This window comes from Arthrobacter sp. Z1-9 (genome assembly GCF_054792695.1).
The window spans coordinates 3,757,183-3,814,853 of the sequence record NZ_CP096456.1; the positions used below are offsets into that span (position 1 = coordinate 3,757,183).

Annotated in this window: 42 protein-coding genes and 1 pseudogene (2 of these 43 only partly in view); 15 read left to right on the forward strand and 28 right to left on the reverse strand. The window is 61.3% G+C overall.

Features of this window, described 5'->3' with window-relative positions; translation table 11 throughout:
* From uxaC to M1D93_RS17455, 4 genes are all read right to left on the reverse strand, one after another.
* A protein-coding gene (gene uxaC / locus M1D93_RS17440) for a glucuronate isomerase (protein ID WP_461172712.1) crosses the window boundary here: on the reverse strand, nucleotides 1–277 show its beginning. It extends 1,136 nt beyond the left edge of the window; 277 of the gene's 1,413 nt are visible here — the first part of the coding sequence; the start codon lies at nucleotides 275–277; its stop codon lies off the left edge, out of view.
* Nucleotides 278–281: 4 nt separating this feature from the next.
* Nucleotides 282–2,726 carry a beta-glucosidase family protein gene (locus M1D93_RS17445; RefSeq protein WP_461172713.1) on the reverse strand — a complete coding sequence of 815 codons (2,445 nt, stop codon included), beginning with the start codon at nucleotides 2,724–2,726 and terminating at the stop codon, nucleotides 282–284.
* Between the two features lie 625 nt (nucleotides 2,727–3,351).
* Nucleotides 3,352–4,998, reverse strand: coding sequence for an FAD-binding protein (locus M1D93_RS17450; RefSeq protein ID WP_461172714.1), 1,647 nt, complete (start codon nucleotides 4,996–4,998; stop codon nucleotides 3,352–3,354).
* Nucleotides 4,999–5,100: 102 nt separating this feature from the next.
* A complete protein-coding gene (locus M1D93_RS17455; protein WP_461172715.1) occupies nucleotides 5,101–5,880 on the reverse strand; it encodes an SDR family NAD(P)-dependent oxidoreductase in 780 nt (259 codons plus the stop codon).
* A gap of 93 nt (nucleotides 5,881–5,973) precedes the next feature.
* Here M1D93_RS17455 and M1D93_RS17460 point away from each other — a divergent pair, with 93 nt between their 5' ends.
* From M1D93_RS17460 to M1D93_RS17485, 6 genes are all read left to right on the forward strand, one after another.
* The gene (locus tag M1D93_RS17460; protein WP_461172716.1) at nucleotides 5,974–6,576 is read left to right on the forward strand and encodes a TetR/AcrR family transcriptional regulator; all 603 of its coding nucleotides are present in this window, start codon (nucleotides 5,974–5,976) and stop codon (nucleotides 6,574–6,576) included.
* A gap of 415 nt (nucleotides 6,577–6,991) precedes the next feature.
* Nucleotides 6,992–8,485 carry an ABC transporter substrate-binding protein gene (locus M1D93_RS17465; RefSeq protein WP_461172717.1) on the forward strand — a complete coding sequence of 498 codons (1,494 nt, stop codon included), beginning with the start codon at nucleotides 6,992–6,994 and terminating at the stop codon, nucleotides 8,483–8,485.
* A 68-nt stretch (nucleotides 8,486–8,553) separates the two neighbouring features.
* Nucleotides 8,554–9,495: an ABC transporter permease gene (locus tag M1D93_RS17470; RefSeq protein ID WP_461172718.1), complete on the forward strand. Its 942-nt coding sequence runs from the start codon at nucleotides 8,554–8,556 to the stop codon at nucleotides 9,493–9,495.
* On the forward strand, nucleotides 9,492–11,273 hold the full coding sequence (locus tag M1D93_RS17475) for a dipeptide/oligopeptide/nickel ABC transporter permease/ATP-binding protein (protein WP_461172719.1): 1,782 nt from the start codon (nucleotides 9,492–9,494) through the stop codon (nucleotides 11,271–11,273). Before M1D93_RS17470 ends, M1D93_RS17475 begins: the two co-directional genes overlap by 4 nt.
* 5 nt (nucleotides 11,274–11,278) lie before the next feature.
* Complete coding sequence (locus M1D93_RS17480; protein WP_461172720.1) at nucleotides 11,279–12,142, forward strand: ATP-binding cassette domain-containing protein; 864 nt, start codon at nucleotides 11,279–11,281, stop codon at nucleotides 12,140–12,142.
* Nucleotides 12,139–13,650: a glycoside hydrolase family 43 protein gene (locus M1D93_RS17485; RefSeq protein WP_461172721.1), complete on the forward strand. Its 1,512-nt coding sequence runs from the start codon at nucleotides 12,139–12,141 to the stop codon at nucleotides 13,648–13,650. Before M1D93_RS17480 ends, M1D93_RS17485 begins: the two co-directional genes overlap by 4 nt.
* On the opposite strand, the gene M1D93_RS17490 is transcribed toward M1D93_RS17485, so the two are convergent.
* Nucleotides 13,647–14,273, reverse strand: a complete 627-nt coding sequence (locus tag M1D93_RS17490) for a TetR/AcrR family transcriptional regulator (protein ID WP_461172722.1) — start codon at nucleotides 14,271–14,273, stop codon at nucleotides 13,647–13,649. The genes M1D93_RS17485 and M1D93_RS17490 overlap by 4 nt on opposite strands.
* Nucleotides 14,274–14,405: 132 nt before the next feature.
* Here M1D93_RS17490 and M1D93_RS17495 point away from each other — a divergent pair, with 132 nt between their 5' ends.
* Nucleotides 14,406–14,672 carry a hypothetical protein gene (locus M1D93_RS17495; protein ID WP_461172723.1) on the forward strand — a complete coding sequence of 89 codons (267 nt, stop codon included), beginning with the start codon at nucleotides 14,406–14,408 and terminating at the stop codon, nucleotides 14,670–14,672.
* On the forward strand, nucleotides 14,669–15,712 hold the full coding sequence (locus tag M1D93_RS17500) for a LacI family DNA-binding transcriptional regulator (RefSeq protein WP_461172724.1): 1,044 nt from the start codon (nucleotides 14,669–14,671) through the stop codon (nucleotides 15,710–15,712). The genes M1D93_RS17495 and M1D93_RS17500 overlap by 4 nt, the downstream gene beginning before the upstream one ends.
* Before the next feature lie 90 nt (nucleotides 15,713–15,802).
* Here M1D93_RS17500 and M1D93_RS17505 read toward each other — a convergent pair whose 3' ends face one another.
* The 5 genes from M1D93_RS17505 to M1D93_RS17525 all read right to left on the reverse strand — a co-directional run bounded on the left by M1D93_RS17505 (nucleotide 15,803) and on the right by M1D93_RS17525 (nucleotide 24,401).
* Nucleotides 15,803–17,020: an MFS transporter gene (locus M1D93_RS17505; protein ID WP_461172725.1), complete on the reverse strand. Its 1,218-nt coding sequence runs from the start codon at nucleotides 17,018–17,020 to the stop codon at nucleotides 15,803–15,805.
* 247 nt (nucleotides 17,021–17,267) lie between these two features.
* The gene (uidA, locus tag M1D93_RS17510; RefSeq protein WP_461172726.1) at nucleotides 17,268–19,061 is read right to left on the reverse strand and encodes a beta-glucuronidase; all 1,794 of its coding nucleotides are present in this window, start codon (nucleotides 19,059–19,061) and stop codon (nucleotides 17,268–17,270) included.
* A gap of 5 nt (nucleotides 19,062–19,066) precedes the next feature.
* Complete coding sequence (locus M1D93_RS17515; RefSeq protein ID WP_461172727.1) at nucleotides 19,067–22,132, reverse strand: glycoside hydrolase family 2 TIM barrel-domain containing protein; 3,066 nt, start codon at nucleotides 22,130–22,132, stop codon at nucleotides 19,067–19,069.
* The gene (locus tag M1D93_RS17520; protein ID WP_461172728.1) at nucleotides 22,129–23,166 is read right to left on the reverse strand and encodes a Gfo/Idh/MocA family protein; all 1,038 of its coding nucleotides are present in this window, start codon (nucleotides 23,164–23,166) and stop codon (nucleotides 22,129–22,131) included. The genes M1D93_RS17515 and M1D93_RS17520 overlap by 4 nt, the downstream gene beginning before the upstream one ends.
* The gene (locus M1D93_RS17525) at nucleotides 23,163–24,401 is read right to left on the reverse strand and encodes a glycoside hydrolase family 1 protein (protein WP_461172729.1); all 1,239 of its coding nucleotides are present in this window, start codon (nucleotides 24,399–24,401) and stop codon (nucleotides 23,163–23,165) included. The genes M1D93_RS17520 and M1D93_RS17525 overlap by 4 nt, the downstream gene beginning before the upstream one ends.
* A gap of 190 nt (nucleotides 24,402–24,591) precedes the next feature.
* Between M1D93_RS17525 and M1D93_RS17530 the strand changes: the two genes are divergently transcribed.
* Nucleotides 24,592–26,595, forward strand: a complete 2,004-nt coding sequence (locus tag M1D93_RS17530) for a hypothetical protein (RefSeq protein ID WP_461172730.1) — start codon at nucleotides 24,592–24,594, stop codon at nucleotides 26,593–26,595.
* Nucleotides 26,596–26,651: 56 nt separating this feature from the next.
* Here the strand turns inward: M1D93_RS17530 and M1D93_RS17535 are convergent, their stop codons facing one another.
* Nucleotides 26,652–27,692 (reverse strand): SMP-30/gluconolactonase/LRE family protein, encoded by a 1,041-nt coding sequence (locus tag M1D93_RS17535; protein ID WP_461172731.1) that lies wholly within the window; start codon nucleotides 27,690–27,692, stop codon nucleotides 26,652–26,654.
* Entirely contained in the window at nucleotides 27,689–29,509 is a 1,821-nt protein-coding gene (locus tag M1D93_RS17540) for a flavin-containing monooxygenase (RefSeq protein WP_461172732.1), read from the reverse strand. The genes M1D93_RS17535 and M1D93_RS17540 overlap by 4 nt, the downstream gene beginning before the upstream one ends.
* 187 nt (nucleotides 29,510–29,696) lie before the next feature.
* On the opposite strand from M1D93_RS17540, the gene M1D93_RS17545 reads away from it, so the two are divergent.
* Nucleotides 29,697–30,167 (forward strand): MarR family winged helix-turn-helix transcriptional regulator, encoded by a 471-nt coding sequence (locus M1D93_RS17545; protein ID WP_461172733.1) that lies wholly within the window; start codon nucleotides 29,697–29,699, stop codon nucleotides 30,165–30,167.
* Between the two features lie 87 nt (nucleotides 30,168–30,254).
* Here M1D93_RS17545 and M1D93_RS17550 read toward each other — a convergent pair whose 3' ends face one another.
* The 13 genes and pseudogenes from M1D93_RS17550 to M1D93_RS17610 form a co-directional block, all read right to left on the reverse strand.
* On the reverse strand, nucleotides 30,255–30,710 hold the full coding sequence (locus M1D93_RS17550) for an ester cyclase (protein ID WP_461172734.1): 456 nt from the start codon (nucleotides 30,708–30,710) through the stop codon (nucleotides 30,255–30,257).
* An 861-nt stretch (nucleotides 30,711–31,571) separates the two neighbouring features.
* Nucleotides 31,572–32,348: an SDR family NAD(P)-dependent oxidoreductase gene (locus M1D93_RS17555; RefSeq protein ID WP_461172735.1), complete on the reverse strand. Its 777-nt coding sequence runs from the start codon at nucleotides 32,346–32,348 to the stop codon at nucleotides 31,572–31,574.
* Nucleotides 32,349–32,390: 42 nt separating this feature from the next.
* Nucleotides 32,391–33,365: an SDR family NAD(P)-dependent oxidoreductase gene (locus tag M1D93_RS17560; RefSeq protein ID WP_461172736.1), complete on the reverse strand. Its 975-nt coding sequence runs from the start codon at nucleotides 33,363–33,365 to the stop codon at nucleotides 32,391–32,393.
* Nucleotides 33,350–34,744 carry a family 43 glycosylhydrolase gene (locus M1D93_RS17565; RefSeq protein WP_461172737.1) on the reverse strand — a complete coding sequence of 465 codons (1,395 nt, stop codon included), beginning with the start codon at nucleotides 34,742–34,744 and terminating at the stop codon, nucleotides 33,350–33,352. The genes M1D93_RS17560 and M1D93_RS17565 overlap by 16 nt, the downstream gene beginning before the upstream one ends.
* The gene (locus tag M1D93_RS17570; protein ID WP_461172738.1) at nucleotides 34,741–35,754 is read right to left on the reverse strand and encodes a Gfo/Idh/MocA family protein; all 1,014 of its coding nucleotides are present in this window, start codon (nucleotides 35,752–35,754) and stop codon (nucleotides 34,741–34,743) included. Before M1D93_RS17570 ends, M1D93_RS17565 begins: the two co-directional genes overlap by 4 nt.
* The gene (uidA, locus tag M1D93_RS17575; RefSeq protein ID WP_461172739.1) at nucleotides 35,747–37,576 is read right to left on the reverse strand and encodes a beta-glucuronidase; all 1,830 of its coding nucleotides are present in this window, start codon (nucleotides 37,574–37,576) and stop codon (nucleotides 35,747–35,749) included. The genes M1D93_RS17570 and uidA (M1D93_RS17575) overlap by 8 nt, the downstream gene beginning before the upstream one ends.
* A 13-nt stretch (nucleotides 37,577–37,589) precedes the next feature.
* Nucleotides 37,590–40,577 carry a glycoside hydrolase family 2 TIM barrel-domain containing protein gene (locus tag M1D93_RS17580; RefSeq protein ID WP_461172740.1) on the reverse strand — a complete coding sequence of 996 codons (2,988 nt, stop codon included), beginning with the start codon at nucleotides 40,575–40,577 and terminating at the stop codon, nucleotides 37,590–37,592.
* The gene (locus M1D93_RS17585; RefSeq protein WP_461172741.1) at nucleotides 40,577–41,785 is read right to left on the reverse strand and encodes a glycoside hydrolase family 1 protein; all 1,209 of its coding nucleotides are present in this window, start codon (nucleotides 41,783–41,785) and stop codon (nucleotides 40,577–40,579) included. The genes M1D93_RS17580 and M1D93_RS17585 overlap by 1 nt, the downstream gene beginning before the upstream one ends.
* A 146-nt stretch (nucleotides 41,786–41,931) precedes the next feature.
* A complete protein-coding gene (locus M1D93_RS17590) occupies nucleotides 41,932–43,398 on the reverse strand; it encodes an MFS transporter (protein WP_461172742.1) in 1,467 nt (488 codons plus the stop codon).
* A 262-nt stretch (nucleotides 43,399–43,660) separates the two neighbouring features.
* Nucleotides 43,661–44,959, reverse strand: a complete 1,299-nt coding sequence (locus M1D93_RS17595; protein WP_461175058.1) for an MFS transporter — start codon at nucleotides 44,957–44,959, stop codon at nucleotides 43,661–43,663.
* A gap of 139 nt (nucleotides 44,960–45,098) precedes the next feature.
* Nucleotides 45,099–45,764 (reverse strand): response regulator transcription factor, encoded by a 666-nt coding sequence (locus M1D93_RS17600; protein ID WP_461172743.1) that lies wholly within the window; start codon nucleotides 45,762–45,764, stop codon nucleotides 45,099–45,101.
* Nucleotides 45,761–46,156, reverse strand: coding sequence for a sensor histidine kinase (locus M1D93_RS17605; protein WP_461175108.1), 396 nt, complete (start codon nucleotides 46,154–46,156; stop codon nucleotides 45,761–45,763). Before M1D93_RS17605 ends, M1D93_RS17600 begins: the two co-directional genes overlap by 4 nt.
* A gap of 79 nt (nucleotides 46,157–46,235) precedes the next feature.
* A pseudogene (locus tag M1D93_RS17610) lies at nucleotides 46,236–46,931 on the reverse strand (histidine kinase); the annotation flags it as partial.
* Nucleotides 46,932–47,137: 206 nt separating this feature from the next.
* Here M1D93_RS17610 and M1D93_RS17615 point away from each other — a divergent pair.
* The 5 genes from M1D93_RS17615 (at nucleotide 47,138) to M1D93_RS17635 (ending at nucleotide 54,085) form a co-directional block, all read left to right on the forward strand.
* On the forward strand, nucleotides 47,138–48,952 hold the full coding sequence (locus M1D93_RS17615; protein WP_461172744.1) for a flavin-containing monooxygenase: 1,815 nt from the start codon (nucleotides 47,138–47,140) through the stop codon (nucleotides 48,950–48,952).
* A gap of 280 nt (nucleotides 48,953–49,232) precedes the next feature.
* Entirely contained in the window at nucleotides 49,233–50,264 is a 1,032-nt protein-coding gene (locus M1D93_RS17620) for a LacI family DNA-binding transcriptional regulator (RefSeq protein WP_461172745.1), read from the forward strand.
* Nucleotides 50,265–51,004: 740 nt separating this feature from the next.
* Complete coding sequence (locus tag M1D93_RS17625) at nucleotides 51,005–52,042, forward strand: LacI family DNA-binding transcriptional regulator (RefSeq protein WP_461172746.1); 1,038 nt, start codon at nucleotides 51,005–51,007, stop codon at nucleotides 52,040–52,042.
* Between the two features lie 98 nt (nucleotides 52,043–52,140).
* Nucleotides 52,141–52,950, forward strand: a complete 810-nt coding sequence (locus tag M1D93_RS17630; RefSeq protein WP_461172747.1) for an SDR family NAD(P)-dependent oxidoreductase — start codon at nucleotides 52,141–52,143, stop codon at nucleotides 52,948–52,950.
* A gap of 280 nt (nucleotides 52,951–53,230) precedes the next feature.
* Nucleotides 53,231–54,085, forward strand: coding sequence for an SMP-30/gluconolactonase/LRE family protein (locus M1D93_RS17635; protein WP_461172748.1), 855 nt, complete (start codon nucleotides 53,231–53,233; stop codon nucleotides 54,083–54,085).
* Nucleotides 54,086–54,251: 166 nt separating this feature from the next.
* Here M1D93_RS17635 and M1D93_RS17640 read toward each other — a convergent pair whose 3' ends face one another.
* The 3 genes in view from M1D93_RS17640 to M1D93_RS17650 are tightly spaced (each overlapping or abutting the next) and all read right to left on the reverse strand, a layout consistent with a single transcriptional unit that may run on beyond the window.
* Nucleotides 54,252–55,115 carry an ATP-binding cassette domain-containing protein gene (locus tag M1D93_RS17640; protein ID WP_461172749.1) on the reverse strand — a complete coding sequence of 288 codons (864 nt, stop codon included), beginning with the start codon at nucleotides 55,113–55,115 and terminating at the stop codon, nucleotides 54,252–54,254.
* Nucleotides 55,112–56,908 (reverse strand): ATP-binding cassette domain-containing protein, encoded by a 1,797-nt coding sequence (locus tag M1D93_RS17645; RefSeq protein ID WP_461172750.1) that lies wholly within the window; start codon nucleotides 56,906–56,908, stop codon nucleotides 55,112–55,114. Before M1D93_RS17645 ends, M1D93_RS17640 begins: the two co-directional genes overlap by 4 nt.
* On the reverse strand, nucleotides 56,905–57,671 hold the 3' portion of the coding sequence (locus tag M1D93_RS17650) for an ABC transporter permease (protein WP_461172751.1). It continues 175 nt past the right edge of the window; 767 of the gene's 942 nt are visible here — the last part of the coding sequence; its start codon lies beyond the right edge, outside the window; its stop codon occupies nucleotides 56,905–56,907. Before M1D93_RS17650 ends, M1D93_RS17645 begins: the two co-directional genes overlap by 4 nt.

The window sequence follows — 57,671 nt, forward strand, 5'->3', positions numbered from 1 at the left end:
ATGTGGGTGCGGTCGCCGCTCCATCCCGCAGCCGGTCCATGGGGACTCCGCTGGCATGGATCAAACGGGTGACATAGTGGTCAGGGCTGACCAGAAGGGCGGCAGGATCGGGGAACGGTGTGTTCTGTTCGATGACTGCGGCGTCAACGTGGCCGTGCGGGGAAATGATGGGCAGGTCCTGCACACGCTCCAGCAAGGAACGCGCGATGCTACGGGTTCCGGGATCTGCGGGCAGGAGCCTGTCAGGGTGGGCGGCAATCAACTGTGACAAACTCATCGGCTCACTCAGCCTTCACTGCTTCACGAACCGTGACTTCAGGAAAGTAGCTTCGAGTCGTGGAGACGTCTACAGGTTGGTCGCCAAGAACCGTAAAGGATCCATGAGCCCGGAGGTCGTCCGAGGCTGAGCCCACCCAGACTGAAACCTCTCCTGGTTCGACGACGAATCGGCCGTCCCGGGCAGTGTGTCCCAGCTGGGAGCCCCGGACTTTATAACTGACTTCGGCCTCTTCGCCGCTTTCAAGTTCTATTCGCGCGAATCCTGCCAGCTGTTGTGCAGGGCGGGTGATTCCTGTTCCCAGCAGGCCGACGTACAGCTGCGGAACTTCTGCACTGCGGATTGTTCCTACGTTGCGGACAGGGACAGTTATCGTTACTTCCTGCTCTGCAGTGATTGCCGCCGGTTCGATCCGCAGTTCGCCGTATTCGAACTCGGAGTAGCCCAGCCCGTGCCCGAAGGCATACAGGGGGGTGCTTGGCATGTCGGCGTAGGCTTTGGCCATGTCGATACTTTCACGGCGGTAGCCGCTGCCTCTTTTCTGCGCCTGGTAGATCGGTACCTGGCCTGAGTGCCGGGGAATCGAAAATGGGAGCTTGCCTGAAGGAGCAGCGAGCCCGAAGAGTACGCGGGCGAGTGCCGTGGCCCCTTCCGGGCCTGGGTAGTAGGCGGTCACCAGGGCGGGGAGGGCCTCATCCACACCGGAGAGCCCGTACGGGCGCCCCATATAGAGGACCGCGGCGGTAGGCTTCCCGACTGCGGTCACTTCCTTAACAAGCTGTACCTGCCGTGCGGGGAGGTCGATGTTTGCTGAGTCCGTGCCTTCACCTTCTGTGGTTGTTCCGGAGAAGGCGCCCGCCCTGCCGCCGATAGCGAGGATGACCACGTCAGCCGCTGATGCGGCAGCCACGGCCGCCTCAATGTCGTGCGGATCTGAATCGAGGACGCCTGTGCCGGAAACGGTGACGACCTCCGCTTCTGGCATGAGCATCCCGACTGCCTCTGCCAGGCTCTGGCTCCCATATTCTTCGCGGACAACCTTCTCCAGATCGAGGTTCTCCATGGCACTGATGCGCTCTGCGGCAGCCTTTTTCATGTCCTCCGGCATGCCATCGAGCGCCCCTTCCATTCCGACCATCCGCGATCGGCCGGTCATCATCCCCTTGATCATTTCCAGAGCAGTGGGATATGTGTAATTGGCGAAGTTGACCATCACGGAGTCCGCGTGCGGGCCAATGACCGCGATGCGGCGAACACCTCGGTCAAGCGGCAACAGATTGTTTTCATTCTTCAACAGGGTTACGGACTGGGCGGCCAGTTCCTCCGACAGCTCACGGCCTTCCTTCGCCACGGACCTCAGCAGGATTGGATCCTCGTTTACAAAAGGGTCCTCAAACAGTCCGAGTTCGAATTTGTGGGTAAGGACCCTAAGAACAGCCCGGTCCACCAAAGTCTCATCGACCATCCCCTTTTCCACGGCCGTGGCCAGTGCCGGTCCGTAGCCGTGAGCGCTTGGCAGTTCGACATCCAGGCCAGCGGTCAGTGACATCGCTCCCGCTTCCTCAGGAGTTCGTGCCACCCTCTGCCGTTCAACCAGATACTGAATGGTGCGGTAATCAGCCACCACGGTCCCTTCAAAGCCCAGCTTCTTACGAAGCAGGTCCGTGAGCACGGCCGACGATGCTGCTACCGGTACACCGTCTATTTCCGAGTAGCTGTTCATGACGCTGCGAAGGCCAGCCAGGCGGATGGCAGCTTCAAAGGGCGTTGCGTAGACGTCGTAGAGTTCCCGCATTCCGAGTTGCGTGGCAGCAAGGTTCTGGCCTGCTTCCGTCATGGCATAACCAAGGAAATGTTTGGCTGTGGCCAGAACACCCTGACGGAGATCCTCCCCCTGCAGGCCCTGCACAAAAGCCACGCCCATCGCCGAGACGAGCAGGACTTCTTCGCCATACGTTTCATGCACCCGGCCCCAGCGGGCGTCCCGTGCCACGTCCAGGACGGGCGCCAACCCCTGACGGATACCGAGTGACAGCATCTGCCGCCTGGTCAACTCTGCCATTTCACGGACTTTGTCCGGATTCCAGGTCGCAGCCAGACCGATAGCCGTAGGGAAAGAGGTGTGGCCTTCTGCAACAACACCATTGAGCGCTTCGTTGTGCAGGATGGCGGGAATTGCCAGGCGGGTGGAGTCGCGCAAAAACGACTGGATGTCATTGTTCATCTTGGCCAAACGCTCAGGTCCACCGCCTGCCATGCCTACGCCGGAGATGTGGCCGATGCCCTGGCTGAGGTGCCGTTCCAGTTGCCCTTTGGCAATTCCGTCGGCTCCAAGGAGCGGCTGCGGCAGGATTCCAACCAGCTGCATGGTTTTCTCCGCCAGAGTCATGCGGCTCAGCAGGTCCGACGCACGCTCGGCTACGGGGAGAGAGGGGTTCTGGTAAGTCATCGGTGACCTTTCGTGTGGCTCGCATGCCGTAGTGCGGCTATCAACGGACCCGCTACTGAATATAGTGACGCGTTTCGAAATTCATCGTAGCATCTTCTTGGCAATCGGTTTCCGTTTTTCGGGTCCTAATTTGTCGCGTTTCACGCATGGCTTTACCGGCTTGGGGTTCAGGTGAGCGCAACGTTGGAACGTGCGGGTTTTTTTGCAGCGAGGCTGCCGGCTACGTTGATGTCCGACTGCTTCCCGCAATAGGAGCCCTCCCGCCCCGCCCGGTCGCCAGGGGCGCCGCGATATCGTGAACCTGCGTGGAGTTGATGGACATCCCCAAGGGGGCACAGATCTCACCATCTTTGAGCGCAGCCGTCACAGGACACGGCAGCAGCGGCCCGCCGCCGGCGCCTTGACGTGGTTGGAGTTTTCATCATGCGGTTCCCGAAGGCAGGGTCCCCCTGCTTTCAGTGCCTTAGCGCGCCGGGGCGGAACCGGTGCCCACCCGACAGGTAAGCCTCGAGCGGGCCTGGGCTCTAACTTGACGACGAGCGTGCGTGGCCTGGGCCCTGCACGCTGCGTCGAATTCGGTTGCTACAAACGAGAAACCAGTTCCCTGGGTTGCTTCCCTCAACCCTCAGCCGCTTTGGCGTGCCATGTGGCGCGCGCCGCGCAGACCAAACACGACGGCGGGTCCGATGGTCGAGCCCGGGCCGGGATACGTCCGTCCCATGACGGAGGCGGAATTGTTGCCGGCGGAGTAGAGGCCCTCAATGACGGTGCCGTCTTCACGCAATGCCCGGGCATCGGCGTCGGTGACGACGCCGCCCTTGGTGCCGAGGTCTCCGATCACCACTTTGAATGCGGTGAATGGGCCCTTTTCAAGGGGACCCAGGCAGGGATTGGGGTGGACCGTGGGGTCGCCATAGTAGCGGTCGTAGGCTGAGTTGCCGCGGCCGAAGTCGCCGTCGACACCGGAGCGGGCGAAGCCGTTGAACCGTTGAACTGTCGCTTCCAGCTGAGCTGTATCCACGTCAAGCTTCGCGGCGAGCTCGGCGAGCGTGTCTGCCTTGACCATGATCCCCGCGTCCTTCATGGCCTTGTTGTTCTTCGGGTCCATCGCGAAGGTGCGCAGGTAGCGCCGGGCATGCCGCGCGTCGCCGACAAGCCAGTACGGGCCGTCTTTGTCATGCTCGAGCATATGGTGGCCGAGGTCAACGTAGGACTCGGACTCGTTCACGAACCGGTCACCCTTGGCATCCAGGATGATCGAGTAAGGCAGTGCTCGCTCACCGACTATGAAGGCGGGGCCGTGGCCGGGCGCCGCGGCGATTGATCCGCCCCACCAGGCGTCGTCCATGAGCTCAAGTGCTGCGCCGTTATCCTGCGCGATCTCGATGGGACGCCCGAGGTTGCCCGGAGCGCCGGACGGGGCGCCATCAATTCCGTGGTGTTTTTGGCGGAGGTCCTTGTTGTGGTCAAAACCGCCGCCGGAAAGCATCACGCCACGCGCGGCACCGATGGTGAGGGGCTTGCCATCCCTCGTAATCCCCACCCCTGCGACACGGCCGTCCTCGACGATGAGTTCCTGCAGCGGGGCGTTCAGCCACAGGTCGGCACCTTGCTTCTGGACGACGACGTCGAGGAACGCAGCGGCGAATCCTGCGCCGATGCCGGCGAGTCTCTTACCGGCGACTACGCCGCCGAGGGCGCGGAAGACCAGCTGCGCCCCGCGGATGAAACCGGCAGGGGTCGACCAGGCGCGGCCCAGAAGCCATATGTCGTCGGTCTTAATCGGCAGCGCGGCGGGTGCCTGGCAGGTTTTCCACCAGTGGCCAATCTTCTTGACATCGAACGGCTTGACCTCAAGGCTGCGGCCGATTTTGCCGCCCGGGAGTTCGGGGTAGTAGTCCGGGTAGTCCGCCGCGCGCACGAACGTCACACCGTACTTCTCCGCGGTGTTGATGAAGTCGTAGACGCCGTCGACGAACGCCTCCTTGCGGGCGCGCGTCGTGGCGCGGCCCTCCTCGCCGACCGTCGCCTCGAGATAGGTCAGCGCCTCGCCGCGGGAGTCGCCGGCGCGGTCGCGCTGCATCAGCGGGTTATTGGGCAGCCACATGCCGCCCCCGGACATGGCCGTGTTGCCGCCCCACTTTCCGGTGCTTTCCAGCAGGAGGACCCGCAGGCCCTCATCGGCGGCGCCCATCGCTGTCGCCAGCCCCGCGGCACCTGTGCCGACGACGACGACGTCATAGCTGTGGTCAAAAGGCTTTGACTCTGACATGCCTTGCTCCTTCAGTTCGTGGGCGCCGGTTCCGCTTTTGACTCGGGACAGGCTTTGGACGCGGACGACGACGGAACCTCCGCCGTCGTCCGCTTCAGTTCATTACAGGGCTGACCAGCCGCCGTCGGAGGCAAGGATGGCGCCGTTGACGTTGGTGCCGTCCTCGCTGAGCAGGAAGGTGATGGATGCAGCGAGCTGCGCGGCTGTTGCCGGGGTGGGGATGTTGGCCTGCATGAGCGGGCCAAGGCGCTCTGCGGCCATCCGGGATCCGAAGTTCGCCTCGATGCCGGTGATGGTGGGGCCGGGAGCCACCGCGTTGAAGCGAAGCCCCTTGGGTCCATAGATCACCGCGGAGTTCTTGGTGAGGCCGACGACGGCGTGCTTCGAGGCGGTGTAGGCGGCGCCGGCGGCCGAGCCGCGGATGCCCGCCTCCGAGGAGACGTTCACCACCGAGCCTGTGCCGGCCTCGAGCATCAGCGGTGTCACGGCGCGGGTGAGGCGCATCAGCGCGGTGACGTTGATCCGGAACACGCGGTCCCAGAGTTCATCATCCACCTCATGGATGGGGGCGAAGTTGTCCATGATCCCGGCGACGTTGGCCAGGGCATCCACCCGCCCGTCGGCCGCGGCAACAACGGCGGCGACCGTTTCTTCAGTGGAGATGTCGCCGGCCACAGGCACCAGGTCCAGGCCGCGATTCTCTTCCACCAGCACGTCCAGGCGTTCCTTGCTGATGTCGGCGGCGATGACCTTGCCGCCCTCCTTCGCAATACGCAGGGCAGTTGCCTGACCGATCCCGGAGGCTGCACCGGTGACGATGATGGTTTTCCCTGCAAAGCGGTTGTTGGTGATGGCTTCTTGCCACGTGGCTTCGTTGCCCATGATGTCCTTCCAGACGCTGAGTAGATTCGGCGATGGCCGTGCCACCCACCTTATGACACGCTGTGTCATTATGGAAGGGTGAATACTGGTGGGATGCCTTCGGATAACCTGATCACCCCCACACGCGCCCGGGGGCGGCCGGTGAGCATCGACCCTGACGCCGTAGCAGCTCTCGCGCTGCGCATTTTTGCTGAGCACGGGTATGAGCAAACCTCCATGGAAGACATCGCCCGTAAGGCAGGGGTCGGGCGCAAGACCCTATACCGCCATTTCGCCAACAAGGCGGACCTGGTGTGGGGCGGGATGGGACCGGCGATCCAGGCCTCCGTGCCCCTATTGGACGCGCCTCCAGCTCCTAATGCGACAGCCCAGGAGATCCTGAATGGCCTTCGTGATGCGCTGATTGCCGGTATTGACGCACTCCCGGACCTCGCGGTTACCCGCGGACGACTGCGGCTGATCGCGGAACATCCGGAACTGATGAGCCGAAGCTACGAATTTTTGGGGGCGCAGCGTGATCGGACACGCTCCTACCTGACCGCCCGCGGCATCTCGGAGACTACAGCACGATATTTTTGCGCTGCCCTCATTGGCGCTTCATTTGAGGCCTGGCTGCAGTGGGCTATCGGCCACGACCCGGCGCCTACCGCCCAGCTCCAGGCAGCACTGTCAGTCCTGCATCTGGACGCGGCCTGACTCATTCCCGCAGCCCATCCCCCGCCTTCCAGCCCGGTTCCGATTGTCGAACCCGCATCAAGCACCCCCTCATGACCCGATCGCGGCTCACGGGGGCACGCGCTGACGCTGAGTCCCGCAACGAAAGCAGGACCACAGGTACCAAAGCTGAACCTCGCCGTGAACAAGGCGTTAAGCCGCCCCCTAAAAAAAATAACCGCAATCGGTTGTCAGCGCCCCCAAAGGATGTTTCACTGGTTTCAGTACGAAATTAGAAATACGTTACTAATTTCCGCGAGGCCCCACCGCAGGCTGACACTTTGCGGTGCAGGCAACTCATTCCATGACCAAAGGAGTTCTTGTGAACACCCGTGTGATCCGACCTCGATTCCGTTCCGGGATCGCTACCTCAGTTGCAGCAGCTGTTTTGCTGGCCATGACTGCCTGCTCTGGCAGTCCCGCTCAGGAAGAGGCCGATTCCGGTTCGACCGGCGCCAACTCCAATGCCACCATAGCTCTGGCGGTCAATGCAGCTCCGGCTTCCCTTGATCCCGCCCAGCTCCAGGAGGGTCAGCAGACCTATGTCTGGGGCTCCGTCTTTGACACGCTCCTTTATGTTGACAACGCGGGCAAACTCCAGCCAAACGCAGCGGAAAGCTGGAAGCTCTCAGACGATGGCATGACATTGTCACTGACCTTGCGGGACGGACTGACGTTCAGCAACGGCGAGCCGGTGACGGCAAAAGACGTCGCGGGAACACTGGAGCGGACCCGGACCACGCCAGGCCAGCAACAGGGCAAGCTGGATGCTGTCGAGTCCATTGAAGCCCCGGACGACAAGACCGTCGTCCTGAAGTTGAAGCAGCGCGACCCCTCGCTTCTTCACAACATGGCGCTGGCAGCAGGCGTCATCGGTGACCCCGAGACCCTCGACGACAAAACCAGCGCGTTGAACCCTACGGGATCGGGCCCGTACACGCTTGATCAGAGCGCGACAGTTGCAGGTACCACCTACGTGTTGAACCGCCGCGACGACTACTGGAACGCCGAGGCGTACCCCTTCAAGACCCTGACTGTCCGGGTCATCCAGGACCGCACCGCCGTCTTTAATGCGCTGCAGGCCGGGGAACTTGATGCCGGAAACGTTGAGGCCCAGCAGGTCCAGCAGATCGAGGGCGCGGGCTTTAAGACCAAGAAGGTGGAAGCGACAGCTGTTGCCAACCTCGTACTTGCCGACCGCGAAGGCACGATCCTGAAGCCACTGGCCGACGAGCGGGTGCGCAAAGCCATCAACATGGCTTTTGACCGGGAGAAGCTGGTCCAGCAGGTCCTGCGCGGATCCGGCAAGGCAACCGTGCAGATCTTCAATCCCAAGGGTGCAGCCTATGACCCCTCGCTGGATGACACCTACAAGCTCGACCCCGCCGAAGCCAAAAAGCTGCTTGCAGAGGCGGGATACGCGGACGGGTTTGAGGTCACTATGCCGAGCACTGTGATTTCGAAGTCCTTCGAACCCCTTATCACCCAGCCACTGGCTGACATTGGCATCAAGGTGACCTGGGAGCCGGTTCCGCCCCAGAATGCCGCCGCTGCCGTTTCCTCGAAGAAATACCCAATGGTGTTCTTCATCGACGGACTCAACGTGACCCAGCGCGAACTCCAGAACAACTTTGGTGACACCGGGTTCCTTAACCCCTTCGGCACTGAAGACCCCGAACTGACGGAGCTCGCCTCCCAGGTCTCCCTGGAGTCTGATGAAGCCAAGGCCTCCGAGCTCTACAAGAAAGTCAACGCGCACATCGTAGAGAACGCCTTGACCTCGCCATTGTTCTACCTCGGCACCATCTGGGCGACCAAGGATGGCATCGAGTATCTCGGTGACGGCTCAAACACCTCGAGCACCATCCGGGCGTTCAACACCACGAAGTGATAACGGAGAGCCCCGGGCGTGGTTTGCCCGGGGCTCTTCTCCCCTGCTTACTTCTTTGAAGGACCCTCATGACCACCTATATTCTGCGTCGGCTTGGGACAGGACTCCTGCTCGCAATGCTGGTGACGCTGATCACCTTTTTCCTGCTTAGCCTCTCATTCGACGCGGTCGTCCGCGCCCGCCTCGGAAGCGTCGCTACACCCGAATCCGTGGCAGCAATGACGGCCGAACTTGGCTTCGACCGTCCCGTACTGGTCCAGTACTTTGAATGGCTCGCCGGAGTGCTCCGCGGCGATTTGGGTACGTCGTTGTTCACCAGCGAACCCGTCGGACCAGCGGTTGCTTCACGGCTGGCCGTCACGCTGTCCATCGTACTCGTGGCCCTGGCTATCACCGTCTTGATCAGTGTCACCCTCGGAGTCGTCGCAGCTACCCGAGGCGGCCTCGTGGACCGACTGGCGCAGGCAGCGTCTCTGGTGGGTTACGTCATTCCGGGCCTGCTTATCGCGATTGTGCTGGTTGTGGTCTTCGCAATCAACCTCCGAATGCTCCCTGCGACAGGGTATACCCCCTTTGATGTGAACCCAGGTAGATGGGCAGCCACCATCACTATTCCCGTTATCGTGCTCGTCATTGGAGGCGCCGCGAATATCACTGCCCAGGTCCGTGGCACGATGATCGACGAAATGCGCAAGGACTATGTGCGGACCCTCCGCACGCGGGGAATCTCCACGCGGTCCATCGTTCTCAAGCATGCCCTGCGCAACGCCGCCGGACCTGCTTTGACCGTGCTGTCCTTCGAGTTCATCGCCATGCTCGGCGGGGCCCTGATCATTGAGAAGGTATTCGCGCTGCCCGGGTTCGGAACGTTTGCGTTCAATTCCTCCCTGCAGGGGGACATCACCGTGATCATGGGCATCACGCTGTTCAGCGTTTTGCTCGTGGTCTGCATCAACCTCCTAGTCGACCTTGTGAACGGGTGGCTCAATCCGAAAGCGAGAATCTTTTGAGCGTCGAAGAACTCATCGTCGAACCGGTCCATACAGCTGCCCCCCGTAAGTCAGCCTGGCGGAAACTGCTCAAGGACCCCCAGGCTGTCATCACGGCCGGTCTGCTGCTGGTCATCACCCTGCTCGGAATCCTGACCCCGCTCCTGACCCAGCATGGGCCAAACGAGGCCTCGCTGGATGCCATCAACGCCCCCATGGGGACTGCCGGATACCCCTTGGGCGGCGACCAGAACGGGCAGGACATCTTTACGCGCCTGCTCCACTCCATCAACACCAGCATGATCTCCGGGCTGATCGGAACGAGTGTTGCCCTCGCAATCGGCGTCACCTTCGGCTTGATCGGAGGCTACTACGGGCGCAAGCTCCAAGGCGTCACGGAATGGGTCTTCAGCCTCATCATGACGTTCCCCGGCATCCTCCTGCTGATCATTCTCATGCCTGTCACCAAAGGCGACTACCGCTCCACAATGCTCATCTACGGTGTCCTGCTGTCCCCCGGAATCTACCGGATCGTCAGGAACCAGGTCGTGGGGGTCAAAAATGAACTGTTTGTAGACGCTGCGAAGGTATCGGGCCTTTCGGATATCAGAATCCTTGGCCGTCACGTCCTCTTCGTTGTCCGCGGACCGATCATTATCGCCGCAGCTTTTCTTGCCGGCTCAGCCATCACTTTGCAGTCGGGCCTGGCCTTCCTCGGCGTCGGTTCCAACACCATCCCCAGCTTTGGTGCGATGATCGCGGACGGATTCCTGAACCTGTATGAGGAGCCATCCCAGTTCCTCTGGCCAAGCCTGCTTCTGGGCCTGATCACCGCTTCAATGGTGCTGCTCGGGAACGCCCTACGTGACGCCTTCGAAGGCGTCCGGCCCAAAGCCGCAAAGCGTCCGACGGCGAAGGTCCAGGCAACACCATCGGACCAGCAGGAGGCGGCGATCGACGAACCTCTGCTGCTGACCGTCAGGGACCTCGCAATCGCTTATCCCACACCTACAGGGGAACTCCGCGAAGTGGTCAACGGCGTTAACCTGGAACTGGCTGCCGGCCAGACCTTGGGTTTGGTTGGTGAGTCCGGCTCAGGAAAGACGCAGACAGCCTTTGCTGTCCTCGGCGTCCTGCCTCCTGAGGCCGTGATCACCCGCGGATCAATAAAGTTGGATGGCCGTGAGCTTCTTGGCCTCAGCGAAGGGGAACTTCGCTCCCTCCGTGGCCGGTCCATCGCCTACATTCCCCAGGAACCAATGTCGAATCTGGACCCGTCCTTTTCGGTGGGCGCACAGCTGGTCGAAGGAATCCGTGCATCCTCCGACATGTCGGCTAAGGAAGCAAAGGAACGCGTGCTCGCGCTCCTGAAGCGTGTGGGCATCACGGACCCTGACCGGACCTTCCATTCCTACCCACATCAGATTTCCGGAGGTATGGCCCAGCGGGTTCTGATTGCCGGAGCCGTGGCAAGCCGGCCGAAGCTTCTTATTGCCGACGAACCGACCACCGCTCTTGATGTCACCGTTCAGGCCGAAATCCTGGACCTCCTGCGTGACCTGCAGGCAGAACTGAACATGGCTGTACTCCTGGTCACTCACAATTTCGGCGTTGTAGCGGACATTTGTGACCGCATCGCCGTGATGCAGTACGGACAGATTGTGGAATCAGGAACTGCATTGGATATCTTCCGAAATCCCCAGCACCCCTACACCACCATGCTTCTAGACTCCATTCTCGACGAGACCACGGTACGTAAGGATGGCCCTATGGCCTTCCACAACCCGGTCGGAAAGTAGCACTGATGAGCACCCTGCTCGATGTAAACCAGCTGAAGGTTGCCTACCCCGGCCGCGGTTTCCGCGCCAAGCCACTCGAGGTCCTGCATGGAGTTTCCCTGACGATCAGCGAAGGCGAGACTCTTGGCGTCGTTGGCGAATCCGGTTCAGGAAAAACCACCATCGGCCGTGCAGTACTGGGACTGGTCAAACCCAGCGGCGGCAAGATCACCTTCAGGGACCGGGACATCACCCATGTCAGCCCCAAGGAGCGCAGGGAACTGTCCAAGGACATCCAGGTAGTCTTCCAGGACCCCTACACCTCCCTTAACCCGTCCATGACCATCGGCGACATCCTCAGCGAGCCGCTCATTATTCAGGGCCGTACCCGGGTGGAGGCGAGGACGCGTGTCAGGCTGCTCCTTGACCAAGTGGGGCTGCCAGCTGATGCCATCGAACGGCTCCCACGTGAGTTCAGCGGTGGCCAGCGCCAACGGGTTGCAATTGCCCGTGCCCTGGCCCCAGAGCCCAAGCTCATTGTGTGCGACGAGCCGGTTTCAGCACTTGACCTCTCCACCCAAGCGCGGGTCCTGGACCTCTTTATCGATATTCAGCGTCAAACCGGGGTGGCCTACCTGTTTGTCTCCCACGACCTTGCCGTTGTGAGACATGTCAGTCACCGGGTCAGCGTCGTCTATAAGGGAGATATCGTCGAGACCGGGTCAGCTGAAGTGGTGACATCGGACCCTGAGCACCCCTACACACAGAGGCTCTTGCTTGCTGCTCCGATTGCCGATCCTGTGGCTCAGGAGAGAAGACGGGCTGAACGACGCCGGCTCCTGGAGCTCCACCGCGAACAGGACCTGCAAGCAGGTGTTGTCCGCGCATGACCACAGAGCCGATCATTCCCGGCTTCCATCCTGACCCGTCCATCTGCAGGGTAGCGGAGAGCTACTTTCTGGTGAACTCCAGCTTCGAATATTTTCCTGGCGTGCCCCTCTTCCGCAGCGAAAATTTGATCGATTGGATTCAGATCGGCAACGTTCTGGACCGGGAGAGCCAACTGAACGTGCACCCGGGCATCACAGGCGCCGGCGGAGGGATCTACGCACCAACACTCCGGTACCGCGACGGCGAGTTCTGGCTGGCCACAACCAACATCACGGACATCCGCCGCGGACACCTTATCGTCCGTGCCAGTGACCCGGCCGGTCCATGGACTGACCCCGTCTACACGACAGGTGCGGTGGGGGTTGATCCCGATTTGTCCTGGGACGACGGCGGAACCTGCCACCTCACCTGGTCATATCCCATGGGCGGAATTTTCCACGCAACCGTGGACCCGGCCACCGGTGAGCTCCAGTCGGCTCCACACGAATTATGGAAAGGTACCGGCCTTGCCCATCCCGAGGGGCCGCACCTATTCCAACGCAACGGCTGGTGGTACCTACTGGTCGCGGAGGGCGGTACCCATCACGGACATTCCGTCTCAATTGCGCGTTCCCGTAAAATCGAGGGTCCGTTCCAAGGTCATCCGCAGAACCCGGTTTTCTCGCATCGGAGCACCCCGCATTCCGTTCAAAACACGGGCCACGCTGACCTGGTGGAATGCGCGGACGGCACGTGGGCGATGGTCTACCTGGGCGTGCGTCCCCGCGGTTCGTTCCCGAAATACCACGTCAATGGGAGGGAAACCTTCCTCGCCGGCATCGAGTGGGTGGAGGACTGGCCCGTCATCCGGCCGGAATCATTTGACCCCCCGAGAGCCAAAACATCATTTGAGGACAACTTCTCCACGAATGAGTTGCACCCCCGATGGATTTCTCCAGGCGTCAACCCGCGCTCCTTCACTACCCGGGACGGCGAATCCGGGCTGATTCTCTCCGCGGGCCGAGGGGTTGAGGAAACAGAGGCGGTCAAACTGCTGGCTGTAAGAGCCCGCGATCCGGAATGGACCGTCGTTGCGACAATTCCTGACGGTGATGCCGCCCTCGTGGTGCGCATCGATGATCAACACTGGGCCGGAGTTGAAAGATGCGGAGATCACCTAAAGGCGCGTCTGGTAGTTGGGCCACTCGATCAGGAACTGGCTGTCCAGGACGGGGTCTTTCCAGTGTCGCCGCTCGCCATCCGGGCAGTGGGACCGGAGGCCGCGCGCCGGTTCCGCAGCGGCCCGGACACGCTTGAGCTGGGGTACCTCAAGAACGACGAGTTCTGCAGGCTCGCAAGCGTGGACGGCCGCTATCTCTCAACTGAGGTAGCCGGCGGCTTCACGGGGCGGGTCATCGGCGTCGAGGCACTGGGTTCGCGCGCACGACTCGCCAGCTTCGAATACCAAGGGTTTCTCCCATCGGAAATCCGCGAAGCAACCCACGAAACAACCGCAGCGGCACCCTAGTCAATGTCAGGAATGAAGGAACGGAGGAACAGGCGGACATGTCGCTTGAGCCGATCCATATCCCGGTCATACAGCCATTGGATCTGAAGGCCGTCGGTCAGGGCAACGAACATGGCCGCCAGGTCTTCCGGCGCGCTGTCGCTCTTCAGCTCGCCACTGTCGGCCAAAGCGGCGAACGCCTGGGTGTAGAGGCCAATGGCTGCCGCATAGCGACCCTGATAGTACTCATGGGCTGGATGGTCAGGAGAAGTGGCCTCAGCGGAGAGCGTACTGTGCAGCTCGATCAGACCCGGCTGCAGATCGTTCGCGGCTACCGTCTGCAGCATCGCCTTAAGGGCCGCGCTGTCCTGGGGTACCGTCATCACGTCCACCCCACGGTCACGAAAAAACTCCCTCCTTCTCTGGTCCCTGAGCTTCAGGACACCAGCGAGCAGCTCGTCCTTATTGGCAAAGTGATGGAGGAGTCCCGTGTGACTAATGCCGACCCGCAGGGCCACATCTTTCATGGTCAGGTTGTGGAAACCTGTCTGCCCAAAGAGCTCGATGCACGTCTCAAGGATTCTCAACTTCAGAGCTGCGGTCTTCGCATACGGTCCGCGCTGGTTGGCCGTGGCCGTGGGCATGGTGATTCCTATCGTCGCCGTTTCTAAAACCAAAATAGCACCACGATTGAAATTTCATTGGTACGCCTGGGTGGGATTGACAAACAATCAACATCAAACGAAGCCGTTGCCTGGGAGCCGGCAAGGGAGGAAATGATGTGCCCCAAAGAAAGCCCTGTAAAGAGTCCGGGCCAGCTGGATGGCTACTGGCAGCCCGTCGATGATTGGACACAGCTCCAGGACCGGTTCGTGGAGATCCACCGACGTGGCACCATCCTTGACCGCGGCCTGGTTGATGCCGTGACGATTGACGGCTCCATCCTGTGGCTTGCCCACGACGGAGCAGCCACCAGGCGTTTGATCCTTAAGCAGGATGCCGTTAACGTAAAGCTCCTTTTGGCCAGGGAGACTTCCGGATGAGTGAAAAGATTGCGGCGGATGAGAAGGCAATACGTCCCGCCCGTAAAGCCCAGCCGACAATTTACGACATCGCCCGCGTCACCGGCGTCAACCCGTCCACAGTGTCCAGAGCGTTAAGCAATCCTGGTCGGGTCAATGCCAAGACGGCTCAACGCATCAGGGATGCGGCAACCGCCATGGATTACAGGATCAATCCGATGGCCAGGGCGTTGCCCACGGGGATGACCAATACGGTGGGCCTCGTTATGTCCGACATTACGAATCCTGTCTACTTTGACCTTATTCGTGGCGCGGGGCGAGCCGCAGAAGCCGAAGGCTATACTCTTGTCCTCGCCGAGTCGCAGGAATCCCCGGAGTTGGAAGCGCAAACCGTCCAGCGGCTTCTGGCCTCCGTTGACGGGCTGGTTCTGGTGGGTACCCGATTGCCGGAGAGCGATATCCGCGCCTCCGCAGTCCGCAAACGTGTCGTCCTGGTTAACCGTGCTGTGTCCGGGCTGCCCAGTGTCATTCCCGACGTTGTCCCGGGAATCAAACACGCGCTTGACCATCTTCACGGACTCGGCCATCGTTCGGTCGCCTTCCTGTCAGGCCCGGCCAACTCCTGGATGAACTCGCTGCGCTGGGAAGTGATCCTGGATGAAGCCCTGGACCGAAGCATGTCGATTGTTGAGATAGGCCCAGGCCAGCCCACAGTGGAGGGCGGCCATAAGGGCCTGCGCCGAATCCGGGCAGCCGGTGCCACAGCGGTCCTTGCCTATAACGACCTTATGGCTCTTGGTCTGCTCACAGCCTGCCAGGAGGCGAACATCGCAGTACCGGAAGAGCTAAGCATCGTCGGATTCGATGACATTTTCGGTTCCGCGTTCACTTCTCCCCAATTGACCACAATCCGCACACCTCTCGGCACGGCCGGCGAATACGCGGTACGTCGCCTCGTAGAGCGTGTGCGGGGTAATGACGAGCCTGCGCCGGTGGAACTGGTGACAGAACTCGTGGCTCGGGGATCAACCGGCCGGGTCGCTGCAGGGGCAAAGCTATAGCCATGAGGGCTGGAGTACAGTCTTGCCCCTGGTCTAAGAGATCCGGGGCACTGGCATGGACGGCATGCGGCTGGGTTGATGAACTCCGTGCTATCGGTTGGTCGACTCGCGGACGCCGAGCACTGTTATCAGTCCGCCGATAAGGGCAAGGGTACCGGCGGCCAGGAACAGTGCCGTGTAATTCTTGTCTGTCCCCGTTACCGCGATGGAGAGCAGGGCCGGGGCCAGCCCTGGGGCCAGCGCGGCCGGGATTTTTTGCGAGAAGCTCGTTATCGCCATGAACTTTCCTGCTTGCGTTTCCCGCTGTGGCAGGACATCGAGGACGAGTGCCTGTCCGACCGACATGAAGACTGCAATGCCCAGGGACGAGATGAAGGAACCTGCGATAAGGGTGATGAGGTCGTGGGAGAAAGCCGACACCATCGTCCCTGCCGCGTAAATGACAGTGCCCAACAGAATGAAGGGTTGACGGCGATTGGCGCGGTCGGAGAGCCATCCGCCACCCAATGCACCGGCGGTGGAGCTGAGGATGCTTACAGCTGAGATCACGGCGATGACAGTAGACACCTCAGCGACGCTGATGTTCAACCGTTGGGCGTAGAAAAATGTGGCGTAGCTGGTCGTAAAGGACAGTCCCAGGAAGAACACGAAACGCCCTGCCCAGGTCCAGGCGAACGCGGGATGCTTCTTGGGGTTAAAAACGAAACTTTTGAACACGCTTCCGATTGACAACCGGCCTGATAACGCTGTGCCCCGGGAATCCTTTTCCGGGGCACAGACGACGAAGGCGCCTACCAAAACGGTTCCGATGGCAGCCGGCAGCAGGAATACCCACAGTGGCTCAGCAGTAACCCTTCCGACGAGGATGATCCCGATGACAGGGGAAATCTGCATGGTCAGGCCCGTGAGGCCGGAAACCTTGCCGCGCTGGAACCCAGGCAGGTTGTCGGCCTGGTAGTTGCTGATGGAACCAACAACTGTTCCCCATCCAACGGTGGACAGGACCCAACCGGCCCCGAGCAGGACAACGTTTGGGGCGAACGCCATGACGGGTATTGCAGCCAGCCCAACAACTGTGCCGATGACGGTAAACGGCCGTCGTCTGCCCCATCGACAGCGCATTCTGTCGCTGAGGATGCCCGTGAGCGGTGCCGCGATCAGGGAGCATAGTGCACCGACCCCCAGCATGTATCCCAGAAACTCTTCCCGTCCAGGGGCAAGTTCGTTGAGCCTGAGGGCCAGGGAAAAGGCCATCGGAACGATCATCGCCATGCCACCGCCGAAGGTGGCCATGACGAGTAAGGTCACTGTCGCCCGGCTGAGAGGCTTCTGCGGATTGCCGGCAGTGTCAGGTGGCGGCGAATCGGTGTCGGGAGGTGAAGGCAGCGTGACGTTCGATCTTGGAATCCGTCCTATTTCGGCCTCGAACGGCTCCGAACCTCCTGCCGCTTCCTCCTCAGGGACCAACGTCTTCACAGCCTCTCGTAAATTCGGCGACCTGACACGGGCAAACGACCACGCCGCGATTTTTCTCCACCCGTGTCCTGCCGTCGTTCTAGTTGCTGGTTCCTGGCTTTTGGTTTTCCAGGCCCCGCCAGCGGCTTCGGAGTGCATGGGCTGCCGACTTGGGCTTACGGTCGCGGGTGAAGACGCCCTTCCTGTTCCCGTCAACGCGGTGGATGCCGTTGGACGTTTGGAAGTCTGCGAAGTTCCAGACCTGCTCCCCCACGAAGGACGGGATGCTGTCGAAGACCCGGTGGTTCATGGCCAGGTAGTCGGCCTGGTACTCCTCCGTCCAGGGCATGTCCCATACCGAGTGGAGGCCCGGCAGGGTATCCGCCCCGTACTCCGCCATCATGATGGGCTTTCCAAACTTGTCCACCCACCCCTGCAGTTCACCCTTGAGGTAAGTTTCGGCTGTTGCCAGGTCTCCGGTGGCGACATACCAGCCGTAGTAGCGGTTGAGGCACATGACATCGAAGAGGTCCGCGATCCTGTCATTCTTGAATGTGGCGAACATGACGACGGCGTAGGTGACCGGGCGGGTTGGATCAAGCGTCCGGGTCAGTTCCACGAGCGGTGCGAAGTACTCCCTTGCGCCCTCTTCGTTGGACGATGGCTCATTTGCGATGCACCACATGACGACGCTGGGGTGGTTCTTGTCCCGGGCGATCAACTCGCGGATCGCCTGGGCGTGGGCGGCCTGTGTGTCGTCGTTGAAGGTTTCGGGGGAGAACGTAGGTGTTGTTGCTCCACCGGCAAGTCCTCCCTGCACGGCGAGGTTGAGCCCGACTGCGGCGGTTTCGTCGATGACGACGATGCCGTGGCGGTCTGCGAAGTCCATGACCTCCTCGGCGTAGGGGTAGTGGGAGGTCCGGAACGAGTTGGCGCCGACCCACTCCAGCAGTTGGAAGTCATGCACCAGGTACGCGTCATCATGGCCCTTGCCCCGCACCGGCGAGTCCTCATGCTTGCCAAAGCCCGTGAAGTAGAACGGCTCACCGTTGATAAGGAATTCGGCGGCACGCACTTCGACCGTTCTTACGCCAAAGGTTTGCGTGTAACTGTCGATGATTTCGCCGTTGTCGACGATCTCCGCGACGAGGTTGTACAGGTAGGCGGCCCCGGGCTTCCAGAGGTTTGCGGCTTCGATGCGCAGGGTTCCGGCTGCTCCTTCAGCTTCGGCAACCTGGGTCCCGGAGGCATCCAACGCGCGGACCCGCACTGCGGAAGGGGCGGATGCTTGTATGTCGTACGTCACGACGCCGGTGGTGCCCTCAATATCGGTGACGACGGTGATGTCTTCAATCCGTTGCTGGGGGGCGCTGTAGAGCCAGACGGAGCGGGAAAGCCCGGCATAGTTGTAGAAGTCGTGCAGGTATTTCTGCTGCCGCCGGCCATCCTGGGCTACCGTGATGGACCCTGGGGGGATAGTGATGTTTGTCAGTTCATTATTTACGCCGATGGTCAGCCGGAATTCTTCCCCCGGAGCGACAAGGTCCGTGATGTCCATCTCGAATGGCGTGTAACCCCCAATGTGCTGTCCCACCAAAGAGTCGTTGACGTAAACACGGCCTTCGTGTGTGGCGGCGTCCACGCGCAGGAAGATCCGGTCTGAAGTCCATCGGCGGGGGACGCAGACTTTGCGCTGGTACCAGGCCCAGCCGACGTGGTCGCGGATGGAGGAGTCAACGAAGAGATCGTTGTAGCTGGCAGGGACGGCAGCTTCAAGTCCGCTGTCAAGGGTGCCGGTCCAGGCCTTGGGCCTTGACTCGCGTTCGATGTCGAACGCCCAGAGTCCGTCAAGGGAAACGAGTTCACGGGTGGGCGACATTTGCGGTTTAAGCATGAGAGTTATTCCTTCGAATTCTTGGTGGTTGTTCCGGCGGCCGGGTTGTCGAGTGTGAGCCGCCACTGCCAGGCGTAATCGTGGCCGTCGAGGCGGTGCCTGGGCAGGGTGTCGGGTCCGAGGAAGACAGTCCCTACGCCCCGGTGAGCTATATCGAGGTTGACGATGGTCTTCCCAGAGCGGGGCAGCTGCCAGTAATGGGTTGTTGATTCGAGTTCTTCGATCGAATAACGCGACACAGTCATGTGTAAGTCAGTGGCGTGTTCCGTCTTTACGGTGCCTGCCGGACCCTTGAGCTGGAGTTCGCGCACTCCCCCACGTGTGCCGTTGGATTGCGGGACGATATAGGGCACAGCCAAGTCATCGATGCTGCTTTCCCAGGTTCCCAGAAGCGCAGAGTGGGCGCGGTCGGGGTAGTTTTCCCACGGCCCGAGCCCCACCCAGCGTCCGTCCTCGAAGCCGTCCACGAGTTCGAACTCGATGCCGACGCGCAGACCGTCCCGTGTGGATTCCGGCAGGATGACGTGCTCATCAATGATCCAGTCGCCCGCGACTGCTGCCGTGATGCTGCGGCGGTGGGTGACCACGTCATCACCAAAGGCAGTGCGATAGGTCCGGGTAACCACGGCACCCGCTCCCTGGGGCTTTACCTCTGTATCAACAAGGTTCAGGCGGAAGAAACCGGAACGCACGAACCGGTTATCGAGGGCGAAGGATCGATCGTTATCCGTGAGCGGGCGCCAGAGGCACAGCTCGGGGGCGCGGGTCAGCAGCGGATGTGACAGTGACCCGTCCTCGTCGAGCTCAACCTCGATCGGATCGACGGACGCCAGCTGGTGATGTTCGGCTTCCAGGATTACCTGGAGTGCCGCTATTTCGGTGCCGGCAGGCGCCCACAATGTGCGCTCCCGTGTCCGCAGCGTCAGCGTCACCGCCAGCGCACTGGGCTTTCGCGCTGCTGCGCGTACGGGGGGCGGAAGTTCCAGTGCCGCGCTGGTGCCCGGAGCGGCGTCAGGGAGGTCGACGGCGGTTACGGCGACGGGGCCCTCCGCCGTTTCGATCCGCACCTCGCCCCTTAGCCCGCGGAGGTCCGCGAACGCCTGGCGGTTGAGGATCTCCAGCCGCCCATCACGGGCCGTTGCAGCGCCTGAGATGATCCGTACCGGAGCGAAAATGCCGCGCGCTTCGAAGACGGCCGGCTTGGGCGTGAGGTCAGGAAAGACGATGCCGTAGTTGAGGATCGCGCCGCTGTTGGGCTCGTCCCCAAAGTCGCCGCCGTAGCGGTAGTGGGCGTCTCCGTCGGGGTCCAGGGAGTGGTCCCGCCAGCCCCAGATGAAACCGCCCTGCAGCCCCGGCAGTGATTCAAAGAGCCGCCAGTACTCATCCAGTCCACCCATGGAGTTTCCCAGCGAAAAGGCGTACTCGCACAGGACCAGTGGGCGGTCGGCCCGGGAGTCCTTGGCGTATGCCTCCAAAGCCGGGAATGAGCCGTACATCGGGCAGACAATGTCAGTTGCGGCGTGGCCTCCATGCCAATCGTTGGCTATGGCGCCTTCATAGTGCACGGGCCGGGTGGGGTCGGTTTTGCGGGACCAGGCAGCCATGGCGTCGTGGGCCGCGCCGTACCCTGTCTCGTTTCCCAAGGACCAGATGATGACGCTGGGGTGGTTGCGGTCGCGCAGCACCATCCGTGAGTATCGGCGCATAAAGCTTGGGAGGAACAGTGGATCGTCGGCGATCCCACCGGCGAAGGCGTGCCCTTCGATGTCTGCCTCGTCTACGACGTAGAAGCCGATTTCATCGCACAGGTCGAGGAAGACCGGATCGTTTGGGTAGTGCGCTGTCCGCACGGCGTTGATGTTGTTGCGTTTCATCAGCGAAAGCTCCGTCAGGAGGGACTCCCGTGTCATCACCCGCCCTGTGCGGGGGTCGACGTCGTGGCGGGCCACCCCTTGGATGAGGATGCGCCGGCCGTTGACGAGAAGATCGCGGCCCCGGATTTCGACCCGGCGAAAGCCAAGACGGAGGCTTACCTCATCGACGATCTTTCCTTCTGCATCAAGGAGGCGGACGACGAGATTTTCCAGGTGTGGTGTTTCAGCCGTCCAGGGCGTGACGTCCAGCCCCTTCCGCTCGAAGCGAGCCTTTCCTGCGGCCGTCTCGTGGGTGACTGTCTGGGCGAAGTTCCCCGCGATCGCGGCGAAGCGTTCAGGCACTTCAGCTCCCGCGGCCCGGATGCTCAGCAGGTCCATGAAGTCGGACGGGAAGCGGGGAGTTGGTTTGCTGCCGCGTTCATCGGTGGGCTTGGGGAGGGTCATTGTCGCCCGCCGCGGGGCGATGGGCAGGGTCTCCTCCTGGTCCAGGACTGCTATCTGCACAGACCAGTCGACCTCTGTCAGGTGGGCCAGTCCCGCGGTCTCGACATCAACCGTCAGCGACCCTTCGCCTGAATCTGCGTCGTAGTCAGCAACGGCGAGAACATCGGTGATGCGCACTTCCGGCACCGTGTAGACAAAGACCGGCCGGGTAATGCCGGCCTGCCACCAGTGGTCCTGGTCCTCGAGGTAGCTTTCGGCCGAGAATTTGGTGACCACGAGGACAAGCTCGTTCATACCGTGGGTGACGTGTTCGGTGATGTCGAATTCGGCCGCGAGGTGGGAGTCCGTGCTTAGCCCCACGGGGACGCCGTTGATCAGCACGCGAAGGGCTGACTCTGCTGCACCGACGTGCAGGACCGCCCGGCGTCCCGGCTCCGGCGACAATTCGAAGGTCCGTCGGTAGAGGCCGGTGGGGTTGCGCTTGGGAAGCTGCGGCGGGATCTCATCGAAAGGCATCGGCACGTTGGTGTAGTGCGGCGGGTCACTGGGCTCGGACATCGTCCAAAGGCCGGGCACCGTCGTCGTTCCCCACGTGTCGCTGACCGGGGCGTCCGGCCGTTCCAGCAACTGGAAGTCCCATGTTCCATTGAGGTCAACATCGGCGGGACGTCGAAGCGAGCTCATCGGCAGCCGTCCCACCGGATGCAGCCCCGAGAAATCAGCGGGGGTGGCTGTGAAGCCGGTGCCGGTCATTGTTTGTTTTTCTCCGGGGTTGGTGTGCCTGCTCCGATGGCGGCGCGGATTTTGTCCAGTGTGCGGAACACGGCGATGGTGTCCGCGGCCGTGTGTACCGGATGCTCTGTGAGTCCCGCGGCGATAGCGTCGCTGACCGCCCGCAGCATGGGGATATAGCCATTGCCTTCACGGTCAAGGTCGATAGCCTCAGGCGCGTGGATAATGTTCTGCCAGGATCCGGTGTGCATCCTCAATGAGGTGGTTGCCCAAAACGGGCCGGGGAGGACCATCCATCCTTTGGTTCCGCTGACCGAGCCGGCAAGGTCTGCGAACTCCAGGGTGGAGGCGGCGCACTGGGCGAAGCGCCCGTCGCTGTACTCGAGAGTGAAGTGCCCGGCGAGGTCCAGGCCATCGCTGCGGACCGTGCCTGCGGCGTGGACTGATTCCGGCGCACCGAAGACCGTATGGGCCAGCGTCACGGGGTATATTCCCTGGTCCAAGAGGGTGCTCCCGCTGCGTTTGACGTCCCAGCGGCTGCCGTCATCCTGTGGAAACGGCATGCCGAACATTGCCCGCAGGCTTCGGGGTTCGCCGATGCTGCCCGCTGAAATTTCTTCCTGGAGCCGATTGAAGGCGGGGTTGAACTTCATCCACATGCCCTCCATGAGGAAGAGGTTCCGTTCCGCCGCGAGCTGGAACAGGTCCTCCACCTCATCGGCGGTCATTGCCATCGGTTTCTCGACCAGGACGTGTTTGCCTGCAAGCAGCGCCTGACGTGTCATCTCATGATGAGTGGCGAAGGGCGTCGCGATGTACACGACATCAATCCCGGTGTCGGCCAGCAGCTCGTCATAGCTGTCCGTGGAGCGCGGGGCGCCGAACTGCTCGGCGAAGGCAGCAGCCTTGGCCGCGTCCCGGCTGTGCACGGACAGGATCTCCGCGCCGGCACACTGGGCCAGGTCCGTGACCACGCTCGTTGAGATCCGCCCTGTGCCCACAATCCCCCAGCCCAGTGTGCCCTGCACAGTATCGGGCTCCCGAAGAGTCGTCATGACGCCCTCGTTGCCGTGCTGAGCGGCTGGCCCTGCGAGGAAACGGACCCGCTCCTGGCGACGTTCCCAAGCCATGCCAGGCTCGGTTTGGGGTGCCGCTCAAAGGTTGTCCGATCCACGGCAATCAGTCCAAAAGTTGGTTCCCAGTGGCCCCACTCGTAGTTGTCCAAGGCACTCCAGTGCAGGTAGCCCCGGACGTCCACCCCGTCGTCCATCGCCGCGGACAGGTGCTGCAGCGCGGTTTCCGTGTACGCGATACGCCGTTCGTCATCAGCCGTTGCGATGCCGTTTTCGGTGACGAGAATTGGCACTCCACCCGTGACTTCCCAGGTGTGGCGCACGGCAATGCCAAGCGCGTCGGGCCGGTAGGCATTTCCAACTATGGTGTTGTCAGGATGAGGCGGGTGGGGCACGATGCCGTCCGCGGTGACGTTCTGGCTGCTGTAGGACTGGACGCCGATGAAATCATCGCCACGGGCTCCTTCAAGGTACAGGTCCTCCCGGACGTACTGCTTCCTGCGCAACATGTCTTCCCCGCCAGGCAGGGCCACCAGTGCCTGGTTCGCCACGGTCCACCCCACCCCGGCGCCGGTCCGCTCCCGCAACAGGTCCCGGACGGCGTGATGGGCTTCGACAAGCCGGTTTCCAACCTCCGGGTCCGGGTCAGGCAGGACCGGGCGGGCATCACCGTCAACGGTCGGGCTTTGCCACTTTTTGTCCTTTTGCTGTTCCGCTGCCCGGCTCATCGTCGTCATCAACGCGAGCATGTTGGGTTCGTTCATAGTGCAGATCCACTCAACGCCGTCAAGGATGCCTGCAACCACTTCGGCATAGGCCGCGAAACGCTCCACCGCCCGGGGTCCCATCCACCCGCCCTCCTCCGCGAACCACCGGGGATTGGTGAAGTGGTGCAGCGTGATGACCGGCTTCAGTCCAAGTCCCAGCGCGGTGTCGATCATGCGGCGGTAGTGGGCCAGCTCGGCAGCGCTGAAGTGGCCTGGCGAAGGCTCGATGCGGGCCCACTCAATCCCGAAACGGTAGGCGTTAAGGCCTGCGTCTGCCAGCAGTTGCATGTCTTCGGCGTACCGATGGTAGCTGTCAACAGCATCACCACTGCGCTCCATGCCAGCCCGAAGCTGTTCCCGCGCCCAGAAGTCACTGTTGACGTTGTTTCCCTCAATCTGGTGAGGAGCGGTGGATGCTCCCCAAAGGAAGCCGTTCGGAAAGTTCGTCATTGTACGTACCGATCTGTCGGAATTGGGGCTCCAAATTGGAAACCGATTGCCACTTGAAGAATGCTAACATGAATATAGAAACGCGTCACTAATTTCAAGGGGCCGACCCTTACGCAGCGCAAGGAAGCCTCGCCAAAGCTGGTGCTTCGGCCCCCATCCGCAGGACCCGACACTCGGAGGATTGACCGCAATGGAGCAAACCCAATCTGGCCACTTGTTCGCCCATCCCGGACTTGAAGCCCCGTACGTGGACATCAACGAGGAGCGTGAGCTGCCGGTACGACACAGATACGTCCACGGTGGCTTCCAAGGGACTGGCACGCGCTTCTCGATCTACTTTCCGCCAGCTGATGACTACGACGGTCGCTTCTTCCAGCACATCACGCCCGTTCCCGACAGCGAAAATCTGGCCCAGACAGCCGTGGGACGTGAAGACAAGATCAGTTTTGCTTTCTCCAGCGGCGCCTACTTCGTTGAGACCAATGGGGGCGGTCAAGACTCCTCAGGTGCTGAACAGGACCGCGACCCAAGCATCTCCGCTTATCGGGCCAACGCAGCAGCAGCAGACTACTCCCGCATCCTGGCCGCCGAAATCTATGGGAAACACAGGCCGTTCGGTTATGCCTACGGCGGCAGCGGCGGAGGCTTTCGCACCATCGGCGGAGCGGAAAACACTACCGGAGTATGGGACGGTTTCGTCCCATACGTCATCGGAAGCCCCATGGCCCTGCCCAACGTCTTCACCGTCCGCATGCACGCCCAACGCGTCCTTCGCGAGAAATTTGACGTCATCGATGACGCCTACGATGCCGGCGGCAGCGGAAACCCGATGCTCGAACTGAGTCAGGAAGAACAGGACGCGCTTACCGAGGTCACGAAGATAGGTTTCCCTCCCCGATCATGGTTCGGCCACCGCACTATGGGTTCCCACGCTTTCGGCGCTCTATTTGCGGGGCTGTTGGCCATAGACTCCGAATATTTCAGCAACTTTTGGACCACGCCGGGTTATCTGGGCGCCGATCCAGAGGCCTCTGTCCACCGTGACAGATTGCAGTGGACCGCTGAAGTCGCTGAACTTATCCGCGGAACAGCTGTCACCCGAAGCCATGGGCCGCGGGGAGGTGTCGACCAGGCGTTCCGAGGTCCGCAAACGGCGCAAGGGCAGGTCACTGCTGTTCGTCTGTCCTCCAACGCGCCCATCAACACCCAAAACGCTGAGCTGTTCATCACCTCCGGGCCGGCAAAAGACGCCCGGATCTTCCTTGACAAAGTCGAGGCCGATATTGCCACCATCGGCAGCCCAGAGGCAGGACTGGCACTGGATCATCTCCAACCAGGCGACACCGTCAGAATTGACAACAGCAACATTCTCGCTGCCCAGACCTATCACAGGCATCAAGTACCTGGACCCGAGTACACGGTCTGGAACCAGTACCGCCAACCGGATGGCAGCCCCAGCTATCCCCAGCGCCCGTTTCTCCTGGGACCAATACTTGCCAAGGGGGCTTCAGGAACGATTCAGACAGGCAAGTTTGAAGGCAAAATGATTGTCGTCGCCTGCTTGCTGGACCGGGAAGCATTCCCTTGGCAGGCCGACTGGTACGCGAACAAAGTTCGCGAACACCTCGGCGGGCAGTTCGATGACCGCTTCCGCTTGTGGTACGTGGACCACGGCCTCCACGGCGACGGCGGAACCGAGGAAGAACACCCAACCCGCTCCATCCCCTACCTCGGTGCCCTGCACGAGGCTCTGCGGCAACTCGCCGCCTGGGTGGAACGGGACGAGAGCCCGGCAGCAGCCACATCCTACAAAGTTGTGGACGGACAAGTCACCGTGCCCATTACTGCAGCAGAGCGCGGCGGGATACAGCCGGTCGCGGAGCTGACAGCGAACTCCCGTTCGCGTGCTGAAGTTTCTGCTGGGGCACCTGTTGTGCTGAGACTAACAGCAGACACGCCGCCCCGCTCAGGCGAGATTGTCGCAGTCGAATGGGACCTCGACGGCGACGGCATTTACGACACTGCAGAATCAATCCAGCCGGCGGCCCGGGTTGACCTTACCCGCACAGTTCGCTTCGAAGAACCTGGCACCTACTTCATCACTGCGCGCGTCACGTCGCAAGGCGAGGGAAATCCCGACACTCTATGGGCGAGGGTCGAGAACCTCGCACGAGCCCGCATCATCGTCAGCTGACTACCCCTAAACCGGGCCTCGCCGCGAGTGGCGCGCGCTGGGCGCTTCTGCAGTGGCTATCCCCCGTTCGATTGTTGAATTCCGTCGGCGAGGGCCTCGAAGGTGAAAATCCGCCCGCCCGTCTCTCCGCTTGCCGTCACATAGGCAGTTCTTGTGCCGGGTTTGATGGCAATGTTCGTCGCCGATGACAGGCCTTCGCCGTCCGTGGGGATAAAGATCGTGGAGACCTGCTCTCCCTGTGGGTTGTACACAAGAATGGCCGCGCGGTTATGCAAGCCGATATAGAGGTTTCCGTCCGCATCAACTGCGGCTGAGTCGATCTGGCTGGAACCGGCATTGACGTAAATTGCGGGGTGGGCTGAGAGGACACTTGTTCCGTTCTCATCGAGACCCACATAGTCGATGCGGTTGGCGGTATTGTGGCTGACCCAGAGTCCGTCGAATCCCGGCGTGAAGGCGATGCCGTTCGGGGCAGGCAGCTCCCGGGCCAGAACGGTAGCCTCGCGGCTGTTCCTCTCGATGCGGACCAGACGGCCCTGCGGCTTCCAGTAGGGATCCCGGGCTCCGATTGAGTCCGTGATGTACAGGTTTCCCTCCTCGTCGAAGGCGATGTCGTCCGGGTTCATCGGCGTCCCCTCGACAGGGCCCGAGAAAAGAACTTGTGGATCACTGCCGTCGGCCGTGATGCTTTGGACTGTTCCGCCCCTGAAATCTGTCAGGTACAGGCGGCCGTCATGCGGACTGAACTGGGCGGAGGTGAACGCACTCGTTTGGTCGGTGTAGACAGTGCTGGTTTCTCCTGTTCCGATGTCAACGCGCAGGACTTTGGGGGCGCCAGGAGGTGCCGTGACATCGACAACGTACAGGTGGCCGTCCGGCCCGAAGGTGGGGCCTTCGAGCAGTGTCATTCCCGTGGCCTGGTGGACTGAAGTAACCTGGACGACTTCTTTTGCCGTCTGCTCCGCGGAGGTGCGGGTTGGGGCAGCGGCGGCCGGAACTGGAGGCTCTGCTGGGGTGCATCCCACCAGGGCCAAGACAAGCATGAGCGACGCCGCTGCCGTCCGCCGCTTGGGTGACCTCTGGGCTGTTGAGCTCACCGCGATGCTCCAACCCGTGCGGGTTCGAACACATCGCTCATGTCGCCTTCACGCCACTCGCGCAGCAGGCGGTGGAAGACAACCGGGCCAGGGCTGAAGGAAGCGCCCGTTATCGTTCGGGTCCCCTCACCGTTGTAGTATCCAGGCGTGCATTCGGCCTGGAACTTGGCGGTGTCGGCTGCTGTCTCTCTCACGGTCTGGACCCATGCCTCCTCAGCGGCCTCTGTGGGTTCGATGACGTGTGCTCCTATAGCCCGTCCCCGGGAAATGACGGCAGCGATGTGCTCCGCCTGCTCCTGTAGAAGGTGCACGAAGTTTACCGAGTTGGCATTCTGCAGAGCGCCAAGGTGAAACAGGTTCGGGAACCCATGCGTATAGAACCCGTGAAGGGTGCGCGGTCCCCGCGCCCACGCCTCCAGCAGGGAACGCCCGCCGCGACCAACCACGGGAAGTGTTCCGGAAACGACGCCGGAGACACCGACGTCGAACCCGGTGGCGAAGATGACGCAGTCCACTTGGTACTCCGTGTCGCCGACGATGACGGCGTTCTCGCTCATGGAAGTGATGCCGCCGAAGTCGGCGGTGTCGACAAGGGTCACGTTCGGCCGGTTGAACGTCTGCAGGTAGGAATCGCTGAAACACGGGCGTTTGCACATGTAGCGGTACCAGGGTTTGAGCAGCTCGGCGGTCCCCCGGTCAGCAACCACCTCATCGATCCGTGCGCGGAGACGGTTCATCGTGTCCAGGTCGGCCAGTTCGTCCGCCAGTTCACGTTCCTCGGGGGACAGGCTGTCGTCTACTGCTCCGGAGAGAATCTTTCTTTGCAGCTGGGTTGTCGCGGTCCAGCCGTCGTTCACAAGGCTTTCCTCTACCGGTTCCCCTGCCAGGACCGACAAAAAGTTGTCCATCCGTTCCCGCTGCCACCCCGGCTGGAGCGAAGATGCCCAGTCCGGGTCCGTGAGGCGGTTGTCGCGGACATCAACAGTGGAAGGGGTGCGCTGGAAGACGAACAGTTGCTCTGCGTCGGGTCCCAGGTGGGGGATGATTTGAATCCCGGTGGCACCGGTGCCGACAACTGCGACGCGTTTGTCCGCAAGACCGGTCAGTCCACCGTCAGCGCTGCCGCCTGTGTAGCCGTAGTCCCAGCGGCTGGTGTGGAAAGTATGTCCCTGGAATGTCTCTATTCCGGGGATGGCCGGAAGCTTTGGCTGGGTCAGTGTTCCCGACGAGGTGATTACGAAGCGTGCCCGGAACCGGTCACCCCGGTCCGTTTTAACGACCCACTCCGCCGCCTCCTCATCCCAGCTCAGCGCGGTCGCCCGCGTTTGGAACACCGCATCGCGGTACAAGTCGAAGCGTTTAGCGATGGCAATGGCGTGCTGCCGGATCTCCTCGCCCGGTGCGTACCGCCACTTCGGGACATACCCGACTTCCTCCAGCAGCGGCATGTACACGTACGATTCGATGTCGCAATGGATTCCCGGGTACCGGTTCCAGTACCACGTACCACCGACGTCACCGGCCTCATCCATAAGCCGTATCGATTCGACGCCGTCCTGCCTTAACCGGGATGCAGTCAGCAGTCCGCCAAAGCCGGCACCGATCACCAGCACCTCCACCCTGTCCGTAAGCGGTTCCCGCTCGGTTCGTTCCGTATAGGGGTCCTTGGCGTAGTACCCGAACTGCCCTGCAGCACTCCGGTACTGGCCCAGCCCGTCCCGGCGGACCCTGCGGTCGCGTTCCAGACGGTACTTGGCCCGCACGGATTCAATGTCCGGTGTATCCCCTGCTGCCGGTTTATCCTTCGTGGTGGTCATGGGGGCGTCCTCGCTTCATTAGTGCCTCATGCCGTGCCAGCGCGGGAACGGGCTGTGCCCGCACCCCTTGGGGCCTGGTCATCGGCCCACTGCGCGTCAACACGACTCCGTATCGAATACAAATAAAGGTTAGCCTCAAGCTAAGTAAATTGCGAAGCGGTGGCGTTTCGGACTGTATCGTGGGCACATGCCTGACCCAGGAGACGACCGCGAGTCGGTACAAAACAGTATTGACGCACTCACTATTGCCATTGCGGTCCGCTCCATCCCAATGGTCCTCCAGCGGCTCTTAACTACCGATCTGACGATCCAGCAACTGAAAGTCCTTTCCGTCATCGTGACGGCAGAGAACGGCGCAACCAGCGGCGGCCTCGTCGACACCTTTGGCGTCTCAATGGCGTCCATGTCGAAACTCGTCGACCGCCTTGTAGCCGCTGGCCTCACCACGCGCAGGTTCGATACCGAGGACCAGAGAGTCCGACGGATCTACCCCACAGCCCTCGGCCGCTCCGTCGTCCGCGAACTGATGGCCGCCCGTCCCGAACTCGGCGGAAACGTCCTGAACGGGCTCAGCCTGGACGAACTCCGAGCGCTGGAAACAGGTCTCAGCGCTTTGTCTCGGGAACTGCGTATCCTAGGCGAGCAATCCGCGCCCTAGTTCCCTGCCGTTACAACTAGTTGCCAGCCTTCGATACCTGTCAATGAAGGTCCCACTCCACTGCGTCCGGGTCAGGCGCTGACGTGTTCACGCCGCGTCGTACGGATGACGGGCTCGAAGGTGCGGGGGCAAGCTTATTTTGGAGCGGCCAAAGCTCACGGATTCGCGGGTATCTGTTCCGTCCCACCATTGCGCTACCATGCCGTCTTCAAAATGAAGGATGTAAAACGAATCGAACTCCACCCAGAGTTCCGAGGCCGGCAAAGGCGTGGAAGCGCCAGTGTAGGTGCCCGTCCACCGCACGCGGGCTGCGACCTTGCTGCCTTCCACCACCGTGTCCTGAACAGTTGCCTGAAGATCTGGAATCGCTCCTCGTAGCGTACGCGCCCAATATTGCAGACCAGGAAGGCCGTCCCCTTGGGCCACAATCAGGTTGTGGTCAATGACGTCATACCTCACGAGACTGTTAAGCGCATCCAAATCCCCTTCAGTAATTGCTGCGATGATACGTCGAAACTTTTGATCGAGCGACTGTTCCGTCATGGCTCCTCATCCAATACCGGTGACTTTTTCCCTAGCGAAAGACCTGCAGGCTACAAAGGTTAGCCTGATCCTAACTATTCAACCTGAGAATAATCTGGGTGCTCCGAGGTTGACGCGGAGGATTGCCCCTCCTGACGACATCTGTACCGCAAAGCCGGAAGGCGCCAGCTGTGCAAAGTTCTGGCAACGACGGTCCCTTGCGTAGCGGGGCTCTTGAGCCTGAAGAACCGGCTCGCCGGCGAGAGGTAGCATTTGGAGTACACCCCAGCCTGACGTAAAGGCGGTCTCACAAGGGAGGATCCACCTGCCGGTGGGGCTTCGGTCTTGTTCCCAGACACCTGTCGAGCCGCAAGAGGGGACTTCGTCAGCTCCTGCCGCAAGCGAGTCTCATCGAGTCCCGATTCTTTGACCTATTTCAATGATTCTCGGGCTACCGCACCCCGGTTTCCTGCCCTTCGACTGTCAGGGTGGGACTTGAGAACATCATGAGCGACTGTCAATAAAACGGAAGTTTCGCCCTATTCTGACGCCACGTCGGTCGTTGCTTCGAGTTTCGCGTGCCAAATGAGGCCGGCAGATCGGCGGCCGCAAGTGGCCCCGCGCTGTCTGCCAGGCCGTCCAATGCGGCTCTTTGGCGAGGCGATCTCCGAGAACCTGGACGGGTGCGGCGGGTAGGGGACACTGCTAGTTCTGCTCCCCTGGGCCTAACCCGATAGCTAGTTGACCAAATATCCGTTATCGGCTCTTTCAAACTGGCGGGGGAGTGCCTGCAAAAGGGGCTATCGAACCCGGGCCACCAGCTGGATGCAACGAAGCGCCCGCGGGGGTCCCGCGGGCGCTTCGTCAAGTCGCTGAGTGCGATCAGGCGTTAATGAGGACGCCGCCGTCTGCGTGAATGTTTTGGCCTGTAATCCAGTGGCTGTCATCGGAGGCGAGGAAGACGGCTACGGGTGCTACGTCTTTGTATGGATCGCCGGCTCGGCCGAACGGGTTGTTTACAAATGCCTTTTGGACGTGCTCTCGCGCCTGCGGGCTGAGCGACTGCAGGCCCCCGGATGCGTTCTCCGTCATGCCGTTGGGGCACAGGGTGTTGACGCGGATGTTGTATTCTCCCCATTCGCGGGCAACTGTGCGGGACAGGCCTCGGACCGCCTCTTTTGAGGCCGCGTAGGGCGCGTAGAGTGAGTCACCCATGACGCCTGCTTCGGAGGCGAAGTTGATGATGGACCCTCCGTAAGCCTTGTCGCGCAGGTGGGGGAAGCACAGCTTCATGAGGTGCCAGTACGCGTAAACGGAACTGCGCATCTCCAGATCGAGGTCCTCGATCGTTTTTTCAAGGAAGGGCTTCGGAACGGTGATGGTGTGGGCGTTGTTGACGAGCACGTCGATGGTTCCGAACCGCTCGACGGTGGCGTCCACGAATTCCACCAGGCTGTCGTAATCCATGATGTCCACGGGCATGGCCAGCACTTCTGCGCCCTTCTCTTCGCAGATGTTCTTGGTTTCCTTCAGTTTGGTTTCGTTCCGCGCGCAAATTGCCAGTTTCGCGCCTTCTTCCGCCATGCGGATTGCCTGCTGCTTTCCCAGCCCGGTTGAACAACCAGTGATGATGACGACCTTGTTATCTAGCTTTCCCAATTTTCTGTTCCTTTGCTTGGAGTTTGTGGATGTAGTCCTGCCCTAGTTCAAGGGCAGCGTTGTTGAGAATGATTGCGCATTCTTGAGTAGCTCGTTGGGGACCCGATCGCTTAAGGCGTCCATCGTCCAAGTCCCGTCGGCCGCAGTGATCTGGCTGATCACCTCGGAGTCGGACCACAAACCGATTTCGCCGTCGGCGGCGAGCTTGAATAAGTGCCCCGTGATGTCCACTGCTTCGTCGGAAGCGAGGTAGGCGAGGAAGGGAACCATTCCCTCCGCGGTCCTCTGCATTGCCGCAGGCGCACCAGCCTCGATCGCCTCGGCCGGAACGCCCTGGAGTCGGTAGGTGGCGGCTGCGTTGTACCAGGCACGGGTTTTTGCCAACGGTGTGTAGGCGTTGACTGTGATCCCGTGCTGGCGCACATCCCGAGCGGATGCCTTGGTCAGAGCGACAACGCCTGCGTTCGCTGCACCGTATGCGGCGTAGCCTTGCAGCCCGAGGAATGCGTCGGATGATGAGTTGAGGATGCGGCCGAACCCTTGCTCTTTCATGTGGGGAAGGGCGTGGTGCATCAGGTTGAAGGTACCTTTGAGCTTGGATACGACTGAGATGTCCCAGAGCTCCTCGTCCATGTCCATGATGTTGCCCACCCAGTTGGACGACGCGTTGTTGACGACGATGTCGATCCTGCCGAAGCTCGCGACAGCGGTATTGACCATTTCCCGCGCAGTTTCGAAGTCGCCGGCGTCTCCAAAGAACGGAACTGCCTCGCCACCCAGCCGCTTGATTTCGTCGGCGGTAGTTTGGGCGTCGCCGGCCACTGTCTTCAGGGCTTGCTGTTCCTGGTCGGTGAACGGGATTGAGGTCTTTTCGAACGCGTTGATGGACGACCCGGGCTTGCGATTGTTGGTGATAATCCGCGCGCCCTCTTTGGCCATACAGAGTGCGACATCGCGCCCGATGCCCTGCCCTGACCCGGTAATGATCGCGACTTTTCCAGTTAGCCTTCCGGCCATGATTGCTCCTCTGTTGACTCTTTTTCGAAGGACATTTCGACGAAGGTGGCTCCAGGGTCTGTCCTGAACACGAGCTCCACCTCGTGAATGCCCGGTGGAATGGTGACTTGTATCTGTCCTGCTGCCAGATCAGCCGTTGCCGCGAATTTGCCGTCGATGAGCAGATCGAGTTCGCCGCTTCCCTGCGCCCTGAACCGCAGGGTTTTCAAAGGCTGGCTATTCTCCACGTAGCGGAAGAGAGCGGACCCCGGTCCGGAGTTGAACAAGGCTTCTGTTCCCTCGAAAGGTGCAATGTACGATCCGCCCGTGACCCCGCAGGCCGCGTACGCAGGAATTACCTCCGCGGGCTGGAAAGCAGCCCCTGCTCCCTGGGAGGTCATTTTCACCTCAGGGATGTTGCCATCGTCGGCAAACTCAATGGGCTCAATGCAAAGGCGGCGCATGCTGCTGACGTTTCGGGAGTTGCGGTGATAGAAGACGTACCACTGTCCGTTGAAGTCCTCGATGGAGCCGTGGATGTTCCACGCTCCGGGGTCGCATCCCGCGTTGTCGATAATGACCCCGCGATAGGTGAACGGCCCCAGCGGGAAGGCACTGGTTGCATAGCCCAGCGATGTGGGTTTGCCCCGTGACGTATCGGCGAACACGAAGTAGTAAGTGTGTTCACGCTTCCGCACTGAGGAGCCCTCATGAAAGTGGTGCGTTTCCTCAGTAGCCAGGTCCTTGACGGTAGAGGCCGTGTCGAGGGAGATCATGTCCGGGTTCAACCGGGCTGCGCTTGCCGAGAACTGTCCCCAGTAGTAGTAGGCCCGCCCGTCGTCGTCGATGAACACGGCGGGGTCGATGCCCGTGACAGGCAGTTGGGTGGCATGCCTGAAGGGCCCCTCGGGGTTGTCGGCGACGGCAACTCCCTCTGTGTTGTCCGAAAGGCACATGTAGAGGTAGTACTTGCCGTTTTTCTCGATGGCATCGGGTGCATAGAGCAGGGTGCCCTCTGGCTGCCGTTGCTTGGTGTGCTCGCGGACTTCCGCAGCGAACTGATCGAAGGGGACGCTCATTGTTTCGGGCGGGATCATTTTTTTCGCGTAGGCGGGCAGGTCGTCGTAGGAACTTGCCCCGTCCAGGAACGACTTGCCTTCGGACGTGGAGGAGGAAGCCCAGTCTGCGTCTTCAGCGCGGAATGCAACGTCGTGGATGGTCCAGGTGTTCATGTCGGGTGTGGACACGACGCGGTATTCGTTGCTGCAATATCTTTGCTCGCTGTTGTCGTAACTGCCGTACAGGTATAGCCGGCCGTCAGGCATGACATGCGCTTCGCAGTCGGGTAGGTGAAAGTCGAGCGGCAGCACAGGATTTCTGGCATTTGTGTGCTGCATCATTGGGTTGACACTCCCGCATCAGCTGCCGGGGCGGGCGCGGACATCAGTTGGATGAGAATCGCGTCGAGTGTCTGAGCGACTTCCAAGGTGGATTGCCGGCCATGCCCGGGGTGCTCTATGAGATCTGAACGGATGGCGTCGGTGACGGCCTGAAGCATGGGGCGGTAGCCGTTTCCTTCCTTTTCGAATCCAATCCGTTCCGGCTCGACGAACAGGCGTTCGACGGAGCCGGCGTGCCATGACGCCGAGGTGACGGCCCAGAACATCTGGTCAAGGGCAGCCCATCCTAAGGTTCCGGAGACGGACGCGGATGGCTCGACGAACTCCAGAGCAGAGCAGGCGAGATGGGCGAAGCGCCCGCCTGGGAATTCCAGGGTGATCTGGGCGGCTACATCTACCCCGTCCCGGACAACTCCTGTGGCGGAAACGGCGGCGGGTTTCCCCAGCATCCTGTGGGCGAACGTCACCGGGTAGATGCCCTGGTCCAACACCGTGCTGCCGCCAAGCTCAGCACTCCAACGGCTTCCACCGGCCGGGAAGGGCATGCCGAATCCTGCCCGGACGCTGCGGGGCTCGCCGAGCAAGCCGGCGTCGATCCGGTGCTGGAGTTCGATGTGCATGGGGTTGAAGCGCATCCACATGGCTTCCATGGCGAACCGGCCGACGGCCTTGGCCCGTCGAAAGATGCGGTCCACGTCCGCGGCGGATGAGGCCATCGGCTTCTCAATCAGGACGTGCTTTCCGGCATCAAGGGCTTCCAACGCAATGGGCAGGTGTGTAGCTATGGGGGTTGCGATGTACACGGCATCGACGTCGTCGCGTGCAAGAAGCTCTTTGCGGTCGCTGGTGGCGAAGGGGATGCCGTTGTCTGCCGCGAAGGAGTTGGCTTTGGAAGCGGTGCGCCCCCAGACGGCCGTGACTTCGGCGCCCTGCACTGCCTGAAGGTCCGGGACCAGATTTTCGGAGATCCGCCCGGTCCCAATGATCCCCCAGCGGATCGGTTCACTCATCCCGGTCACCTGTCCCGGGGACGGGCCATTCCGGTTTTTTGTTTGCCAGGCCGGTCCATCGGGCCCGCAGGGCGTGGGCGGCCGTTTTTGGTTTCCGGTCACGGGTGAAGACGCCCTTTTTGTTCCCGTCCACACGGTGGATGCCGTTGGTGGTCTGGAAGTCTGCGAAGTTCCAGACGTGTTCGCCGACGAAGGAAGGGAGCCGGTCGAATACTCGGTGGTTCATCGCCAGGTACTCGCGCTGGTACTCCTCTGTCCAGGGAAGGTCCCAGACCGAGTGGAGCCCTGTCAATGTGTCTGCGCCATATTCGGACATCATGATGGGCTTGCCGAATTTGGCGGCCCACCCCTGCAGCTCCTGCTCTAGGTGCTCTTCCGCTGTGGGCAGATCACCCAAACCCACATACCAGCCGTAATAGCGGTTGAGGCTGATCACGTCCACGAGATCGGCGATCAGGTCGTTCTGAGGGTTGGCGAACATCACCGTGGCAGTGGTCACCGGCCTTGTCGGATCCAGCTCACGGGTCAATGAAATAAGCGGCTCGAAATACTCCCGCGCACCGTCCTCGTTTGAGGAGGGCTCATTGGCTACACACCACATAACAACGCAGGGGTGGTTCTTGTCCCTCGCAATGAGTTCACGTAGGTGCTGGGCGTGTGCCGCCTGGGTCTGGTCGTTGATTGTCTCGGGAGAGAAGGTTGCGGGGGCCGGCATACCGGTCAGGCCAGCCCCTACAGCGAGGTTGAGTCCGACGGCCGCGGTCTCGTCGATGACCACGATGCCTTGGCGGTCAGCAAATTCGAGTACTTCTTCCGCGTACGGGTAATGCGAAGTGCGGAACGAGTTCGCGCCGATCCAGTTCAGAAGCTGGAAGTCGTGAACGAGGTAGGCGCTGTCGTGGCCCTTGCCGCGAACTGCGGTGTCCTCGTGCTTGCCGAATCCGGTGAAGTAGAACGGTTCCCCGTTAATCAGGAACTTCTCGCCCGCCACTTCAATCGTCCGGATGCCCACCGGGAGTGCATAGCTGTCGACGGCGCTTCCCCGAGGGTCTGTGGAATCCATGAGGCGCACTTCCAGGGTGTAAAGATATGCTGCCCCGGGCTGCCACAGCGTCGCGTCCTGGACCCTGAGCGTGCCGCTACTGCCCTCGGCAGCGGCCACTTCGATGCCGGAGGCATCCCGCAAAGTGACCTGCACAGGTCCTTCACCCTCACTATCTACCTGATACGTCACAAGCCCTGCTGACCCCTCACGGTCTGTGGTGACAGCGATGTCGCTGATGTAGGACGGTGCCGTGCTGTATAGCCACACAGAGCGGGCAAGACCTGCGTAGTTATAGAAATCGTGAAGGTAGGTCTGCTTTTGCTTTCCGTCCGGGCCGGTGCTGACTGTCCCGGGCGGGATGGTGATGTTTGTCAGGCGGTTGTCCACACCAACCGTTAGCCGGAACTCCTCCCCCGCTTCCAGCGCGGTGGTGAGATCGACCTCGAAGGGTGTGTAACCTCCGGTGTGTTCGCCCACGAGGTCATCGTTGAGGTATACAACCGCGGAGTGGGTCGCGGCATCGAAGCGAAGCACGACCCTGTTGCCGCTCCAGCCGCGCGGCACGTGGACCTGGCGCTGGTACCAGACCAGACCGACATGGTCCCGGATGGTGCGATCGACGAACAAGTCGTTGTAACTGGCTGGTACAGCGGCTTCGAGCATCCCGGGAAGAGCGCTGCGCCATGGCGCGCTGTCTGTCATGGTGTCGGTGGCGAACCGCCAGAGCCCGTCCAGGGTGACAAGATCGCGGGTCGCGTTCGGTTGCGGCTTCAGCATGATGTCTCCTGTTTCAGTGTGAATTGAGTTCCAGGCGCCAGCGCCAGGCATACTCGGTGCCCGAAAGGCGGTGCGGTTTGAGGGTGTCGGGGCCAAGCAGGCCGGTCCCGAGACCCCGGTGGGCGATGTCCAGGTGCACGATCGTTGCGGTGCTGGCCGGCAACTTCCACCAGTGGGATGCGTCTTCCAGTTCGGCAATCGAGTAGCGGGAGACGTTCATGTGCAGGGGCTCATCGGCGGTCACCGTCACGGACCCGGCAGACCCGCTCAATTCGAGCGTGTCCACTCCGCCCCGGGTGCCGTTCTCCTGCGGGACGACGTAGGGAACTGCGAGATCCTCGATCGAGGATCTCCACCTGCCGCGGAGCGCGGAGGTGTTCCGGTCGGGATAGTTCTCCCAAGGACCCAGACCAACCCAGGACGCGTGGTTGAATCCTGAGACGAGCTCAAATTCAATCCCGACCCGGAGCCCGTCAGTGGTCCCTTCGGGCAGGGTGACCTCCTCGTCAAAGACGTAACCGCCGGCGGGATCGCGGAGCACCGTCCGTCGGTGCAGCACCTCGTCCCCGAAAGCCGCCCGGTAGCGGGTTAGGACCTGTGTGCCGGCATCAGTCTGTTTGATCTGAACGTCTTCAGGAATGAGCTGGAAGAATCCTGTGGAGACAAAGCGTGGATCCAGGGAGAACGATGAGTCGTTGTCGGTAAGCGCCCGCCAGAGTGACAGCCGCGGCGGGGAAACCAGCAATGGATCACCGATTTCACCCTGCTGATTGAGAATAACGGGTTCGCCGGCTACTGGGATTACAGGCAGCGAGTGGAGCATCGGGATCTGTTCAACCGACAGCTCGGTGCCCGCCGGCGCCCATTCGCTGTCGCTGGCGGTGCGGACAGTCACGGAAACGGCGAGGGCAGTTTCCAAGGCGAGGGCCTGGACAATGCTCGCCGGGAGATTGACGACGCGTTCTTCGCCGGGTCCAAGGTCACTGACCTCCAAGGCTACGGGCTCCGTGGGGCCGCTCCTGGTGTCAACGTGCACGTCAAGGCGCAGGTCCGAGAGGTCCTCGAAATGCCGCCTGCTGCGTACCCTGATGCTTCCTTCCAGCGCTTCAGGGGCGCCGGACACCAAGCGGACGGGGCTGAAGAGGCCTCGCGCTTCAAGCAACGCCGGCTTGGGCGTCAGGTCCGCGAAGGCAATGCCGTTAAGAACGGTAGGGCCGCCGCCGTTCGGCTCATCACCGAAGTCGCCGCCGTAGCGTGAGCGTCCGTCGCCGTCCGGGTCCAGTGCATGGTCTGTGAACTCCCAGATAAATCCGCCCTGAAGGCATGGCTTGGAGTCGAAGAGCTTCCAGTAGTTGGCAAGCCCGCCGGTGGAATTTCCTTGGGAGTAGGCGTACTCGCAGGTGATCAAGGGGCGGTTCGCCCGGGGATCATCAGCGTATGCCTCGAGAGCCGCGAACGAGGGATACATGGGCACCAGAACGTCGCTGGCCGCATGTCCGCCGTGCCAGTCGGTAGCCACGGCGCCTTCGTACTGGACAGGGCGTGTGGGATCGGCGCGCCGGACCCACGCCGCGGCCGCGTCGTGGGCTGACCCGTAGCCGGTCTCGTTGCCCAGAGACCAGGTGATCACTGATGCATGGTTGCGGTCACGGATGACCATGCGCGCTACTCGTTCGACGATCTCCGTAAGGTACCGGGGGTCATCGGCGATGACCGAAGCGAAGGCGTGCCCTTCGATGTTGGCCTCGTCGACGACGTAGAAGCCCAGCTCGTCGCAGAGGTCCAGGAACGCGGGGTCGTTCGGATAGTGGGCGCAGCGAATGGCGTTGACATTGCAGCGTTTCAGCAGCGAGAGTTCGGCGAGCATTCTCTCCCGGGTAATGACACGGCCCGTCCGGGGATCGAAGTCGTGCCGGTTTACGCCTTGGATAAGGACACGTTCGCCATTGATCAACAGGTCAGAACCTTCGATGCGGACGCGCCGGAATCCTACCCGGAGCTGCGTGCGGTCCACCACGTCGCCGGAGCTGTCGAGGAGTTCAACGCTGACATCTTCGAGGTGGGGATTTTCCGCCGACCAGGCAGGAACTTCCAAGTCGGCAAGCTCCAGTTTCACAGTGCCGGCAGGTCCCGCAGCCGTTGGCATGCCTCCGGCGAACATCCCCGGGATGGCGCGAAATTCAGGAGGAACCGGCGCGTTGGCCGCCGTGATGCTGAGCATGTCGAGCATGTCCGGGGGAAATATCATCGCCGGCTTTTCGGTGCGGTTGCGGGCCACCTTCGGCAGCGTCGGCGCGGTAACCCGTCCATTCACTGCGATGCCGTATGTCTGACCTGCAACCTTGATCCGAACCGTGTGGGCTGGTTCGGCGAGGTGCGCGAGTCCGGTTGTGTCAACGGTGAGTGTCAGGGCTCCGAGTTTGGTCGTCGGTTCGAAGTCAGCAACGGCAACAACGTCTGCAAGACGTACCTGAGGCACGGTGTAGAGGAACACCGGGCGGCTCAGGCCGAACATCCACCACTGGTCCTGATCCTCGATGTACGAAAATTCCGACCACTTCTCCACGGCCAGTTCGACGACGTTCCGGCCAGGGGTGAGTGATTCAGTTATGTCGAATTCGGCCGCCAAGTGGGAGTCGGTACTGGTTCCCACTGTGGCTCCGTTGATGCGTACCGTCAGTGCACCTTCGGCTGCTCCTACGTGGAGAATAACGCGTCGCCCAGGGAGCGTTTCGACCTCAAAGCTCCGGCGGTAAACACCCACGGGGTTCTTCTCCGGAATCGTGGGCGGCACCTCGTCGAACGGCATGGGCACGTTGGTGTAATGCGGCCTGTCCGTGGCCGAAGTCATGGCCCATAGCGATGGAACCACCGCCGTTTCCCATACGTCGGACAGTGCCGTGTCTGATGAGGGAAGTAACTGGAAGTCCCAGGGGCCATCCAACGGCACTTCCGCACGTCGGCTAAGGGCATGCATGGGCAGGCGTCCGGTGGCAGCCATCAGTTCTCCAGTCCGTTGCGCCGGGCCACCTGTCCGAGCCACCCGAGGCTTGGCTTGGGGGTACGGACAAAGGTTTCACGATCGACGGCGATCAGCCCGAAGGTCGGTCCCCAGTGGCCCCACTCATAGTTATCGAGCAGGCTCCAATGCAGGTAGCCGCGGACGTCGATGCCGTCGTCCAGCGCACCCTTGAGGGCGCTCAGGGCCTGGGCCGTGTAGTCGATCCTGCGATCGTCGCTATCGGTTGCGATTCCATTTTCGGTGACCACGATCGGTACCCCGCCGGTGACCTCAGCGGTGTGGCGGACGGCGATGCCCAAGGCATCGGGCCGGAAGGCAGTACCCACCATGGTGTTGTCCGGATGGGGCTGGTGCGGTTCCAGGCCGTCCTTGTTCACCCACTGTGCGGTGTACGCCTGGACACCGACGAAGTCATCACCTCGCGCAGCTTCCAGGTAGAGATCTTCCCAGGCATAGGAGATGATTCCGGCCTTCTCTTCGGCACCCGGACGTACCTCCAGTGCACGGTTGGCCACCGTCCAGCCGACGTTGGCGCCGGTGCGATCGCGCACCAGGTCGCGGACGGCGTGGTGCGCGTCCACGAAGATCCGGCCGATCTCCAGCTCGGGTGCCGGCAGCTGGGGCCGTACGCTTTCCCCGTCTACGGTGGGGCTTTGCCACTGCTCCTGAGCGGCGGGATCGGACATGCGGCGAGCCATTCCCGTCATCATGGCGAGCATGTTCGGCTCGTTCATGGTGCACACCCAGTCGACCCCGTCGAGGATTCCGGTAGCAGCGTCAACATATGAACGGAACCGTTTGACCGCTTCCCCACCGAGCCAGCCACCTTCCTCGGCAAACCACTGAGGGTTTGTGAAGTGATGAAGCGTCACGACCGGTTTGAGCCCAAACTCGTGGGCGGCGTCGATCATGCGGCGGTAATGGGCCAGTTCTGCCCTGGAAATTTCACCCGGGCGGGGCTCGATGCGGGCCCACTCGATGCCGAACCGGTAGGAGTTCATTCCTGCGTCGGCGAGCAGCTTCATGTCTTCGCGGTAGCGGTGGTAGCTGTCAATGGCGTCGCCGCTGAGTTCCATGCCGGGGACGCGCCCCTCGTTGGCCCAGAAGTCGCTGTTGACGTTGTTTCCTTCTATTTGGTGGGGGGCTGTTGATGCGCCCCACAGGAAGCCGTCGGGAAAGGTGCTCATGGGTGTTCCGTTCATTTCATGCACGTGAGAGGGACTTGGCTACCGATGTGGCCGCGCTGAAGTTAGCCGACCTGTTCGGAGGTACCTGATATGCGATGGTTCGGCCGGATGTGGCCTTGCAGGTTGCCGCCAGCAGGAAGTTTGCGTTAGAGGTGTCCCGCGGGTGGCAGGGATTGCTGGTCCGGGATTGCTGCGGAAGCGGTGAGCGGCACGCTTTCCTCTTCCTCGTCCAGGGTCGGGGCGTCAGGGTCGTCTTTGGCGCGCCTGGCGTCAAGCTCCTCGTGGACTACCGGCAGGATCTTCATGTCAAAGCGTGAGTAGAAGAGCATCAAAATGATGATTCCGAGGAAGACCGTCGCCGGGATCCCGGCGAACAGCCCGATGATTGCTGCGTTCGCTGAGCCTGTTTGGACGCTCTGGGTGCCGTCGTACCCGGCAGCGCTCAGGACCTGTCCGACGACCAGGCCGGCCAGGCCGATACCGATCCGGCCGCATACTCCAACGACCGCTCCCATGGTGCTCTCCAGCCGTCGCTTGCCCTTCCATTCATTGAAGGCGCAGACGTCCAAAATCATGACACCGGTCAGGTAGCTCAGGGGCAGAACCGCGAACCCGCCCAAAATACTGCCGATCATCAGCAGGACGAGGTTGCCGTTGGCGAACAGGTAGAACCCCGAGCCGACAAGGCCGATGGTCGCCCCGGTGATGAGAATCTGGGAGATGGCGAATCTTTTCATGAGCCGCGGGAAGAACAGGATGAGCGGGAGGATCAGCACGCTCGCCCCTGCTACGGCGCCCTGCAATGCCAGGTCACCCACGATGTACCGGAAGTAGTAGGAGATCATGTTGGCGCCATTGATGGCGCTGCTCAGCAAGGTCAGTCCGGCCAGGAGCCAGACCCACCTGCCGCTTCGAAGGGTTGCGATGAGGTCGCGGACTTTTACGGGAGGTTGGTCAGCATCGACACTTCTGAACTCTTCCTTGACGAAGATGAAACGGGTCAGGCCGATAAGGGCCAGGGGAACGGCGAACCAGAGTATGGCCGTGGACCAGCGCTCGGGGTCCTTCCCTGCCCAGGACAACGCCATAGGGAGGGTGATAGTCATCGTGATGCCCATCAGGGTGGTGAAGATACCGGCGCGAGTATAAACCTTTGCGTACACTCGGCGGTTCGCGAAAGCCCTCGCCATATAAAGAGTGTCGTTCGAGCGAAGCAGGGTATCGAAGACAACGTTGATCGCGATGAAGGAAGCGAACAGCCAGATCGTCCGCCCGGTGAGGTCCAGCGACGCCGGGGTGGAAAACAGCGCCCACGTTGCGAGCCAGATTCCAATGACGGCAAGTTCATAGGGCCGGGCTTTTCCCCATCGGGTTTCCGGTGACCGGTCAACGATCCAGGAGGCCAGCAAGCCGCCGCCGATGTTGGCCAGGCTGCTGACAAGAATGACCAGTCCGACCGTTGCCGCCGGGATACCAAGGGTGTCCGTCGCGTAGATGGACATGTATCCGAGAATGATGAAGTTTGCGCCGGCAGAAACGCCCGCACCGGCCCAAGCGAGTAGCTTGCCGGCGGGCAGCCGATCCGCGTCCGTGGCCTTGGCAAGAGTGGCCATTGTGTACAACTCCTTTGTCATAAGTACATCGCGAACCTGGCTCTTCACCAGTGCGCGTTCATTAAGTAAACCGCTCCGCGACGCGCATTGCAACCGGTTTCATGAAAAATGTATGAAAGGTTTCAATCAGCTTGAATCGTCAGCGCTGGCGATGGCGCCGGAAAGAGCGCAATGTACGAGTAGAAGGCGCCCCTGCTGCTGCCGGTCCCCGATTGGAAGTCCAGACCTAAGTACACATTGGCAAGAACAACCGGTTGCTTAGCTATCGACGACGGCCGGCAAGGATGGTGACGACACCCGCGATGACTGCCAGCCCTGCCGCCCCGACGTAGAGGGTCGTGTAATTGGCCGTTGGCCCCCCTGAAGCTGCGAGAATTGCCGGCGCGAGCGACGGGGCCAGCGCTGCTGGTATGCGCTGGGAATACGAGGTGATGGCAAGGTACCGGCCTGCCTGGGTCTTTCGATGAGGCAGGACATCCAGCACGAGCGCCTGTCCTACTGAGCCGAAAGCCGCTATTCCCAAGTTGGTCAGGATGGAGCCGACGAGCAGGCCCTGGAAATCCCAAGAAACGGCGCTGACCACGCAACCTGCTGCGAACAACACTGCGGAAGCGGCTGCCCAGCCATTGCGTGTCCCAACCCTGTCCGAAATCCATCCGGCGCCTAATGCACCGAGAGAAGCTGCCAGGACACCCGCAGCGGAAACCACAGCCATAACCGTTGCCACTTCCGCGACGGCCACACCCAACCGCTGGGCGAAGAAGTATGTCGTGTAGCTGGAAGTGAGGCTCAGGCCGAAGAAAAACAGGAACCGACTTCCCCATACCCAAGCGAAGGTTGGGTGCTTACGAGGATTAAAAAGCAGGCTTCGCAGGAAACCGGGCAGGGTCAGCCGGGCGCCAGTATCCAAATGCCGCGAATCCGGTTCATTCACGAACAGTATGAAAAGCAACACCAGGATCCCACCTGCAAGGGCCGGAAGCAGGAAGAGAAGGACCGGATCAGAGGCAACGGTTCCGACCATCAAAATGCCTACCACGGGAGAAATCTGCCCCGCCAAATTGGTCAGTCCAGACACACTCCCCCGTTGCTGCTCAGGCAGCCGGTCCGCAAGCAGATTGCCCACCGAGCCCCCGACAGTGCCCCATCCGAAAGTAGTCAGTGCCCAACCCACCGCAAGAAGCGGAATGTTTGGTGCGAAGACAAGAACCGGAACCGCCCCCAGTCCCGCGAGGAGTCCGACAACTGCGAAGGGCCGTCGGCGTCCCCACCTGCTCTTCGTCCTGTCACTCAGAATTCCCGTCAGTGGAGCAGTGACCAAGGACAAGAGTGCGCCCACACCCAAGAGGTATCCCAAAGACTGCTCACTACCTGGCTGAAGTTCCGACAACCTCAGAGCCAAAGAGAAGGCCATAGGAACCACCAGAGCCATACCGGAGCCGAAGGATGCAGCGATGATCAACAGGATTGTTGGCCAGCCGACCGTGGGAGGTTCGCCTCTTACGGACGTGGGCCGCACTCCTATCTCTGCGGGGCCGACCAGCGGCGTATTTTTTGTCATCTCATCCTTGCTCGCAAATGTGCAACCGGTTGCAAAATTCGAGAATACCTCACTGGCTTCTCCCGGACTAGTCCCGGGGGAACTCGGACACCCGGGAAGGCGGAACAGCACATCTATGGGAGGGCTTGTGGCCCCCTGCCTAGGGCTGCCTGACCAATCCGGCTTGGTAGGCAAAAGCAACGAGTTGGGCCCTGTCCCGGGCCCCGACCTTTGCCATGGCCCGATTCGCGTGGGTCTTGACTGTGTACGGCGATAAGAACATTTCGGCGGCTATTTGTTCGTTGCTCTTGCCGGTTGTCGCCGCAATAACAACGTCCTGTTCCCGTGCCGTCAGTGATGTGAACCGCGCGGCCAACTGATGGTCAACTGCCGGCACACCTGTATCACTGAGATGGTCAATTACGGCGCTTGCCGCAGTGGGCGAAAGGGCTCCTCCGCCTGCGGCCACCTCCCTGATGGCAGCGACAAGTCCAGCGGGTTTGACGCCCTTGCTGAGGAATCCGTTCGCGCCGGCGCGAAGGGCGGCCAGGACGTGTTCGTCTTGATCAAAGGTTGTGAGAATGATGATCTTGACTTCCTCCGGTGAATGACGGGACCGGATGTGCCTGGTGATTTCGACTCCGTCAAGCCCCGGCATCCGGAGATCCAGGAGGATGACGTCAACAGCAGTTGATTGCAACAGGGCCAGTATTCCCGTGCCATCGCCGACGTCTCCCACAAGCTCGAGGCCCCGTTGTGCCTCAAGAATGGAGCGCAATCCCAGCCGGATCATCTCCTGGTCGTCGACGATCAGTAGTTTCGTCACAGGGTGCTGCCATCGATGCGCATAGTAGCCCGGACATGAAAATGACGCGGGTAGGCCATAAGTTCAAAGCGGCCACCAGCAGCTTCGACACGTTCCCGCATGCCCACCACCCCGAACCCGCTGGTTTCATGCGGATGAGGAGAGCCCATTACCCTTCCGTTCTCTATCTCCACCGTCAAGATGCCCTTTTTCCTGTTCACGCGAACTTGAATACGGCCGCACCCGTGACGGTGGGCGTTGGTGAGGGCCTCTTGGGCGACTCTGTACGCCGCAACGCTCACCGCTGGATCGGTGATAGGTTCGTCGCCGTTCATTACGAGGTCCACGTCCTCGCCGGCAGCTCGAAGATTGTCCACAAGGTGCGGGATAAGCTCGACCGTAGGAACCGGCATGATCGTCAGCTTGATGTTCCCCCCGCCTGAGTACCCCGAGTATCTTCTGCATTTCGTGGAGTACACGGCGAACACCGTCCTGGGCAGATTCCAGGGCGTGGCGTGAGGTTCCGACTGACGGATCCAAGTGGACATCAATGACGCCGAGATTCATGTTGAGCACAGCAATCTCATGGCCGACGACGTCATGAAGGTCTTGGGCTATGCGTAGTCGTTCTTCGGCGATGCGCCGATTGACGTCAAGTTCGCGCGACGAGAGTGCATCCTGGGCCCGCTGTCGCACTGAGCTTAGGTAGTTTTCGTGCGCGCGTATCGCGTATCCGGTTGCAGCCGATGCGACAGTCGTACTGACCATGACGAACGCCGGGGGGTCGACGAACCCCTGCCCGTCCGCGATCACAGTCGCGGCGTAGAGGGCCAACCCGGCCGCCACGGCCGCGGGCAGCGCCTTAAAACCCCGCAACGTCAACGAAAAGAGCGTCGACACCACAACGATCCATCCGACCGCGTAGGCAGATGACGCAAGGATCGTGATCACCGCCCCTAACACGGTGAGCATCAGCCCGGGCAGCCCCACAGCCCTGCTGAACGCTGCGCCCAAGGCCAAGATGGCCAGCCCGCAGAAGCCGGCCAGGCTGCCGCCGTGCAAAACGAGCACAGCCAAGTCAATTGCACAAGCAAGAGCAGCTGCAGTAAGGGCTATTCGATCAAGCAATGGGCTTTGCAGGAACCACGCCGGCGGAGCCCAGGGTTCGAGCGTTGCTGAAGGGGACATCACATCATTGTCACCGTGAATGCAACCGGTGGCGTAGCCGCCGCCTATATCTACTGCAAACGCAGTAGATCGAACAGTGCACACGGAGGATGACGCTGCCGGATCCGTCCGACAGGCTGTTCTTAACGGCAGTCTTGCCGCGCGCCACCCTTCAGCGGCATCCCCTCGCGAACGGGGAGAGCCCGATCTGTGACCTAAGGACAGAAATGCAACTCCCCAAAGAAGCGATCGGACCGGTCGCACCGAGTAATACCCAACCTGACCTGGAAACAGCACGCAAAAAATACCGGTATGAACGTGACCGGAGGCTGCGACGCGACGGCGCAACCCAATACCAGCGCGCAGCAGGCGAATTTGGATACTACGCCAAGGATCCGTACACCAGCTGGACTGAGCGGCCACCGGTGGAAGACCGGGTCGAAGTGTTGGTAATAGGCGGCGGATTTGGAGGCCTGCTAACGGGGGCCAAGCTGCGGCAGCAGGGTGTCGAATCGCTCCGGATCATGGACGAAGCCGGCGACTTCGGAGGCGCCTGGTACTGGAACCGCTATCCGGGCATCCACTGCGACATCGAGTCGTACGTGTACATGCCTCTGCTCGAGGAAGTCGGCTATGTGCCACGTTGGCGCTACGCTCCGGGAGAGGAAATCCGGAGCCACGCCGTTGCGATCGCCAAGACCTTCGACCTCTACCGCGACGTACTCTTTCAAACCCGGGCGACCGAACTGCAGTGGGACGGAGGAAGCGACGAGTGGGTCGTCCGCACAGATCGCGGAGACCTTTTCAGAGCCCACCACGTAGTGGTCTCCTCCGGCACCTTGAGCCAGCCCAAGCTGCCAGGCATCGCCGGGATCGAGACCTTTAAGGGGCACACCTTCCACACCAGTCGATGGGACTACGACTACACGGGCGGCGACCAGACCGGCGGGTTAAGCAAGCTCGCCGATAAGCGCGTCGCCGTCGTCGGGACCGGCGCGACGGGTATCCAGGTCATACCCCACCTGGGGCGGGCAACTGAGCAGCTCTACGTCTTTCAGAGGACGCCTTCAACGATCGATGTCCGGGATAACCGCCCCACAGACCCGGCATGGGCGGCCACCTTGAGACCGAACTGGCAACAGGAACGAATGGAAAACTTCCTCAGAATCGTGTCAGGTGAACATGTCGATGAGGACCTGACCAACGACGGGTGGACCTCGACCGCAGAACTGCAGCGGAACGTGATCACCGGGGCTGTCGACACGAGCTTTCCAGCAGACAGGCGGTCACTTGTGAACGAGATACTCGACCTCCAGAAGATGAACCAGATCCGCGCTCGAGTAGACGACGTCATCGAGAACCCTGAAATAGCCGAGTTGCTTAAGCCCTGGTACCGGTACATGTGCAAGCGCCCGGGCTTCAGTGATGAATACTTGCCCACCTTCAACAGACCCAACGTCACACTGGTAGACACTGCAGACTTCGGGGGCATCACCCGTGTAAGCGAGAACTCGATGGTTGTCGGCACCACAGAGTACGAAGTGGACTGCATCATCTTTGCTACGGGCTTCGAAGCAGGGGTATCCGGCGTGATCTCAGGAACGCTGCCTGTGTACGGATGTGATGGCATCCCGCTACTTGACGCCTGGAGCCAAGGCCCCAGAACACTGCACGGCTTCTACAGCCACGGGTTCCCCAATCTGTTCCATCTGGGCGCAATACAAAACGCCAACTCCGTGAACTTCGTCCATATCCTGCAGGAGCAAGCACAACACATCGCCAAAGTCATAGCCGCTGCCGCAGTCCTTAATTCCCCCCGGGTTGAACCCACCGCAGAGGCAGAGGAAGCGTGGATCCGTACGGTGCAGGAATCCGCGCTTGAAAACCAGGAGTTTCAAGCGGAATGCACGCCCGGCTATTACAACAACGAGGGTGCCGCACCACAGCAAGCTTCAACGTTCGGCCCCGGCCCCATCGCCTTCCATAGGCTGCTCGCCGCCTGGCGGCGCGATTCGATTTCAGACGTACTTGAACCCAGATAGTAGCGGTTACCGCGCCCCGGACTCGGGCTGCCACGGCTCCCAACGAACCACTTTCAGCACTCTCCAGAGCAAACCGTGCGCCACCCACAACACAACCGGTTTCAGGGAATTCACCTTCTCTTATAAAACATGCCAAGATGATCTCGCTGGATCATTGCGCTCTGTCACCAAGCACAGGCAAACTTCGCCATTTTGTGCAGCAGCGGTGGGACGTCAAATGATCGAGTTCGGCTCGTTGTCGTGCAGGCGACAGGCTCGCTTCGACCAAGAGGAATGTGTGATGGCAAAAGGGACCACCGCGGAGGAGGTGTCGGGCAGCCGCAAGGCCTCTGCAACGATCTACGACATTGCCCGAGTTACTGGCGTCAGTCCATCAACCGTTTCCCGCGTCATGAGCAATTCCGGAAAGGTCAAAGAGGCTACGGAGCAACGCGTCCGCCTTGCAGCCCAGGACCTAGGGTACCGGCTGAACCCGTTGGCCAGGGCGCTCAGCACGGACCGCACAGGGACCATTGGACTGGTGGTTTCGGATATTACGGACGCTGTATACGTGGCACTGGTGCGCGGTGCGCAACGAGCGGCGACGGCCGAGGGATACACGGTCATACTTACCGAGTCCCCTGGCTCATCCAGGCTCGAACTGGAAACCGCCAACCGCATCCAGCCCGCGGTCGATGGCATTGTCCTCGTCACCTCAACCATGACGGACGAGGACGTTCGCACACTCGCCCAAGGCAAACCACTGATCATCGTCAACAGAGCAGTCGAGGGCGTGCCATCCATAGTGCCTGATGACTCAACAGGCATCAAAGAACTCCTGGACCACCTTCAGGAACTAGGTCACCAGTCCATCGCCTACCTCTCCGGGCCGGCGACATCATGGATAAACCGGTCCCGCTGGGACACACTGTTCGAGCAGTCCGTGGCGCGGGGCATGTCTATCGTGGAAATCGGGCCCGGTGAACCTACCCGGGAGGGCGGCGCCAAACTTCTGCCACGGGTTCTCGCCGCACGAGCCACCGCCGTTGTTGCTCACAACGACATCATGGCAATTGGACTGCTTATGGCGGCACAATCATCGGACCTGCACCCGCCCGCGGAATTCAGCATAGTCGGCTTCGACGACACCTTCGGGGCGCTGACATCTCCACCTCTGACGACCATTCAGTCCCCCCTTAAGGAGATCGGGGAGACTGCCGTGCGCGTTCTCCTGTCGGGAACGACTGTGGCTGAAGCACAAAAAGACATCGACCTCAGCACGCACCTTGTCATACGGGAATCCACAGCCCCGCCCCCACGACTCACCCACTAACAGCTGCATCATTGTCCGCTAACACCGGCCCAGTCAGTCTTAGCCTTGCGATAGCTAGCCTGATCTTCCGTTAACTGCCCCGAGAGGCCCGTCCGCGGACCAGGGATCCTCAGCCCATGGGCTGGAACAGGCGCAGCCCGGGCCGCTAGAGCAACCCTTGTTGGAACACTTCCGGTTACATTCGACCGCGGCATTGCAACCGGTTGCAAAATAGCTGACAATGTTTACATCGGGAAAGGGCCCCAGGGCTTCATCCCGCCCGCGGAATGGTTCCTTCACCAGGATTGGGAACCGAGCCCCGGCTCCTGCCCTGCGTGAGGCGTTCACGGCCAGCGGCGGAACCGCGTCGGCCACGCGCTTACGAAAAGGGAGAAACGAATGCATCATGCGGCCGAAAACCATGCCAGTGGCCCGGGTGGAACCTCTTTGTGTCAGCCCGTTGAGGACTGGTCCCAACTTCAGGGCAAGGTCGTGTCTGTTTGCATAGAAGGAATCGTTGTCGACTGCGGCCGCGTTGACGCAGTTGCACGTGATGGTTCAGTCCTGTGGCTCGCCATGGAAGGAGCAGCCGGTCGAAGATTGGTCGAAAATCACCAAGACATCAACATTCAACTCCACTCAGCCGCCTATCCACTCATAGCCGGGAGCACCGATTAGGTGCTCCTCCAATCCGCCGCGCTGAAGCCGCGGGCGGCGTGCCCTGCCGTAACGGCACGCAACCTTGAGAACTAGGAGAAACTGTGAGCGAGAGCGTCGCGGAAGATAAAGCTCCCGCCGGCAGTCTGGCCAAGCATCACCGGACGACTATTTACGACATCGCGCGGCACGCGGGCGTCAACCCCTCGACTGTGTCCAGAGCGCTCAACAAACCAGGCCGTGTAAACGCTGAAACCGTCAAACGCATCAGAGAGGTCGCTGCTGCCCTCGATTTTCGAATCAACCCAATGGCAAGGGCATTGCCAACCGGAATGACCCGCACCATTGGACTCGTGATGTCAGACATCACCAACCCGGTCTATTTCAACGTTGTGCGCGGGGCCGGACAGGTCACCGCAGCGGAGGATTACACGCTGGTGCTCGCCGAGTCCCAGGAATCCGCAGAGCTGGAGGCTCAAACGGTTCAACGGCTGCTCCCCTCAGTAGACGGGATTGCCTTAATCGGAACACGTCTTACTGAAAGCGACATCCGCGACTTTGCATTACGCAAACCCGTCATTCTCGTCAACCGGGCGGTCGAAGGAGTTCCAAGCGTCATTCCTGACCTGGTCCCGGGCATCGCCCAGGCACTGGCCCATCTCGAGGCCTTGGGCCATCGATCCATAGCCTTCCTCTCAGGACCCGCATCGTCATGGATCAGTGCAGCACGGTGGGAGCTCATCCTGACCGGGGCACTCGAGAGGGGCATGACGGTCGTCGAAATCGGCCCCGGGAGACCAACCCTGGAAGGCGGTGAAACGGCTCTCAAACGAATCCTCGCAGCCGGTGTAACAGCCGCAATTACGTACAACGACCTCATGGCCATCGGCTTGCTTACCGCCTGCCAGGATTCCGGAATCCCCGTGCCCGCCGCTTTGAGCATCATCGGGTTTGACGACATTTTCGGGTCAGCATTCACCTCACCGCCGCTGACGACTGTCCAAACTCCCCTGCATCTCGCCGGTGAAGTGGCTGTCCGCCACCTAATACGAACAGCCCGCCATGAGACGGGACCTGCCCCCGGAAAACTCACCACTGAACTCATTGCCCGCCAGACAACGGGAAGCTGCCGGCCAGACTGACACGGCGTTGAGCAGATCCAGATTGATCCCGGGCCGGCGAAGGCCCCCGGGCCCCAAATCTCTCCAAACCAAAAGTACTGAAGAAAGAAGAACCACCCATGGAAATTTCAAACAGGGTATTCGTTGTTACCGGCGGGGGCAACGGCATTGGCCGGGAAGTAGTCCTGGAACTTGCTCGTCGAGGTGGGCGGGTAGCAGCTGTAGACCTAAACGAATCAGGTTTGGCAGAAACCGCCCGCGTCGCGTCGGCTCCTGAAGGACGCATAACCACCCATGTCGTCAACATTACTGACCGGGCTGCTGTCGCCGCACTACCCCAGGAGGTCCAAGCCGCGCACGGAAGTGTCGATGGTCTTATCAATGTCGCCGGAATCATCCAGCAGTTTAAACGTCTGCACGAACTGAGCTTCGACGAAATTGAGCGCGTCATGAACGTGAACTTTTGGGGCACAGTAAATACAAACAAAGCATTCCTTCCCCTCCTGCTTGAACGCCCCGCCGCGAGCCTCGTCAACGTGTCGAGCATGAGCGCACTGGTACCTATCCCGGGCCAAAGCGCCTACGGTGCCAGTAAAGCGGCAGTTAAGCTTCTGACGGAGGGACTCTTCGCAGAGACGCAGGGAACCAACGTTGCCGTCACCGTCGTGTTTCCCGGGGCAGTCGGCACAAACATCACCGCAAACTCGGGAGTGAACATTCCTGGCGGCACGGGAACAGCGGCGGGCAAGAATCCGAAGACAACTACCCCGGCCGCAGCAGGTGCCCAGATCGCGGACGCGATTGCCAAGGGCTCTTATCGTGTAAGGATTGGCGGCGACGCGCGTCTGCTCGACCGCCTGGGCCGGCTGATGCCACAGCGCGCCACTTCGTTGGTTGCCAGCAAGATGAAATCCCTGCTCGACAGCTGATGCCTACCTCCGACGACACCTCCTCCTCCCGGTCTAATGAGGCAAGACGCCCGTGGGGTGAATTGGTGGATTCCCCCAGTCCTCCGGCACGAGAGGATTTACCATGAGGCCCCAAAGACCACGAAACGCCAGCCCCGCTGGTGGGGCCGTACACTGGGTCGTCGCAACCAGCATCCTGCTGACAGGATGCGCACCCTCTGACGGTCCCACGGAGAACGCGAAACCGGAACGCACAGCTGAACTCGTGGCAACCGTTAGCCAGGTCCATGAGGAAACGGGCATGACCCTGCTCGAAGGACCCACGTGCGGTCCGGACGGCGATCTCTTCGTCGTCGACGTGGCCGCTCCATCGGGCAAGCCCAAAGTTCTTCGGGTAGACGTCGAATCAAGAGACGTGCTACCGGTCTTCACCGACGAGGCAGGAGCGTATACCTCAGCACAATTCAGCCCCCTTGATGGACGTCTGTATCTGACCGACTTCATCGGCGGCAGAATTGTCAGCATCACGACCGAAGGCAACGACCCCAGGATTGTCTTCTCCGGCACCGTCGAGGAAGCCCCGATGAACCCCGATGACCTGGCTTTCGACGAGTCCGGAAACATGTACGTCAGTGACTCGAAAGGTCTCTCCAGCCCAGACGCAGCAGAGGGCCGTATCGTGAGAATCGATGCGGCCACCGCACACGCCACTGTCCTGGCCCGAAACCTGCCTGCTCCGAACGGGATCTCCTTCGACGTGGGCTACGAGGGCCTGTGGATCAGCCAGCTCAACGCGAACAGGCTCGACTACCTGCGACTGAACCCGGCCAGGAACGCCGCCACAGCCTCGCACACCGCCATCTACTTCAGCGGCGGCATGAGCCAAACAGATTCAAACGCCGTCGACGCTGCCGGAAACATCTACCAGGCCATCCACGGCCAGGCAAAGGTATTCGTGTACAGCCCAACGGGCGCGCTCCTGACCACAATCTCCACTCCCCCAGCTGGGCAAGAAGCAGCACCGGAATCTGCAACGAACGTCGCAATCGAGCCAGGGACAACCGACGCCTACATGACTGTCAGCGGCGCTGAAGGTGGACGAATCTACAAGTTCACCGCGTTGAGTCCCGGTATCCGCCAATCAAACGGCGGCTGACGGCGTCCGGCCATCGGACGGGCACCAGCCTATGAGCAGTACCCAAGGGCTGCCACTGGATGCTGGCGCCCTCCAGTCCGTCCTCCCTACGATATTCATTGGACACGTGTAGGTCCTCACGCCCCGGCATTTCCCGGGAGCGACCCCGGCCCTCACGGGGCAGAGGTCAGATGGCGAAGCCTGCTTGAACGTCCTGGTCGCGCTGGACCTCGCGCAGTCGAAGACGATTCGCGCGCCGCTGTTCCTGGCGCGCCGGATCCGCGACAGGGGATGCCAGGAGGAGCCGCTGGGTGTAGGGGTGCTCCGGGTCCGAAGTAACGGTGCGCGCCGGGCCTTGCTCGACAATGTCACCCTTGTACACGACTGCGACCCGGTGGCTGATGTGCCTGACCACCGTGAGGTCGTGTGAGATAAACAAATATGAGACACCGGTGCTGCGCTGTAGATCCACGAGCAGGTCGAGGACCGTCGCCTGGGTCGAGAGGTCAAGGGCGGATACTGGTTCATCACAGACAATCAGATCCGGTTCCGGGGCGAGTGCCCGCGCTATGGCCACACGCTGCCGTTGACCTCCCGAAAATTCCCGTGGCAGACGGTCAGCTGCGTTCTTCGGGAGGCCGACGCGATCAAGTAGATCCTTGACGCGGGCGCGGGCGTCCCGCTGGCTGGCGCCTTGCACCACAAGCGGCTCGCTAAGGGTGTCCCCCACCGTCAGTGAAGGATTAAGGGACGTGTAAGGATCCTGAAATACCACCTGAAGGTGCCGCGCAAGAGAACGTCGGCGTTTCCCCACGACATTGGAGATCTCGTGGTCAGCGAACTTCACGCTTCCCCCGGAGACCGTAGCAAGGCCGAGGATTGCTCGCCCGATTGTCGTTTTCCCCGAGCCGGACTCCCCGACGATGCCCAGGGTCTCGCCGACACCAATCGAGAAGGACACGCCATGCACGACCTCAATGGGGGGACGGCGGAACCCGCTGCGCGGGTAGCTCACCCTTAGGCCTTTGACCTCTAGCAGGGTCTCACTCATTTGCTTCGCCTCTCTGATCGGCTGGCGGCTTGAACGGGGGCGTCCTCTCGAACGACTGATTCGTCGAGGATGGCGTCAAGCAGCATCTGGGTGTACGGATGCTGCGGGTTGGCGAAGACGTCCCGTGTGAGCCCAACCTCGATGACTTGGCCTTCCTGCATAACCGCGATCCGGTCGCAGATGTCGGCGACAACACCGAAGTTGTGGGTCACGAGGATGATTGCCATGCCCATCTCCTGCTGAAGGTCGCGAAGCAGGTCAAGGATTTCGGCCTGGACCGTGACGTCCAATGCTGTGGTCGGTTCATCAGCGATCAATAGCTTTGGCCGGCTTGCCACCGCTCCAGCGATCAACACTCGTTGCGCCATCCCCCCGGAAATCTGGTGGGGATACGAGTCGAAGGTGCGCCGTGGATCGGAGATTCCGACGCGCGCGAGCAACGCGAGCACACGCTCCGAGGCTTCGCCTCGTGACATCCCGGATGATGCGCGCAGCCCCTCAACCATCTGGGAACCGATGGTGTACACAGGGTCAAGATTCGACATCGGCTCCTGGGGGATGTACGCGAGCGTCGGGCCCCGGAGAGCCTGCAAGTCCTTCTGCTTTGCACCAATGAGTTCGCGACCCTCAACCCGTATGGAACCGCGGGTGACGATCGCCTCCGTGGGGAGGACACCCAGAACGGCGAAGGCCGTCTGTGTCTTTCCCGATCCTGACTCGCCGACCAGGCCCAGCGTCTCGCCCGGCTGTACTTGCAGTGACACACCTCGAACCACTTCGGTCCGGTTCCCGCTCGGGTTTTCGTAAGCGATCCCGAGGTCGTGTACGTCAAGCATTACGCTGGCGGGACGTTCCCTGTTTCTCGCCGCATTGTCTGCCAGGTCGGTACCGCTGGCCGTGAGCTTCACCGGGCGCGGTCTTGATCCCTCGAAAGCGTCGCGGAGTGCGTTGCCGAACAGCACCAGGCACGCTGTCAGAACGCCGAGGAACAGCGATGGCCAGACATACTGCCAGGGGTCGACGTACAGATTGCGGAAGCCGTCACCGATCATCGCTCCAAAGCTTGGGATCTCCTTGGAGCCGACGCCGAGAAAGGCCAGGCCTGCCTGTACACCGATAGCGGAGCCGCAGAGGAACGACGCGGCCACGATGATGGGCCCGCGGACGACTGATAGGACGTGACGGGAGAGGATGCGGGGGCTTGTTACTCCCGACACGCGGGCGGCATCAACGTAAAGCTCACGGCCCACGCCAATTGTTTGGTTACGCACGATCCGATAGATGCTCGGTGAGAGAAGCACACCGAAAATGGCCATCGTCGAGCGATAGTCGCCGCCAGTCACGGGCATTAGGAGGATGAGCAGCAGCAAACCGGGGAAGGTCATGATCAGCGTGAAAGTCCACTCGGTCAGCCCACGCACGCGTGCGAAGTAGCCGCCGATCAGCCCGGCCGCGGTGCCCAGAACCAGTGCGATCGACCCGCCGATCAGGGCGGACACCGTGGCCGTGTTCATGGAGTGCAACAGCCGGCTGAGGATGTCGCGGCCGAACTGGTCGGTGCCCAGCGGATAGGTGTCAGAAAATGGAGGGAGGTTGTATGAGTCGAGCCGCGCTTCGTTGGGTCCGTGCTGCGCCAGCACCGGAGCCAAGATTCCCAAGATCACCATCACGAGCAGGATTGACCCTGTTATGACTGCCTGCGGGTCCCGAACGAGTTTTCCAAATGTGGTCCGGCGTGAGCTTTGGTCCGGTGGTTCGACCATCTCAGTGATGGCGGGCAGTGTGGCGCTCAATGGAGTCTCGCTTTCGGATTGAGCCAGCCGTTGGCTAGGTCTGTGAGCAGGTTGATGCTGACCGTAAGGCCGACGGTAAAGATGACCAGGCCCATGATCACGGGGAAGTCACCCTGCAAAGAGGCGTTGAAGCTGTATAGCCCCACGCCAGGAAGGGCGAATACCTGCTCGATGACCAGCGCCCCGAAGAACATGGTGCTGAACTCGAGCCCTACGACGGTCAGCGCTGGTCCTGCGGCATTGCGGAGGGCGTGCCTCAACACGAGCGCTTTCGTACCGACCCCCCGGGTGCGCAGCGTGCGGACGTAGTCCTTGCGTAGTTCGTCGATCATCGTGCCGCGCACCTGGGTGGCGATGTTGGCGGCCCCGCCCAGGCAGAGAACGATGACTGGGATGGTGATCGATCTGGCCCAAGCAGCGGTGTCCTTCTGCGGAGGGGTGTAGCCTCCTGCGGGAAGCCATCCCAGCGTGACTGAGAGCAGCGACACCAACAGGATCGCCACAAGAAGGCCGGGAATGAGGTTTCCGCTGAGCATGATGCCCTGCAGAACTTTGTCGATCCATCCTCCGCGCGCTGCGGCGATGACGCCGAGCACGACCGCGATCGCTACCGAGATCACGAGAGCGGGGAGGATCACCGACAGCGTGACGGCCATACGGCCCGCAACTGCTGAGGCGACTGGCTCTCCCGTGTAGAAGGATGCGCCCAGATCTCCTGTAACGACTTGGCCCAGCCATTCGAAATACAGCACCGGCACTGATC

Coding starts and splice junctions, on each gene's coding strand:
- M1D93_RS17530 (WP_461172730.1), top strand. CDS start 24,592: ATGGAGCAAACCCAATCTGGCCACTTGTTCGCCCATCCCGGACTTGAA.
- M1D93_RS17500 (WP_461172724.1), top strand. CDS start 14,669: ATGAGTGAAAAGATTGCGGCGGATGAGAAGGCAATACGTCCCGCCCGT.
- M1D93_RS17630 (WP_461172747.1), top strand. CDS start 52,141: ATGGAAATTTCAAACAGGGTATTCGTTGTTACCGGCGGGGGCAACGGC.
- M1D93_RS17640 (WP_461172749.1), bottom strand. CDS start 55,115: ATGAGTGAGACCCTGCTAGAGGTCAAAGGCCTAAGGGTGAGCTACCCG.
- M1D93_RS17520 (WP_461172728.1), bottom strand. CDS start 23,166: ATGACGACTCTTCGGGAGCCCGATACTGTGCAGGGCACACTGGGCTGG.
- M1D93_RS17595 (WP_461175058.1), bottom strand. CDS start 44,959: ATGACAAAAAATACGCCGCTGGTCGGCCCCGCAGAGATAGGAGTGCGG.
- M1D93_RS17455 (WP_461172715.1), bottom strand. CDS start 5,880: ATGGGCAACGAAGCCACGTGGCAAGAAGCCATCACCAACAACCGCTTT.
- M1D93_RS17635 (WP_461172748.1), top strand. CDS start 53,231: ATGACCCTGCTCGAAGGACCCACGTGCGGTCCGGACGGCGATCTCTTC.
- M1D93_RS17480 (WP_461172720.1), top strand. CDS start 11,279: ATGAGCACCCTGCTCGATGTAAACCAGCTGAAGGTTGCCTACCCCGGC.
- M1D93_RS17490 (WP_461172722.1), bottom strand. CDS start 14,273: ATGCCCACGGCCACGGCCAACCAGCGCGGACCGTATGCGAAGACCGCA.
- M1D93_RS17565 (WP_461172737.1), bottom strand. CDS start 34,744: ATGATGCAGCACACAAATGCCAGAAATCCTGTGCTGCCGCTCGACTTT.
- M1D93_RS17460 (WP_461172716.1), top strand. CDS start 5,974: ATGCCTTCGGATAACCTGATCACCCCCACACGCGCCCGGGGGCGGCCG.
- M1D93_RS17560 (WP_461172736.1), bottom strand. CDS start 33,365: ATGGCCGGAAGGCTAACTGGAAAAGTCGCGATCATTACCGGGTCAGGG.
- uidA (WP_461172739.1), bottom strand. CDS start 37,576: ATGCTGAAGCCGCAACCGAACGCGACCCGCGATCTTGTCACCCTGGAC.
- M1D93_RS17590 (WP_461172742.1), bottom strand. CDS start 43,398: ATGGCCACTCTTGCCAAGGCCACGGACGCGGATCGGCTGCCCGCCGGC.
- M1D93_RS17470 (WP_461172718.1), top strand. CDS start 8,554: ATGACCACCTATATTCTGCGTCGGCTTGGGACAGGACTCCTGCTCGCA.
- M1D93_RS17570 (WP_461172738.1), bottom strand. CDS start 35,754: ATGAGTGAACCGATCCGCTGGGGGATCATTGGGACCGGGCGGATCTCC.
- uidA (WP_461172726.1), bottom strand. CDS start 19,061: ATGCTTAAACCGCAAATGTCGCCCACCCGTGAACTCGTTTCCCTTGAC.
- M1D93_RS17465 (WP_461172717.1), top strand. CDS start 6,992: ATGACTGCCTGCTCTGGCAGTCCCGCTCAGGAAGAGGCCGATTCCGGT.
- M1D93_RS17540 (WP_461172732.1), bottom strand. CDS start 29,509: ATGACCACCACGAAGGATAAACCGGCAGCAGGGGATACACCGGACATT.
- M1D93_RS17525 (WP_461172729.1), bottom strand. CDS start 24,401: ATGACGAACTTTCCGAACGGCTTCCTTTGGGGAGCATCCACCGCTCCT.
- M1D93_RS17580 (WP_461172740.1), bottom strand. CDS start 40,577: ATGGCTGCCACCGGACGCCTGCCCATGCATGCCCTTAGCCGACGTGCG.
- M1D93_RS17495 (WP_461172723.1), top strand. CDS start 14,406: ATGATGTGCCCCAAAGAAAGCCCTGTAAAGAGTCCGGGCCAGCTGGAT.
- M1D93_RS17615 (WP_461172744.1), top strand. CDS start 47,138: ATGCAACTCCCCAAAGAAGCGATCGGACCGGTCGCACCGAGTAATACC.
- M1D93_RS17445 (WP_461172713.1), bottom strand. CDS start 2,726: ATGACTTACCAGAACCCCTCTCTCCCCGTAGCCGAGCGTGCGTCGGAC.
- M1D93_RS17515 (WP_461172727.1), bottom strand. CDS start 22,132: ATGACCGGCACCGGCTTCACAGCCACCCCCGCTGATTTCTCGGGGCTG.
- M1D93_RS17550 (WP_461172734.1), bottom strand. CDS start 30,710: ATGACGGAACAGTCGCTCGATCAAAAGTTTCGACGTATCATCGCAGCA.
- M1D93_RS17450 (WP_461172714.1), bottom strand. CDS start 4,998: ATGTCAGAGTCAAAGCCTTTTGACCACAGCTATGACGTCGTCGTCGTC.
- M1D93_RS17485 (WP_461172721.1), top strand. CDS start 12,139: ATGACCACAGAGCCGATCATTCCCGGCTTCCATCCTGACCCGTCCATC.
- M1D93_RS17585 (WP_461172741.1), bottom strand. CDS start 41,785: ATGAGCACCTTTCCCGACGGCTTCCTGTGGGGCGCATCAACAGCCCCC.
- M1D93_RS17620 (WP_461172745.1), top strand. CDS start 49,233: ATGGCAAAAGGGACCACCGCGGAGGAGGTGTCGGGCAGCCGCAAGGCC.
- M1D93_RS17605 (WP_461175108.1), bottom strand. CDS start 46,156: ATGCCGGTTCCTACGGTCGAGCTTATCCCGCACCTTGTGGACAATCTT.
- M1D93_RS17545 (WP_461172733.1), top strand. CDS start 29,697: ATGCCTGACCCAGGAGACGACCGCGAGTCGGTACAAAACAGTATTGAC.